We start from the raw sequence: 57,671 nt of genomic DNA, 5'->3' as shown, positions 1-57,671 counted from the left end.
CATGGTGCCGCGCCAGACCTGCCCACGCGGGTGCTGGATCGCAGTCTGGGCTGGATATTCCGGCCGTTCAACCGTTTCTTCCTGCGCAGCGCGGATGGCTATGGAAACAGCGTGTCGCGCATCCTCGGGCGGCGTGGTGCGGTGTTTCTCGTCTACATCGCGCTACTGGTGGCGACGGGAGCTGTGTTCAAGGCCGTCCCTGGCGGATTCATCCCCATGCAGGACAAGCTGTATCTCATCGGTGTCATCCAGCTACCCGAGGGTGCATCCCTGGAGCGCACGGAAGCGCTGGTCCGCCGTGTGAGCGACATCGCGCTCAAGACCGATGGCGTCTACAACGCCGTGCAGTTCCCGGGCATGAACGGCTTGCAGTCGACCAACACGTCCAATAGCGGCCTAGTGTATTTCGTACTCAAGCCCATCAATGAGCGCAAGCACACTGCAACCGAGATTGCGGAACAGTTGAACGAGCGCTTCGCTCAGGAGCAGGACGGTCTGGCCTTTGCCATCATGCCGCCCCCTGTCATGGGGCTGGGCGCGGGTTCCGGGTTCTCTCTTTACGTGCAGGATCGCAACCGTGAGGGCTATGCCGCATTGCAGACGGCGACCACCGAGCTGGCGACGGCCATCTCGCAAGAACCGGGATTCCAATATCCGATCAGTTCCTATCAGGCCAATGTGCCGCAGCTTGACGCCGTAGTGGACCGCACCAAGGCGAAGGCACAGGGCGTGGCCGTGACCGATCTTTTCGATACGCTGCAAGTGTACCTGGGTTCGGCGTATGTCAACGACTTCACGCGCTTTGGCCGCACCTTCCGGGTGATGGCTCAGGCGGACGCACCGTTCCGCAGTTCTGTCGAGGACGTGGTCAAACTGCGCACCCGCAACGCCAATGGCGACATGGTGCCCATCGGCAGCATGGTGGACGTGCGCAAGACATTCGGCCCCGATCCCGTCATCCGCTTCAACGGCTATCCATCTGCCGACCTGATTGGTGAGTCAGATCCGCGTCTGGTGTCGTCATCGCAGGCATTGCAGCAAGTGCAATCCATTGCAGACAAGGTGCTGCCGCCAGGCATGCAACTGGAGTGGACCGACCTCAGCTACCAGCAGGTCACGCAAAGCAATACCGCGCTGGTGGTGTTCCCGCTGGCGGTACTGTTGGTCTTCCTGGTGCTGGCGGCACTGTACGAAAGCTGGACGTTGCCGCTGGCCGTCATCCTGATCGTGCCCATGAGCCTGTTGTCGGCCATGACGGGCGTGTGGCTCGCGGGTGGTGACAGCAACATTTTCGTGCAGATTGGCTTGATAGTGCTGATTGGTCTGGCCTCCAAGAATGCCATTCTGATCGTGGAGTTCGCCCGTGAACTTGAGCGCAAGGGGCACAGCATCCTCGATGCCGCGCTGGAGGCATCACGCCTTCGTCTGCGCCCGATCATCATGACTTCCATCGCCTTCATCGCTGGCGTGGTGCCGCTGATGGTCGGTTCCGGCGCAGGCGCGGAGATTCGCCAGGTTATGGGAGTGACTGTGTTCGCCGGCATGCTCGGCGTGACCTTGTTCGGTTTATTCCTGACTCCTGTTTTCTACGTCGCGTTACGCAGGCTCGCGACGCGCAAGCCACGTCGCCAGGCAAATGTCGCCATGGAGGCCACCCATGTCTGACTCCACAAGGACTGATTCCGTCATGCTTCAAACGCCATCCCGCATCCGACCATGCCTACGTCGGATGCCACATCTGGTACTGCTCCCTTTGGTGGCGTTGACGCTGGCAGCTTGCGCAGTAGGGCCGAATTACAAGGCACCTGCCGCGCCCCAGGCAGTGACGTATGCCCGCCAAGACCCCGTTGCCGTGTCCCAGCTTGTACCGGAGGCCGATGCGCAATTCTGGCGGGAACTGGATGACCCGGTGCTGCACTCTTTGGTGGAGAATGCTCTTCACGCCAATCACGACATCCGCATAGCACTGTCGCGCTACGAGCAAGCCAGCGCACTGTCGCGCGAACGTCGCCAAGACTACTATCCGACGCTGGGCGCGTCCGGTGAAATCAGTACCCAGCGCGCCAGTGCTGCACAAGCACCGGATGCGTCCCGCTCCGACCGGGATAACGATCTGCATTCGGCTGGCCTATCCGTGATCTGGGAATTGGACTTCTTTGGCCGAGTGCGGCGCAGCGTGGAATCGCAGCGCGCCGAGACCGAGGCCAGCGCAGCCGACCTGGCGGGCGTACAAGTGGCTATGGTGGCCGAGTTGACCGACGCCTATTTCCGCTTGCGCGGCTTGCAAGTGCAATTACAGGTCGCGCGGGACAACGAAATCAACCAAGCCGATACGCTGCGGCTGATCGAGGTCTTGTTCGAGAACGGCCGGGGCACGTCGTTCGATGCCGACCGCGCCCGCACGCAATTGGCGCTGACACGCTCGCGCATTCCGCCGCTTGAAGCTGAGGCTGCTGTGGCCGCCCACCGCATTGCCGTGCTCACTGGCCGCACGCCTGCGGCGATGGCCGAAGTGCTGGATCACCCCGCAGCCTTGCCTGAGCTGCCCGCCCAGATCAACGCCGGTGCACCGGGCGATCTACTGCGTCGCCGTCCCGATGTGGCTGCGGCAGAACGGGTATCCGGAATTTCTGGTTGATAAAATGCCAAAGATGTAAAGAAGAAAATCTTTCTCAGCGGATTATCTGATTGATCCTCTTCAGCCTACTCTACTGCCAATTTTCTGTTTCCACCTTCGCCTGAGTCTTCATAGCGATGCTGACTAGGGAGGACAGCGAGAGCTGGGCAAGCGTCAAAGCGGTTCTGGTTCATGCGCAATCCGAACACCTGCACAACATTCCTCTTGTAAGAAACCGATCAAATTCTCTAGGTGCCCATACTCGGGTATACAGACAATCGTGCGGCTATGTTTCTCCTGCCGGATCAGCCCTACCTTGGCAATGCGCGCAAGGTGATGTGATAGCGTCGAAGCAGGAATACCCAGCCCCTTCTGGATATCTCCGACCGAAGCCCCATCATGGCCAGCTTTGACCAGAAAGCGGAACACGGACAGTCGGTGACTATTCCCTAGCTCAGCTAAGCTGGCTGCAACCTTTTCGTGATCCATAGCACGCCCCAATAATTCGATGTTTCTAGAATTATAGTTGACAGGTCGGATAAACGCAAGTAGGCTGCGTACATCATTTCGACAATACTAGAAATATAGGAGTAATATTGAATGTCATCTCAACTCCAAGACGCTCTAGGCATGTTCGCCTTTCTCGCTATCGAGCTATCGGTTTTATTCATTGGCATTAGCTTGCTGGTCGGAGTTCTTCAACGTCACATCCCACCATCCAAGGTGGAAGCGTTACTGACTTCCAGTGGGAAGCGAGGCTATTTTCTTGCTGCTGGTTTAGGAGCTATAACGCCCTTCTGTAGTTGCTCGACTATCCCCATGTTGAAAGGGTTGATTCGGGCACGGGCCGGTTTTGGGCCGATGATGGTGTTTCTTTTCTCATCTCCGTTGCTGAATCCTATCGTCGTCGGCCTGCTGGTTGCCACGTTTGGATGGACACTTACTGCTATCTATGTGCTCGCCGCTTTGGTGGTCGCGGTAGGTGCCGGATGGCTGCTTCACACGCTTGGCTTCGAGCGTTATGTGCGCCGGACGGCGACACAAGAGAGCAGTGGATGTAGTTCATCAGCAAGCCCGTGCAGTGCTACATCGACCGCATCGAGTTGCGGCACCAACAGCTGCGACACCACTCCGAAGACGGCTTCTTGCGGGGCTGATAGGAAGACAACAGTCTCTACGTCTAGCGAATGCTGTGACAGTCAACCCACTGTCACGGTTAAGAAAGAAGGGAAGTACAGTGGTGTGTGGCGGGAAGCTTGGTCGGACTTTATCGATGTGTTGCCTTACCTGCTCATCGGTATTGCGATTGGCAGCGTGATCTATGGTTTCATGCCCACTGACTTATTGGAGCAGTATGCAGGCCCAGATAATCCCTTTGCCATTCCAGTTGCCGCTGTCATCGGCGTGCCGTTGTATATTCGCGCTGAAGCCGTCATACCTCTGGCAGCGGCTCTGATGGCCAAAGGCGTGGGTGCCGGGACGGTGCTAGCGTTGATCATCGGCAGTGCCGGAGCCAGCCTGACTGAGCTCATTCTGTTGCGCTCTTTGTTCACGCTGAAGCTTTTAGCGGCGTTTTTAGCAGTCATTTTTGCTATGGCGATGATTGCCGGTTACGCCACCTACCTGTTTTTCTGATCAAGGCGGGAGATGATTAATTCGTTAAGCCTTCCTGGGTACCAGTTGGTGGATTCTGATGAGCAGAATGAAGACATACATTTTCGGCTTGAAGCACCTACACCAGTAGCCTGCGAGGGGTGCGGCGTGCAGGGTGAGTTCGTACGGTTCGGCAAGCGTGACGTTCCCTATCGTGATCTGCCCATCCACGGCAAGCGGGTCACTCTCTGGGTGGTCCGCCGCCGATACACCTGCCGGGCCTGCAAGACAACATTCAGGCCCCAGCTACCAGAGATGGTGGACGGATTCCGTATGACACTGCGGCTGCATGAGTACGTGGAGAAGGAATCCTTCAACCACCCCTACACCTTTGTGGCGGCACAGACCGGCCTGGACGAGAAGACGGTGCGCGACATCTTCAACGCCCGCGCCGAGTTCCTGGGGCGCTGGCACCGCTTCGAGACGCCCCGCATCCTGGGCATTGACGAGCTATACCTGAACAAGCGCTACCGCTGCATTCTGACCAACATTGAGGAGCGAACCCTGCTCGACCTGCTGGCCACCCGCCGCCAGGACGTGGTGACCAACTACCTGATGAAGCTGAAAGACCGGCAGAAGGTCGAGATCGTCAGCATGGACATGTGGAACCCCTACCGGGCAGCGGTCAAGGCTGTGCTGCCCCAGGCCCGTATCGTGGTCGATAAGTTCCATGTGGTGCGCATGGCCAACGATGCCCTAGAGAGAGTGCGCAAGGGCCTCAGAAAGGAGCTGAAACCGTCCCAGAGCCGGACTCTCAAGGGAGACCGGAAAATCCTGCTGAAACGCGCTCACGAAGTCTCAGACCGGGAGCGCCTCATCATGGAGACCTGGACAGGCGCGTTCCCGCAACTGCTGGCCGCCTACGAGCACAAGGAGCGCTTCTACGGCATCTGGGACGCCACCCCACGGCTCCAGGCAGAAGCCGCCCTGGACGAGTGGATAGCCACCATCCCGAAGGGCCAAAAGGAAGTCTGGAGCGATCTGGTCAGGGCAGTGGGAAACTGGCGCGAAGAGACCATGACCTACTTCGAGACGGACATGCCCGTCACCAACGCTTACACGGAGTCCATCAACCGACTGGCCAAGGACAAGAACCGTGAAGGGCGCGGTTACTCCTTCGAGGTGATGCGGGCACGAATGCTCTACACCACGAAGCACAAGAAGAAGGCACCGACTGCGAAGGTCTCTCCTTTCTACAAGAAAACCATCGGTTACGGACTGCCGGACTTCGCAGAGGAACTCAACTACGGAGTCGATCTATCAACCATCTGAGGGTGGTATCAGATTGATGGGGTGAAGGTGCCCCATCAACCATTAAATCCGTATACCCCTTATAAACAGCCTTGCCCGAACAATCAGCGCCGTGTAGCTGAAAAGTGTTCTTGGCAATATCAATGCCCAGCATATTAATAGTCATGTCGATCTCCCATCCAAGGTTAAGGTCCAGCAGACTCAATCTAGTCTGGAAGACCTCGCCGGACTAGCGGCGTGGGTGGGGGTGGTTCATTACATTACTGCCCACTAGGGCGCTCGTGCCCTATGAAGATCACCCCGCCTTACTGGTTAATGCTGCGACTGTTTAGGAGTTCTGAGGCGTCGGTAATGGGTGTGTGGGCGGGTAGCAGATCGCAGTCGCACGTCGATAGTGCATCGGTCATGCCTCTCAACAGCTAAACGATGAGGATAAAGATGGGTATTTCAGTTCCTGAGCTCAGCTAGACGGAATCAGTCGCGACAGCGAACCACCGATGTGCCTCCAGTGCTGGCGGAAACCTCTGCTCCGTCTTTGCGGCCGCTATGTGTTCCGCCGGTGCGCCGGAGCGCATTACGCCTTCTGTCTCGGCGAGAATGTCGTCGAGAGACAAGGAACATACTGTGTCACTGGATTCACAGCCCGGGTTAAGCAGGTCGGTTAAGACGATGGGCAGCGCGGAAACGCCGTCCCTATGGGTCCAGGCACCCTTTTGTCGATCCAGTGCGTAGGAGGCCATCAGGCGTGCGCCGTGCTCGGCGACGAGCTTGAGCGCTGCGAGGATGTAGTTGATCTCTGCGCTTTCAACGGCGTAATGGAAATTCACGCGCACCCACCCGGGCTTGAAGCATTCGTAGCCGTCAGCTACAACCTTGTCCAGCGCTCTTGATCTGTCGCTGTTGATATTCAGCAGATCGTGCCCGTAGGGGCCGGCGCAGGAGCAGCCACCGCGAGCCTGAATGCCGAACAGGTCGTTTAGCAGCGCGGCTACAAAGCCGTGATGCAGGTCCTTGCCGGCGTGCTTGATGCGTAGGGAGAAGATCCCGAGCCGCTCAGGCGTTGCCGGGCCGAGTACCTCGATCTCGGGAATCGCCGCAAAGTGCTCGAGCGCCTGCGCGACCAGCGCGTGTTCCCGGGCGTCGATCAGATCGATCCCGATTTGATCCTTCAGGGCAAAGACAAGGCCCGCGCGGATCGACTCGACGATCGCTGGTGTACCGCCTTCTTCACGATGCTCCGGGTCTTTGAGATAGCGGTGCTCCGTGGGCGATACGTAGCTGACGGTGCCGCCCCCCACCACAGCCGGTACGGCATTAGTCATCAGTTGCTCTTTAACCACGAGTACGCCGGGGGTGCCGGGTCCGCCCACGAACTTGTGCGGGGAGATGAATGCCGCATCGATGGCTCCGTGAGGGCAGTTCATATCGATCGCCACATAGGGGCCCGCGGCGGCGTAGTCCCAGAAGGAGAGGGCGCCTGATTGCTTGAGCAGTCGGGTTATACCCACGACGTCACTCCGCAGTCCCGTGACGTTGGACGCTGCCGAGAAGCTCCCAATGCGCAGCGGCCGGTCGGAATAGGTATCCAGCGCTAGCGCCAGTTGCGCCTGATCAATATGACCGTTGATATCCAGACCAATGCGAATCACATCAGCGATGGTCTCTCGCCAGGGCAACTCGTTGGAATGATGCTCGTAGGGGCCGACGAAGATGACCGGACGTTCGGCTTCAGGAATCGCCGCCGCCAGCTGATAACGTCGGTCCAATTCGCGCGGCATGCGCAGCCCCAGAATATCGATGAGTTTGTTGATCGCCGCGGTGGCACCCGAGCCGCAAAAGATTATCTTGTCTGAAGTGCTGCCATTCACCGATTGGCGTATCGCAGCGCGCGCCGCTTCGCGCAGGGCATTGGTCTGCGCACCGGTGAATGACGCCTCCGTATGCGTGTTGGCGTAGTAGGGCAACACCTTGTTGCGGATGTTGTCTTCAATGAATCCGACGGAGCGTCCAGAGGCCGTGTAGTCCGCGTAGATCAGCGGACGCTCGCCGTAGGGCGTGCGCAGCGCTGCCCGGTTGCCGACGATATCGTGCTGCACCGTGTCGAGGAGTCGCTTTGCCGCCTCGGTGTCGGGTTTACTTGCCGATGGTCGAGGCGCAGTGTCTCGACCCGAAAGCGCGCGCCAGGCGCGCATGAGCGGCTGTGGTAGCTGGTCCAGAAGCGGTGTCGGGGCAGGCTGCATGGCAAAACACTCGGTTGATCAGACAGGTGCTCAGTGTATCGCTGCGGCCGCGCGACATTGTCGCTAGTTAGAAGGAATGCTGTACTAATTGCGCGACAAATAGTGCGCTTTTTAGAGAAATGTGAAACGATTGTCGCTTAACTGATTCTGATAAGTGAGTGTAACTGCATGCTTGATACTGCTGACCGTCGCATCCTCGAGGTGCTGCAAACCGATGCATCACTGTCGCTGGCCGATCTATCGGAACACGTCGCACTCTCACGTTCGGCTTGTGGCCGCCGACTCCAACGCTTGGAAAGCGAGGGCTACATCAAAGGCCGGGTGACGCTGCTGAATGCGGAAAAGGTGGGCTTACCGCTGACGGTGTTTATCTCGATCAAAACCAATCAGCACACTTCGGCATGGGCGACGCGTTTTCAGAAAGTCGTTGAGAAATTGCCCGGGGTGCTTGAAGTCTATCGGATGGCTGGAGAGACCGACTACCTACTTAAGGCCGTGGTGCCGGATATGCCCGGCTACGACCGTCTCTATCAGCAACTTATCAAAGCCGAGCTGACCGATGTCAGCGCAGGTTTTGTGATGGAGGAGATCAAGAGCACGGTGGCGTTGCCGCTATGAACAGTGTCGAGGATCCTCACAACTTGACGCAGTTAAGTTGGTAGCGCCAAGTTGGGCAGTGGGACTAATTATACGCAGCTCAATATTCGGATGATCGTTCACCGCAGCCAAACCTAAACCGTCAAAGTCCGTGAATATGTCATCCTGCAGCAATCGCACCCGAACACCGCGGCCTGCAATTTCCATAAGTTTTGATACGAACACTAGTCTGGCGTGAGTAATCCAAGACTTCCGCTGCATCCCCAGTGGGTTAGTGTTGCATGCAATTCATCATCCCATACACCCAATTTCCCTCGACCCAGCAGAATCTCATCATCTAGGTAGGTTTATCTCAACGGCAAGAAGTTCTCTGCAAAGGGCAGTGAAGGCCGGTTTCAGGAGATGAGCTATGGGTAAAATAGTGAACACGTGCCCCGCCAATGAGGACCCTTCTCAAGGCGGCATGCGTCAATCGCGTATCAGTTATGATCAGCAAAAAGACGGCAGTCTTCAGTCAGCCTTGCTGAGTTGTGTCTTGGGCGATGCGAGTCAACTAAGCCGCATGCACTCTCGCGGTGGCGAATCGTGAGTGCCGCGAGTCAAGCGTGTTTAAAGGGCGGCGATGAAGTCCAGCAACTCTTGATTGCGCGAGCCAACTACGTAGAGGCACACAACCAATATAGATGCCGACTGAAACTTGCTGCCTATCGCGTATGCGACGAGTTACAGATAACGCCACACTTTACTGAATTGGCTAAAGTAATGTCTGTCGATCAGCAGCAGTATAATGCTCTTGCCATAATGTACTGGCTTCACGATTACCTTAATGCCCAGCTCGCGGCTAATGAAAGCGTGCGTCTGGCCTCGGTGGTCGAGAGCCTTATTCGCTATCTCACTGACGTAGTACCACCCGATCAGCAGGGCGAGTTCATGCAGATTCTGATTCGTCTAAACAGCATTGATGACGATGAATGATGGTCATATGGGAGCTTACTCTGGATTCCTTATTTTCATCAGCTTTTCGATCTGTACCGTCGACATTGATGAGTTTTCTCCGTGTATACCCTTGTGAAATCGCCTTGCCAAGAAAGTCAGTGTTTTACCACGCCAGTCAGCAGCCTCTTTGATTTTGTATTTCTTTAACATATCAGACAGCTGCGGGCTTAACATATCTTCACAGTGCAATTGAGCTTTGATCTGCCCTGAACGAAACTCTGTATCGTACTCAGCGATTCGCAGCTCTACGAAACCATTTTGATCTACGGCATCTTTGACTACGGCGTTTCGGAATTTATAAACGCACGACCCCAGACAGTTATGTCGTTCGGCGTGTTCCAATACGCCTAAGGGAAGGCTTAGCGTTACCTCCGCGCTTTGTGAAAAACAAACTTTAACGCCTGCCAGCTCTGAGTGAACTTGCAGCAGGCACATCGTCGCGTTTCGAAACTCTTCCGATGATCCGTTTACGATAAGGGTGTCACCATTGTGTTTGTCGGTACATCGAACAGATACGGCGGCGCCAGTCTTCTTGGCCTCTAATACCGCCTGCGTTAAATCGGTAGAAAGGAAATGCGAAAACCGTTCGTACTTGTCTTTTACCCTTGAGAAAAAACACGGGTTCCCTGGGATATTCGAATCCATCTCTGTTTTCAGTATGAGGTTGGGGGCAGACTTTGGTCCATCCGGATAATTCAGTGCCCAGAGCGAGTTTATCTCTCGGGTGCGCGGGATTAGGCGTTGATGCACCTCGTCAATGGCGCTACAGATTCTCTGTGCTGATTTCTCAGTCTCTAGCTGAGTCAAATCTCTTGTGCGGAGCGCGTAGTCGACATAAGCGTCGAGGTGACCCAACTCAGAGGCGCATAGATTAAAGTGGTTTTCTGCTATGTGCCCTTTGCACTTTGACTCGCAAATAACGCCTCTGAAAAAGCTACAAGGTGGGGGTGGTGTGGGGGGCGGAGGAGGTGCGGGTGCAAAGTTAGACATCTCTGTTATTCCTTCCGTTGAATGTGATGAATGCTCCGGTTAACCAAGCGGCAATAGATAGTGAACGAGGCTCCCGTACTAATGCGCCGGCGTCGCGATTTTGAAGAATACGTAGGACAAAAGCGTCTTCTTTTCGCGCAAGCGTGAATTTCGATTCGAGCTTGATTGGATCCAGACCTAGAGTTTTGGCATCGATTGATGCCGTACCCAAGGTTGGTGCTTGGCAAATGATGTGCTCCCGGCCGAAACCCAGTGTTTCAAGGGCTGAAAGCAGGGCTTGTGCATCGTCGATAGCTTTTATATACAGATAGGTGCCACCACGATGATGCAAGATAGCTTTAGTCCAAGGGCCTGATAGTCCAAAGCATGTTTTTAATTCTTGACTCGTTTCTACCATGGCGAGTACGCGGACTATGGAGCGTTGTCGGCGGAGCTCAATAAGGGGCGTTTCATCGCTCAGTGTTGCGTCTTGACTGAGTCCGATGAGTTCGCGATTGATTTCGTACTTAGGCATGAGTTCGATGGCGTGGGTGCGTATCGATCGAGTCAGATTAGATCCGTGATTATCATAAACGTGACCAATCGGTAGGTTTTCAAGGGGTTGCCCTCCTAGTAACTGCGCGATTTCAGTTAGCTTGATGGGTCTTCTTCTACGAGCTTGAGGTTTCGCTTTGCTGCTTCGGAAGTGCTTGATATCAAGTGATTGAGGCTCAAAACAATTTGGAACTGCTCGTAGCATCAAGCGAGCCTCGTCGCGCGACAAGTCTGGCTGCCCCAGAAGATGACGTAGCCGCCTCTGAGGGAAGGTCACGGTCGCACGCTCACTCCAAAGTTGTTGAAAAACTTCTGATCCAAAGTGAAAGTAATTTGTAAGTGTTGTTTGTGTGAATGTTGTGTGACCTGCTTGACTAGCTATCCCCATCGGAACGTTCATGTGCCTTTTTCCGCCATCTTTAAGGGAGGGGGGCAGGGGGGCATCACTATGACTTGATTCGCCCGCAATTTTTTCAGTGCTTTTGGTGATGCCGACGGCTGCGGCGATAGCTTCCGCAATAAAGCTTTTCCGTAGAGCGCCGTGGAGGGTTGCGTTGCTGTTGCCGGTGACATTTTTTAAGTGGTTTCGTAGCTGACCTTGAAGTTGCCGCTGATAGCGGTGTGCCTCTGCGACGTTGGCTGGACGAAAGATATAATTCTTTGCCCTGGCGCCACGTCGCTGATGGTTCAGCAGTTCGCACAAAACTTGATGCTCGATTTCGGTAAGTTCCGAAAATAGTGTTACCCACCTGTTTGCGGCTTCTGTTTTCAACCGTATATGTCCGCGTGTTTGCGGGGCCACTACCCATCTTTTTTTATGGGAGGACACATCTTGATATTGAAGGTTGAACGCTTCCATCGCTCTCAAGCCAAACCTACGCTGAAAAATTGCGTACAACGTTAGTTCTTCAGCAACGGGATCTCCTGGGGTGTAAAGTGTTTCTATCAATCTAGCGTAAGCCGCCGCATTTAGGGCTTCAGCGCGGGGGAGGCGTTGATCGTGGCGTCCTTTGTAAATGAGACCCGGCGGTGGCGCGTCAAGGTAACCGTATGTTTCAGCGTGTTGGAACATCAGGTCGATTCTTGGTTCTGCGTAACGTCGATCGGTACGCTCATTAAGTGCCCTCTCTAGTCGGAGCGCTAGTACTGACATGTCGTCGAGCGCTTTTTCATCCGGTTGAAAAACTGCGTGCCCGACAGGCACTACTTCCTCGAGGTATCGCTTGTAGGTGGAGAGCACTCCATCACGCTGTTTTGTTAGCCCGTATTCGGCGAACCCTATTGCGAATGCAAGGATGATGTTGTGCCAAAGATCAAAGCGGTGAGCGTGAATGTCGACGAGTTTTTCAAGTTCCAAACCGAGTTCTTTTTGGAAGGCTTTTGCTTTAGAACCTGTTTTCGCATGAGCGCGCTCGCCTGACTCTATTAGAAGCGATTTGAATTCAGCTTCAGTGGATATTTCTGTGAATTCCGCGGTTCTAGCGATTTCCGCTGATGACTTCGCGTTCACGCTAAAGAATTGGTGATATTCGAACCCTGGGAGTGGACGACGGGTGTCGTAAGAGAGTGCGATGAACTCGTGACGAGGTAGGGGAGCGCAAACCGGGGTGCCAGCATGCATTCGCTGCAGCGTTACAGGGATTTTTACGTTAATTTCGCTAAAGATAAGTCTGCCAAAGTCCTCTAGCCTGCTATTTAGTAAGTCGCTTTCTTTGATTTCAAATAGATCAAGAAGTTTATCGGTATTACGGTGCACATCCCTGGTGTCTAGAAGTTTTCGTACTGATGCAAGGCTACGGCCGCGGTTGCGAAGATCAGCGGCTAGTGCCCGGTAGACTGGAGTGAGGGCAATACGGTGGGTTGGTTGGTCTTTTGACGATGTGAAGCCTGGTAGCGTTGCTTCTGTGTAGACGGTACTTCCTAACCTGAAGGTGAAGGTATCGTTGAAGGTGTTGTGTAATATTTGTTCTGCGAGCTCCGCGGAGGTGATCCCATGCTCAGTGAAGACCAGAATTCGTAGGTAAGCAGCAATGTCGTAATCATTGGGTTCTGCATTTTTAGCGGCCGCTTCGATCACTTTTTTAGTGAATTTCTCAAAGCCGTACACAAGGTGTTGATTACGCTGAAATACCCGAGGTCCGTGATCATGTGCGAGGTTGCTTTGCTGGCGCCTAATTTTCGATGTGAGTCGGTTAGAAGGTTTGACGCCGACAGCGATACACAGCCTCTTTTCAAGAATTTTATCGGGCCCCGCGACTGCACGAGCTTTTTTTTGGATGGCCTCATCGGTATGTAGGTTTGGCACGTTTAGCGCTCGCAGGTTGTTGATCTGCCGCACGAAGTCATCAATGCTGGGGCTTGATCGGCCCGGTCGTTTCGCGGCCCTGTTCGGCTCAGGCGCTTGCGCAATCCAGTTGGCGACTTTGGGAAGGCCTTCGATAAGTTTGCGGTTCATTCCGCGACCTCTTTGGCCTTAATGCTTCTTCTATTACTTGCTGCGTCTTGCTCCGCCGTGATGTACCCAAGATACTCAGCGTATTCCTGAAGCACCCCCGCAGCCTGTTCTGCAAAGTCGTGCATAGACCAAAAGCGCTCTGACCCAAAGGTGGCCGCGAGTTCTCGACTATGGCCCATGATTGCCGCTTTAACAGCTTGTGATAGCCCCGTTGATTCTAGGTAGCAGCGTAGTTGCACGCGTGGCTCGCTGGTTCTGATATGGAAAGGTTTGGGGAGGTAGGCTAAAACTTCCATTCGCGTAACGGGTTCTGCAGAGGTATAGGGTTGATTCGGTCCTGACTGGCGGAGTTGAAAGAACAATCCTGGCGGGGCGCTGAGCGATCGATGAAACCTCTTTACGCCCTGCTGCTTTTGCAAGACTCTCATTAGCAGCGTTAGGTGTTGGAAATAGTCTGCAAGGACATCAATTGCGAAGGGGCATAAAACTGACATTCGAGTTGCATGCAGTGCGTCAGTGTTTTTATCTCTGGGCATAAAGAGATCGCCGTTAGGCGACAAGTCGTTTGCAAGGCGCGACAGCATGTTGTTGGTAACGCGGACACCCAAAACGAGATAGAACATTTCCAGAATAGCTAGTGCAAATTGGTTGTGCCCGTTCAGGGGGTTTGACTTGGCCTTAAGCCTCGCAAACTCGAGACGTTCTGCCGCCTTGTGAGTGATTTCCAGGAATACCTCCTTGCGCAGTCGAGAAGCGCCCACATAGTTCATGTCAGAGCTCTCCTTTAAGGTAGTTTTCTAATGCCCGTTGAAAAATACCGGTCAGTTCGGTCACGGACATAGCGAGGTAATAGGCGTCGGTAGGAGGCTCGTGATTGTCGCTGCCGGTAATCCAGTAGATCGGGGCAAGAGCTGCATCGGTGGATGCGCTTAGGTACTCACGAAGTTCGTTTTCGAAACTACGGACGGTTGGCGATGTTATGTGATGCTGTTCTGTAATTTGATCGAGCCATTCACGTACATAGTTCTTCTTCTTTTCTAAACCTGTTTCCTCGTACAGATCCATCAAGGTGACTTGGTCGCCTCTACCGCGACGGATCGGCTCAAGCATCGCTTGTATCGCTTGCGGCAGTTCCAATGAAAACTCCATAACTGTTTTTACATACAGATCCTCAAGATCTTCGGGAGGCGAAAACTGGTTTTGTGCTTTTCGGACCGATCGCGCCATTTGCTGGCCGTTAGGCAATAAATCGGGTCCGAAAAGCGGGCGTTTGATTAGACGTTCATCATGAGCGTTATAGCTCGTAGTGATGCCGATGACGAAGGCCACGCAAGCTACAGCGTTCGCGGTGAACGGTCGCCCTTGGTCGACGGCTGTTTGCAGACTAGTTGTGGTCTCTGCGATTGAGTCTCCAATAATTGCCGCAAAGTTGGGGTTGATCCGAGTCTTATCAAGACACGTCGCTTGCTCGATGGCTTGCCATGATTTTGTTGTCTTATCGCTTGCCGCGTCAGTCGGCGAGTCGTCTGGTTCTTGGGTAGTCCCTTCTGAGTCGCGTTCCTTGATGTCCAAGCTACGCGGGCTGGTTAGGAACCCTAGAGGCTGATGCTCTTTACGAGCCTTCATCGCAGGATAGCTATCTTCTTCAGTGAGTTCCTCTTGATGCGCCAGGAGGATGTTGTCTGATATATCAATCAGCTCAATTATTTTGGCTGCGGTACCTCTAACATCGTCAAAATTATCTCCGTCTCGTGGCTTACTTTTAACGGCAGTATCAAGTGTCTCGCGAAGCTGGGAATAACTCCCGGGATCTTCGGTCAGCCAGTTCAATAACTCCTTCTGCTCTTGGGTGAGCACCTGCCCTCTGCCAGTTTCAGGTCGTTGCAGGCGAGTTCGGAGGAAGCGAACCACATTGGCAGCCTGTTTCCGGGTGTCATCGGTGGCCAATGCTGATGCCACGAGTACTAACGGTGTTAGTACTGTTGCGGTGTTCGAGGGTTCTAGGTCAATAAGCAATGATTCAAAGGGCATGTCGCGACGCTTTCCATGAGAGGCCGTGCGAAGGGTTGTCTCCTTGCTGTCGGTTTTCTTCTTTTTCCCATGTGCCTTACGTAGGTGACTGGTAACTCCCTGTATTACAAAGGTCAGTGGTTCGCCTGGCACTTGGAACGGAAGGTCTTTAGTGCTGCGCTCCACCGCCGACTCAATAGCGCTCCAGCTGTCGTTGTTTGTCAGTGCCCATAAATGCCTAAACAGGCCATCTTTTGCTGGCGCGAAAAGGATCGCGTTCGTAAATTCAAAATCTGTCTGTGCGTTCATTTTTTGTGCTGCCGTTTCTAGTGCTTCCTTTTGTTGTAACTCGGCGAAAACACGAAACACAACACTTTTTAAAGAGAAAATCGATTTTTGACATTTTTTCGCCGATTTTTCGAGATCTTAGGCGATTTTGTGCCAGTAACGGTACACTTTGTGCTGTTGGGTGTGCCTTGGGCGGTCGGACAACCTAGCCGATGGGGGGGGCGTGTCGCGATGTGATGCGGGCTTTTTGCGTGTCTTGAGCTGCTGGTTTCTAAGTTGGCAGTTGGTTGCAATCGGTCACTACTACTGCCGGGCGCGATTGCTTGAGTCGCCATTCGATAGCTCCCCAGATCGCTGTTTTGATGATTTAGGTGGTTCGATGGTGGCAAAAGTTTTGCGGTTGATCAGGCAGTAAATTGTTCAGGTGGGTGGAAAGCCCGTTACCCCATTTGAATTCGCAAATTAGGGTCGTAGGTATGGATTTGAGAGAATTGCGCCGGCAGCTACGCGGTGACCAGCCGATTTTTTGAGACCACGATATGGGCATTTTTTTTTCGAAAGAATTCGGGAGTGCTGCTCAACAGAAATGCACAACGGAATAAAAATGCCCAAAAATGCATTAAAAAATAATAAAAATCAGATAGTTGCGAAGATTTTAGCGAAGTGTAGATATTGCTGCGTCGGTTAACGCTTTATTGCGTCAGTCACCGGGGCAGGTTTCATAATGAGCTACCATTTTTTACCTTCAAAAACAGCAACTTACAAATCGATCAAACCAATTTTACGTTTTCCCGTCTCCCAACTGCGGGAGATTTGCGGGAGTTTTCATTTTTAATCAAGGTCAGCGTCGGCGCTGAACTACCGGACCAACTCACTTTCTCCACCGCGTCTATCAGTTCCCCAATTTCTGCAGCGGAGTAATGCGTGGTGATCTGGCCGTTCTTATGGCCCAGGAGAACCTGCCGGGTTTCATGACTGACGCCTTTGGCCCGCAACCGGCGACCGAAGGTATGCTTCAAATCATGTACCCGCGCCTGAGGTAATCCAACTTCCTCCCGCGCCCTGCGCCACGCCTTGGTATTTATGCGATCAACAGGCTGACCCTTCGAGTAGGTAAAAACATATTCCGGGTTCCTCCCACGTTGGCGATTGATCACCGCCCGCGCTTCGGCATTCATCACTACCAGTCGATCCTCCCCATTCTTAACACCGCCACCCGGGACAACAAAGACGCTGGTTTTCAGCTCCGGAATTGATACTTCCCAATCCCACCGTAAACAAACCACTTCCTGTTCCCGCGTTCCAGTATTGACCTTGAACAAGGCCATTTCCCTTAAGTGTTCCGGCAAGCGCGCAAACAGCCTCGCCTGCTCGTCCCATGATAGGGGATATGGCTTTCGGGCATCGTCACAGTCAAGCAACTGCAGCAAAGGGGCTGTTTCAAGCCAGGTCAAACCCGAGTCATCCCGCCATAATCGGGCGGCAAGCGTCAGAATTCGCCGCACCACCGCCAAATCACGGTTGATGGTATTAGCTCGCATACCCTGCTTACGACGATGCCGGATAAACGACTCCAGCGTGCCCTGATGGACCCGGCGCAAAGGCAGATCACCTACATGCGGATCCAGAATTTTCAGGGATTGTGCATAGCGGCCAATACTGCGCTTGTGCTGGTAATCCAGCAAAAACTTGGTGGCCGCCTGCCGAAAAGAGCGCTCCACTCGAATGCCGTAAACATTCGCCTTGCGCATCTCTTCCAATCGTCGAATCAGGTACCTTTCCGCCTCCTCGAGCTCGCTTGTTCCAGTGCTCTCGTGAAGTCGGCCATACCCCCTGACGCATTTATCAATGTGCCAGATGCCCTGGGTGCCTCTCTTGTAGAGGCCCGGGGTTCGCTTTGACATAGGAAATCTCCTCTATGCTTTGGCGAACACCCACAGCGGTCCATATACTGCTCCGCCCAGGCGTCCATTTCAAGCCGATCAAAGGCAATGCCCTGCTTACCGATGGGAATCTCCGTGAGGCTTTTCCGAACCTCCCGGTTGAATCGGTTCTTGTCCATTCCCAAATAGGCGGGAGCATCACGCAAACGAATAAATCTGGGGAGAATCGAAGTCATCTCTCAGCGCCCCAAGTAAACAGCAGTGATTTGCTCTCTGACATGGCCCAGCTCTTTGCTTATCGTCAGGCGGGCCTCATGATCCCTTCGTCTTTGAGCGTCGCTGAGTTTTGCTTTGGAAGGCCCACCCGCATGGGGCGATGGCCAGCCGGTGAGTTCCCGATAGCGCTGCTGGGCATATGCATGGCGCAGGCCATGCATTTTCGATAACCCGGCATTGGCAGTGTGGCGCTCGTAGATTCTCAGCTGCTCGATGTACTGCCGGCCACCGGGGATCAGGGAACCCAGCCCTGCCAGTTGTTTTGCCTGTTCCAGTAAAGCTCGCTGCTCTATAGTGCGAATCGGCACCGTGCGCTCCCGCCCGCCCTTGGTCCAGCTGGCCTTGAGATGCAGGTGCTTGCCCCGGTCCGCCCAACGGGGCTGGATCTTGAGGGCTTCTTCCCGCCTTAGCCCAAAGGCCTGTTGCAGGCGCAGGCTCATACGAACGTGTTCATCCTTGACCTGAGCGAGTTGCTCCTCGGCCAGGTCTTTCGCCTTGCTCTGCTCGGACACAAACTGCCGGTCCGGTATGCCATAGAAATCGTTACCGCCGGCTACTACAGCCCGTTTGTTCACTTTCTCTGCCCACCAGCGCAAAAAGCTCATCCGGTTCTTGATGGTGCCGGGGGAAAGGTTTTGTTTGAGCCACAGGTCCACCAGAGACTGGACATGCTTTTGCTTGAGGGATGTAGCCTTTAGTTGTCGGAACCCCAAGTCGTGTAACTGGTTGGCGATAGCGCTCAACTGGCGCTCTCGGCCCAACCGGGTTTCGAAGCTGCCTTCGTGACTGTGTTTGCATAACAATTTCAGTTGGTAGTTCAGGTCTCGCATAGTGTTGTATCCGTAGGTGAGTGTTTCTGATCACCTGGCAACATTGCTGCGCAGGTCCGCCGAAGCAGTACGATCACGGGACACCAATCCCGGTTGACCTGAATGTGTCTGGCCATAGACAGCACGGTGTGTTTTCGCAAGAAAACTGGCCCGTGCAAACCAACGGTTATCCAGCCAAAAGCTGGGGTGGAACTTTCTCCTTTTTGGATTGAGCAGAACGCACTGACCGCCAGTGTGCTTGCGTGATTGAAGAGACTGTCGTTCAAACCGGGCATGAGCGCCCGACTATCAACAGCGGTTTTAAAACAGATCCCCATACGGAGCGGGAGAGGCTTGAATGAGCGCTACCCGGATGATGCGGCACCGCGATAGTTCGAAGATGGACCCGGTCATTACTGACCGCTGCGCCTAAACAGGCCCTGAGAGACGCGTTCAGCAGATTCCAAAACAACGAGATTCTGCCTACCCCTTTCGCTTGCGCAAGGTGGGGGCATCCTTGCCACTTTTCCGCAGTGGCCGCGTCTAGTGGGTCCACTATACGAACGCGTAATACGGGTGTCACAGGGAATTCGATCCGCATCCGGTGTGGTTTTTATCGGACACCTGGTGCTTTGATTGTCAGGACGCGGTCGAAGAATGACACTTCAGCGGTATTGAGCGCGGTTTTTGCGCACGGATATCCACAAATTTCGCTACCTAATGCAGTGGTTCCAGTGGAACCACCCCTGAAACCACATGGAGCAGAAGTGTTTCTGAGTTTATCGCCGTATAGCGCGGGCGCCCACGTCACTACCACGCTTCGCTCGCTAGTGACGCGGGCGGCTAGCGAACGCCGCAAGGTGGACGCCAGCTTTCACTCAAGCTGGCACCCGCTTGCTATCGATCTCTCCTGCGTGCGGGGTCCTCGGCGGTCGTTGTGGCGGTCCTCAAAGCACGTCGCGGCTTGCGGCGCCGATTGGTGTCGCGCGGAACATCAACCGGTGCCGAACAGTGCCAGCAGGCCTTCTCGGTACCAATCGGCGCACAAGCGGTACCAAGCGGGGCACAAGCAGTACCAATCGGGGCAGCACGCGATCATCTTGCGCGGCCCGCGCCTACGCTTCGCCGCGTCTTTTGCCGCCCTAGGAGATTCTGCAATCGCTTTGTCGGCCACTCGGCGCTGTAGCACATTTCTGCTACTGTAGCGGCGCATCTGGATTGCGGAGCGCATCACCATGTCTACAACGACTGTTCGCCTGCCCGACGACCTGAAAAAACGCCTCGCCGACATTGCGGAGCAGGCGGGAATGACTTCTCACGCGTTGATCCTCCAGGCGATCTCGGATCGCGTCGATGCCGACGAGGCACGTAACCGCCTCCTCAACGAGGCAGATCGGCGCTACGCTGCGATCGCCAAAACGGGGCAGACCGTTCCCTGGTCGGAGATGCGACGCTACCTTGAACGCCGGGTAGCCGGTGAGAACATCGACGCGCCGGCGGCACGTCCACTAGCGGACTAAGACTTTGGCCAGGATCGAGTTTGCGTCCGAGGTCGCCGGCGATCTCGACCGTATCGTCGATCACTTGACTCAGCACGATGCGTTGCGCGTCGATGAACGAATCTCCGGACTGATCGACGCCATTGACGTTTTAACGCACAGCCCCCTGGTTGGGCGTCCAGTGCGTCACGATCTGCGTGAGCTGATCGTTGGCCGAGCCGCAGAAGGCTACCTGGTCCTGTACAAATACATTCCGGAAATCGACACCGCGTTCGTGCTGGCGGTGCGCAGCCAGCGAGAGGCTGGATATGCGAATTGTGATGACGTGGATTCTTGATGCAGCGCCCAGACTTTGCGCTTGTAGGGTGCGCGATCATGCCTCGAGTACACCGTGGTCTGAGTAGACGGGGATGGCCGAACACACTGTCCTCGATAAGTTGCCTTTGGTTTGACGTGTCGTCGAGCGTCCGGTCTGCGTAGCGAGGACCATTCACCGACGCAAGTTGCACCGGGGCGGGGCAGACGATGCTGCGACTAATGATGGTTATTTAATGCTCGATGGGCAATATCGACGACCGCTTCGGACGTGGCGTCTCGCAGCTCGCCACTCCAATCTGGACCGCTCCGCACGATGGCGATCCAGGGCGGATCCGCGATGCAGTTACGGGGTCGGCAGGGCTTTGTCAGCACTCCCTACGAACGCCATCAACCCGAGCAGACCCTGCTCTACCAACTCGTCGAAAAACACTACCCCGTCCTCGTGGCCCAACTGGCCCAGCAGGGGAAATCACTACCAGATCATGTCCACAGGGAATTCGATTCTTTCCTGAAGTGCGGCCGCCTCGAGCACGGCTTTCTCCGGGTGCGCTGTGACAAATGTCATTTCGAAAGACTTGTAGCATTTTCCTGCAAGAAACGCGGGTTCTGCCCCAGCTGTGGCGCCCGCCGCATGGCCGAGACCGCCGCCCTGCTAGCCGATGAGGTATTTCCGGATGTCCCGCTTCGCCAGTGGGTCATCAGCTTCCCCTTTCCCCTGCGCTACCTGTTTGCCGCTCACCCCCAGGCCATAGGCAAGGTGCTGGGCATCGTTTACCGGGCGATTTCCACCCACTTGATCCATAAGGCCGGATTATCGCTCCAGGATGGCGCCACCGGGGCCGTAACGCTAATCCAGCGCTTCGGATCCGCTCTCAATTTGAATATTCACTTCCACATCCTGTTCCTGGATGGCGTCTATGTGCGTCGCGACAATCGACCACCCCGATTTCGCCGCGTCAAGGCACCGGACAAAAGCGAGTTGGAGGAGTTGGTTCAACTGATCAGCCAACGCGTCGGCCGCTGCCTTGAGCGCCAGGGCTTGCTGGAACAGGACACCGAGAGCGCCTGGCTGGACCTCGAGCTCGCCGAGGATGCCGATGCCATGCCGCAGATTCTGGGCAGCTCCATCTCCTACCGCATAGCCGTTGGCCCACAGCAGGGACGTAAAGCGTTCATGATCCGCACCATCCGTCCGCTGGACAGACCTGATCCTGGACTGGAGCGGGTGGCTAGGGCCAATGGTTTCTCTCTCCACGCCGGGGTCAGCTGTGAGGGGAATCAGAAAGACAAGCGTGAGCGCCTGTGTACCCGATAGAGCGGGGCAGGCCCTCGGTATATTTCCCGCCCTGCCGTGGCAGTTCCTCGCCTTTCACTGAGCTCCACGGGCAAGGTGGTTTACACCCTGAAGACACCGTACCGGGACGGCACGACCCAGGTGGCCTTCGAGCCGGTGGATTGGATGACGCACATCCCTGTGCGTCACCCTCCGGGCGACCTGCGGTCGTCCAAATCGGCTCTCCTGCCGATTTGCCGTTGCCCGTCTGGCGGCGCTGGTGCCAAAGCCGAGGGTCAACCTCACCCGCTACCATGGCGTTCTCGCTCCAAACCACCGCTGGCGTGGGCTCGTCACGCCCGCGAGACGCGGGAAGGGCATCAAGTCTATCTCCAACGCAGAAGTCCGCACATCCGCGGAGCGCCACACCCATAAAGAGGGGTGGGCCCTGCCGCTATGACCTGGGCTCAGCGGCTAAAGCGTGTTTTCAACATCGACATGCCCCAGGGCACCCTCTCTTGGCGCTTCGCGCCAATTCACCTTGTCGAGGTCTGCAGTCTTTGTGGCGGATCTGTCAGGGTCATCGCATGTATCGAGGACCAGGACGTCATCGACCGGATCCTCGATCAGCTGCGCCAGAAAGAACAGGAAACACCGACTCGGCCATTGCTGGTGCCACCGAGCAGAGCGCCGCCGGGTGCGTTGCCGCTTTTCGCTGGCAAGGATTCCAAGCCAACAGCATCCGACTAGCAAGGACGCCAGGGAAACGGCACGGCACGAGCGGTTGCGCGCGTTCGTTCAGAATTGACCGGATAGGAATGGCATTTCCAACACCGCGAACAGGGTTTTCGGGTCAATAGATGGAAACTTCGACAGGTCTGCAGGTGCGGTCAGCACAATCAGCGAGGATGTCTACTCCCGATAGGGCTTTTATCCGTCCTAGACCCAACGCGACATTCGGCGTCCGGAACGCTGTAACCGCCGCGCCAGAGAGCTCCTGTTCAAACCGGCGAATCGTCTCCGTCATAAAGCGCTCCCGTTTCACTCGCGGAAAGCGCTGGTAGACAAGTAGCGATAGACCAGCATTCCAGAGCGCGCTCAGTTCGTCCCAGCCACGAGCTTGTTGTCTCCTGCTTCGACTCCGATCCGCCGGTTCTGATCGCAGAACGCGCTGACAGCGTGTCTTTGATGTTTCAGGGAGTTAGTGCCCGCGGCACTCGCTACGTCGGTCGCAACGAAAGTTTTTGGCAACATCAGGGCGAAGCAAAGCTGCAATGGGGATTTGAGGCGCCGGTAGTCGCTTGTGAGCGGAAGAACGAATCACTGGCGCTAACGAAACAACGCCGCGCGCATGCGCTCTTCCATCCGCTCAACGACCTCGCCATCGCACGCCTGCTCGCGCATCATTCGGCGCGTGCCATCAGTGACTGCGGTGATGCCGCCGTTGCTCATATACTGGTCGACCAGCTTGGCAAGGAAGTTGGTCGGCTGCATCTTGCCGACGCGCCGGAACGCAGACTCGAAATCTTTATTAACCAGAAAATCGTCGTTGATTGTGTAGCCTTCGCTGCGCGCTATTTCAACGCCGAGAAGGTTCGTCGTGACTGTGGTTGGAACTGTGCGCGTGACAGTAAAGGCGGCGGCATCGATGCGCAGGCACCGCTTGTAATTTTTCTGATAGTTCAACAAGTACACGGCCATTACCGGGTCGATCAGTCGTATCTGGTCAATGGCGTAGCGGTAGAAATTATCGAAGACACCGGCGCCACCAAGCTCGCTCAATGACCGCTTGAATTGATTTCGGTACTCCGTATCAATGGCATCGATCGTCCGCACATCACCGGCATAGACGGCATTGAGAAAATCGGCACCGGGATAACCGGTGAATGGTGCGAGTTCCTGACGCCTCGCGGTCAAGGCTCTCTGGATTGGCTCGAACGCGCCGCTTTGTCTGTCGACGGCCAGTACCGTGGTGTCGACAATATCTTGCATTGCGCTGACCGTGTCAGACTGCCGGATCTGTCCGATCAGTATCTGTTGCTGGCTTGACAGTATGCGCTGGCGATCTGTGGCTGCGGCCGCTCGCAGCGCGGAAAATGCATTCAGCATGAACAGCTCGCCGTATTTTTTTCGCAGTACTTGGTCAAACGCATTCAGCGACTTCAGGCCGGCGAGGTCCTTTGGCGTTGTCGCCCTCAGCAGGGCATACATGCTTTTCTCTGTCACGGCGAACTGGTTGGCCAGTTGGTTTCGTTGTGACGAGAAAATAGCGTCAACCTGTCGCATCACACCCGGTTCGAGATAGGCGCGCAGTCGGCTGTCGCTCCGGCGGCCAATACTCGCGAGATTGTCGCGCGCTTGTTGCACCGTCACCTGCTCACTGGCATACGCGGTCGCAGCGTCAGCAGCGTGTCGGTTGAGGTAGCTGCGAATTGATGCGCCCGCCGCGCTCGCCGCTTCTGCGGTGACCACATACTCGGCTCGCGCCTCTGCGCGTGCCGCTTGCAACGCCTGGCTGGCCGCCGCCTGCTCTGAACGGCTGCGGCGGGTAACGCGGTTTGGCGATTCCATCGCGCTGGCACTACCGACAACGATGCGTAGTTCGAACGCCGCGATCCGCTCCAACGCGTCAAACGTCGGCGATGGCTCACTGAGCAGTTCCTTGAGTGCCGCATTCATGCGCTGTGTACCGGTGTTGGATTTCTTGTTGGCCAGCTGTTCGCTGAAACTGAAGTCTCCTTCGGGCCACAGGACCTGAGTAAACAGCCGCGCCGCGTTAGTGAACTGGCCGACCTGCTGGCTGTTTGCCGGATCAGCCGATGCAATCGAATGGTCTTGCCAGGCGCGGGCAATGGCGCGAGCGTAAGGGTACAACGCGACATTGACGTTGCTGCCGGGCAATTGGCGCACGACACTCAATACACCGGTAGCTGTTTTTGCGTCCCCGCCGATAGCCTGCAGTGCGCCCCAACAGGGCCGCGCAATCTGGTTCTCGAGTTTCGTAAGATCGCGCTTGGACATCTTGCTGTAGGGTTTGCCAAAGAATGGTTCGAAGCGGCTGTCTTCAAACAGCGCAAGGCTTGCATAGCCGGCCGCACCGCGCAGCTGGTAGGAGTACTGGTCATAGCCAAGCGGTTGGCTGATCCACTCAACGATCCTGTTGTCGCAATTGGCGCGCGGGTCAACTTTCGGCCGATACAGCGTTGGTTTGGCGCGCTCGAGAATCGACGACACTTCGCGTGAGAAACGTTTGCCCATCACAACGCTGCTGCAGCCGCGGCCGAGCGACCACTTCACTGTCCCGGTCATGCGCTCACCTGTCGGAGACACAATGCCCTGCATCTGGATTTCCTGAGCCCGGCCCTGTCCTGTACCCAGCGCAATGGTGCCGGTCCGGCTGTCGTACTGACCGATGACCTGCAGCGATTTCTCATAGGGTTGCTGGTGTTTCCTGAACGTAGGCCCAAGGATGCTGCGTTGCATCGAGCCCGAAAGACGGCGCTGATCACTGCTTTGCAGTTCTATCGAGAATTGATTCGTATAGCCATCACACTGAAAAATTCCGTCCCAGTCGCCGGCAATGTTCGCCGCTGGCGGAAATGCGGGTGTCTGCGCCACGGCCGGGAGGGCTGAGCCGACGAGCAGCATGATACCCAGACCTAATATTCGAACGATTTGTTTGCTCATGTCGAAATCTCTACCCGCCTGTTTCTGGTTATTTGTTTCCTCTGATCGCCGACAACACCCGACTGTATTGCGACAATGTCGCTTGAGATGCTTGATGGTCTATTCGCGTTCACGGTCCAGCTCACGCTTTAACGCAGCGCGGCGTTTCTTGCTGGCCTCGCGCTTGCGCTGCGTCCTGCTGCGACCCGATAACTTGTTCAGCATGGAGTGGCCCCAGACTGCCAATCGATTTGGCTTCGTGTCTTTTCGTCTATTCATGATGTCTCAACCGGAATCCAGCCGCACGACGCATCAGGCTCGAGTCTGCGTGGCAGGAAATACGATAAACACGCTCAGACCCTGCTGTCCGTTTTTGAGTGTAACGCGCGCGCCGTGCCGAATAGCGACGGCCTGAACGAAGCGCAATCCGAACCCGTAGCCCGCAACGGGGCCGGTTGCGCCGCGTGCAACCAGCTCAGAGACGCTCTCACTGTCCGCGCCCGGTCCGGTGTCGGCGACGCACAAGGTGACCGAGCCTGCATCACGGGAAACTGTTACCGAGACGCTACCGCTGGGAGGCGTATGTTTCAGTGCATTGCTCAGAAGATTGGCAACGAGATTAGTTAGCAAGGGTGCACGGCCCAATATCGTTGCGGGGGTCTTCAGCAGCGACACGCTCAATGCGACACCCTTCTCGTCGTACGAATCCTGATACAACGTGACGGCCTCCATGACAGAATCCCCGAGGTCGACATGCTGCATCGCAAATCCTAGCGCCGAGTCGATTCTTGCCAACTCGAGTATTTCACTGAGTAGTGCTAGCAAAGCGTCCGCTGCTTTCCGGATCTGCTCATTCCCGGCGCTGATCGCAAGTTCCCGCAGTCGGCCCACTTCCTTGTTGAGTTCATGCGCTGCAGTTTGACTTACGGCATCCAGTCCCGTCATTAATCGAGAAATTTCATCCAGCGCCGTATTGATCTCGGTAGCCAGGGCGCCGAGTTCGTCGTCTCGCTCGACTTCGTTCGAGGGCACCCGGTTATTGACTGCACCGCTACGAACCTTCGCGAAGACAGCATTCAATACATTGACCCGAGCGCCAAAACGGCGCGCCAGCGCGCCGATGATCAGCGTTGAAAGCGCAGCCATCGCGATCGCGATAATGATCATTGTCGGAATAAAGCTTTGGTAGAGCGCGTCGTAGGTGGCCAGTCGGCGTCCTACAACCAGAGTAAAGCGGTTTCCGTGCACGCCCTTGACCTTCGCGATAATAGCGCCCGGTGCGGCACCCGCGTCAGACCCATCGAACCTTAGCCACCCTTCCGTGTAGGGCGTATTGGCGGGCCAGCCTGAAAGATTGCCGACCACCGCAGAGTGATCCTCGCGCAGCAGCAGATAGACGGAGAGAGACGGTCTTGCTGTCAGTTCATCTCGAACCGATAAATCGACATTCTTTGCATCCTCGTGCGGAAGAATCCTGAAGCTAATCGCATTGGCATAGCCGAATCCCTGATGCAGCTCACCGTGCTGATCGAGAATACGAATTTCTGCCTCGATGTCAGCGCGCGCCGATGCCTCGACAGCCTTGCCGACTGCCAGATAGGCAGCGCCGACTGCAGCGACTGCCAGAAGAAACGATAATGTGACATTGACAACCAGAACGCGTCGAAACAATGGGCGGCGAACCTTGGCTAGGTTTCTTGCGTCTGGCACCTACTTGTCACTCCTTGATGACGAGCCGAAAACCCAGCTCCTCGGCGATGATTCGGGGTCCGTTTGGCAAATCTTTGAGGCTTGACCGCAGCCTGGAAATTTCAGTGTTGATTACTGTGTCCTGGGGCGGTAATGCCTTGTTCTTTTTCCACACTTCACGCCACAGACTTGCGCGGCTGAGATACTCGCCCTTGAGGCCTGCCAGCATATTCAGGACGGCGAACGATTGGGGTCTCATCGAAATACGCTCTCCGTGCCAGAGTGCAACCTGGTTGATTGAACGCACTTCAAGCGGACCCCAGACGATAACGGATAGGGGTGAGCGCTGTGCCTCGGCCCGTCGCAGCAAAGCCTTTACTCGCGCGGTCAGCTCCCGAGGATCGAAAGGCTTGTCGATGTAATCATCCGCGCCAAGCTCCAGCCCGAGAATATGATCGTCGCTGGTGGCGAGCCGGCTGGCGATCAGGACGGGCGGGGCCGACATTTCGATTTCCCCGAACCAGGTCAGAAGATCGAGCCCGTGCTCGCTGCCGGCGAGCATTCGATCAAGCACCACGAGGTCGATGCTGCGTTTAGTCAATAATTCGCGCGCACCCTGCACCGTGTCGGTATGCAGCCCGCTGCCGCCCAGTCTCTGGATCTGGCGAAGTACCAGTTCTGCATCGGACCTCTCGTCCTCGACAACCAGCACGGTGACCCCAGAGAGCGCTTTTGATTCCGCGTTTTCGCGTGTCTCGCTATCGACTGTCAATGCGCGCTCCTTTAACGATGACCGACGCGGCAGTTTACGCTATATTCAAGTGCCTCAGACCTAACCTATTCGGTTATGCGCATCGATATTGAATTGACATCGTCCATTAACGAGCCACGTGTGGCGCGAGGAGTCGGCCTGTTGCTGTGTTGTGCGGCGTTTATATCCGGCTGTGTTTCGCACAGCGCAGAAAAGACTGGTGAAAGCCCCCGAGACGAGCGCGAACGCACTCTCGTCGACCGCACTGTCAGCGTACTCGAGGAGGCGTCGCGGGCGTTCGAGATCGCGCGAGCGGCAGGCGATGCTCCTGCAATGGTCCGCGCGGCGTTACAACGCCTCGAGGTTTCGAATACTTTTCTGTCCGAATCGGCGGCCACGCGTCTGTCAGAAAAAACGCTCGAGATGATACGCCTGGCGAGGATCGTCGCGGCGGACAACACGCAGATGCAGACGGAGATCGACCAGATCTTGTCGGCGATTGATCTGGACCCGGAACAGCGGTTGAGCCATCTCGGCAAACTGGGTAACTTCACAGGTGCGCTCAAGAGTCAGCGGCTGACAACCTATACGCTCGCAGCAACACATAGCAGACACTTTCGGGTCGGCGTCTCCTCCGACAACGGCGCGATCGTCTATGTAGAGGCACCGGCAAGCAGTGGTGTGACGTTGCGGGTCGTTGAGGAAAACGAGACGTCGGTGTGCAGCGACTCAAGCCGGCATGGCATGCTGATCTGTCGGTGGCGTCCGTCAAACGATGGCATCGCGAAAATCATTCTGCATAACGCCAGCGCTTTTGAAGTCCCCGTCCTGATGATTACCAACGCGTCTATACTGCCGGGCGACTAACGAGCAGGCCCTTTCTGCGGCTGCGCACCCGGTGCGGCTCCGCGAATCGCTTTTTCCCGGTCCTCGGATAATGCCGCGTTGATCTCCTGCTCAAAGAGTCGTTTTTGTTGCGGCGTGGACATCGCGTACGCCGGTATATCGGCCGCGAAGAAGCGCTCTTCTGCGTGTTCCTGCAGGTAGTCCAGTAACTTGCCGACGGGCAGCGGTTTTGACGGATCGCCAACCGCGGTCCTCAAAGCCTCGTCGTTATCGGCATAGAATTGATTCCTCAGCTCGCTGCCATCTCGCTTCAGGACGAAGAACAGGTTGCTCCCGGTGTTTTGCTCACTGGCCGTTGTCATGTTGCCGGTCTCATCATTCAAGCGAAGCGTTTCGCCAGGAATGCTCGCCAGTATGAGTTCGGTACCCGGGATGGCCGCGAAAATGGCAACGCCTTTCAGGACGCGTACGGCTGCGTCACCGTCGTCGAATACGGTCAAGGACTTGAATGCAAAATTTGCCGACGCCAGTTGCTCTTTGCTTGATGCGTGCCCGGGTGGCCGATAGGGCCAGCTATCGGTTCGCGGCGCGAAGCTAATGCTGGCGATACTCCGTTGCTCACCTACCCAACCGTAGTAGCCGGCCAGCGCAGCGACCTGTTCCTGGCTGAGCACTGTTTTCTCGTACACGGCCAGTCGGTCTGTGGTCGCAAGACATGATGTCAGCGCGATCGCAATGATGGCGCCAAAGATTGCGCGCCACAAAGCTGGCGATAAGATGCGTCTGTCAGAGATCATTCAACCATCAGTATAGTGCATTTGCAGCAGCAAATCTGAACTAACCGAAATTGTGACGTGACTTTCAATGTTCCCGATCCTACGATGTGATCCATGCTGGAAGACTCGACACGAAAAGCGCCCCGTAGCAAGAGCCTTTACCGGCTTGTCTGCCTTTTGAGCGTTTGCCTGTTGCCAATTCCCGCGGCTGCTCAGAACTACGGCAACCGGGTGGAAGTATGCAACAAGGGTGACATCGAACTGAGTTACATATACTTCGCGACCAATAGTTCTCTTTTTGGCGGTGAGCAGGCGAAAATTTCGGGTTGGTACACGATAGAGCCGCGCGACTGTAAGAATATAAACCACACAGGTTTCGATACCATTGCAGTCGGTTTTCTTCAAGTGAACGACAAGGGCGTGCGCGGTAATCCCGTCTATATTCTTGAAGATGTGACGGCTGCCGGCGACACGAAATGGGCGCCTTCAGTGATTTGTGCACCAACGAATGGTTCTTTGAGTTACAAGAGCGGACTGGGTGTGGTCCGGGACAGGTACACACCACCGTGTGACGAAGGGTTCGCCCCATATCGGATGTCATTCGGCGTCATTCCCAATGACGTTTTCCCGACATTCAACCTCAAGCCGAAAGGCTCCGATGCACTGAACGTTTGGCCATCGGCAGGCGCTGGTCAAGCGGCGGTCGCCCGGTCGGAGAGCAAACCGGAAATGAGTGGTCTGGAAGTCGCGGCGCGTATCGCGATCGGTGCGGCGAAGGGTCTTGAGGACGGGAAGGTGCGCAAGCTGTCCGCGTCTTGCGAAGACAGCGCCCTGGTTTTTGTTTTCAGCTTTTCGCAGGAAGGGCCGGCCAAAGCGTGCGAGTGTTTCTCGCGCCAGATTGTGCGCGGAGAGCCTTCAGCTGTGGTCTCGCGTTTGATTACCGAGGTTGAGGCGGGCGGCGATTTCGATGCAGCAACTGAAGATCTACCCAGACAGAATGTCGAGCGCTATCTGGAGAGCTGCATCTCGGCGCCCAAATGAGAATCGTTTTGCGCCGCAGGTTTAGCTGGCGGACTATCGGAAAGCAATCATTGCAAGCTGGAAAGCTCCTCCTGCTGTGCATGTCCGTGCTGATGATTTCGTGCAGTGAGGATCCCGCTACCGCCGCGGGACAGGCGGAATCGAATTCTGTGGCGATTGCGGACGGGTCGTTAAGCGTTATTGTTGAGCCGGATCGCATCGAGGGAAGCGGCGATTACGATCTCGCCGAAGTACCGGTGGTACTACATCAAGTTGATGATGCGGTGAACGGACTGACTTTTCCTGCAGAGAGTCTTGTGTTAGCGGTGGCCCTCAATCGTGATGTTTTGCTTATTGATGCAGTGTCCGGCAGACAGGCGACCCGCTTCGAACGATGCCAGTCCTGCAGTAGCGTGCACATCACGCGATCGGATGACGACGCGGAATTCCTGATGCTTGGTCGCGCAAGAGATTCCGGTGCCGCGTACGACTTAGCGACCGGCAAGATGTTGCGAAAATTGACGGGGCCTGACTACCGCGCGGCCTACGCGCCGGATCGAACACTACTGCTGTCAGTCATGGATCGCCAGGCTGTTATTGAAGCCCCGGCTTCTGATCGCCTGGTTTGGGAATCCGGCGTCATCAGGGTTGGCGCAGTCGACTACGCACCCGATGGGTCGCGCTTCGTAATCTCCGCGGATGGTGATGGCGATGGCGACTCGCGCTCCGGTGGGAAGGTGCTGATCTATGATGCAGCAACACGGCTGCCGGAGACGCGTATCGATTTCTCGCGCGCCACATTTAACCATCTCGGCTTTGCCCCGGACAGCAAACGTATGGTTCTGGGTTCATACAAGAGTCGTGTCGTTGTTTGGGATTTTCAGAAAAACGCTGCGCACTGCCGCTTTGACAGCGACAAGGACGGACACGGACTTCGCATTCTCAAGCTGAGCCCAAAGGGGCGCCTGATTGCGACAGGGGGCGGAACCGACCGCTGGGGCTATGTGCGAGTGTGGGATGCCGAGACCTGTACTTTGCGGGCAGAGGTGAACCTGCGCAAACGCGTCGGCAGTCTCAGTTTTCACAAGAGCAAGCCGCTCTTGGCGGCGGGCTCGTGGAGTGGCGAGATCGCGATTATTGATTTGGATGCGCTCGAATAGATTGATCGCGATCAATCGTGTCATCCAGCCCTTGTTGTACCGATTGCCTGTCCCCGTTCCGGCGCTGATGTCGTGCGGCCTGTTTGATTTCATCGGAATACACCCGGTGCTCCATGCCAGAGTGTCCTCGCTTTCCACCTGACCCACCTTCACTTGGGACTTTTTTCAGAGTTCTCATTGCTTTCTGATCCTTGCAGGCCGGTTGCGAACTGCATTGCTGTTTCCTTGTCTTCGAGCTTAAATTGTAAACGACCGTGCTACCTCGAGCAGCTAACCATTGCGGTTAGTTGTGCTGCATCGAGCAACTAACCGCAATGGTTAGCTGACCTAATGGTCTATTCGAACTAAGCTTGATCTTCGTAGCAGGCCTGCGGAATGCAGGAAAGGCAGAGGCAGGGATGAATAGTTATAAACGTGTAATCGCGATTCTCGTGGCCGGCCTGTTATGCAATCATGCGCCAGCAGCTGGCGTTTTCTCTAACTGCTTCGTGCCGGACATAGTCAAGGCGTTTGGCCTGAAACGGTTTCCCGGACCCGATGAGCTCTCTGTTATCGGGTACGGGTTAGTCGAAAGCATTCCGCAATCAGGACAAACCGAGCGGCCACCGATGCTGCGATTCTCGGTGCTCGCGAACCGGCGTGTGTTGGGGTCGAGTGAGGTGATCTTCTTCCGAAGCGATGTATCGGCTTGTCTGTCGAGGGCCAATTTGTCGCGACCTGTTGCAAAGACGAAAGGCAGGAGGTTTATACTGGAGCATCAGGTTGGCGAAGTCTGTCCTTCGGGCAACGCTTTGATGGACGCGACTATCGTGGAGATCAATCCGTGTAAGGCGGAGTGCGAGCCTCGGAGCAGAAGCTCGGTCATATTCCTGGGACCCGAGGCGGTGGAAGGTGTCACGATTCTCGATATGCCGTACTTTGGCGGTGAAATTCATCTACGCGATGTATCGATGATTTGGCAGAAAAGCCCTTCCTTACCGAAGGTGATGCATGGGTACACACGATAAAGCTGGCGGATCTAATCGACAATTCAGAGTCAATTCAGTCACACGACCCGGAATTTGCCAAGGTGTATATGGCGGAGAAACAGCTTCTGCTTTCGGTCATGTCGGACGGCCATCCAACCCTGTTGGCGCGAATATTAAGGATTGATAACCAGAACATGCATAACAATACTATTCTAACCACTGACTTTTGCTTATCGGTATTCTCTGGCGCGGGCACGCGCTTGCTGTCGTTGTTGCTGTTGCTATCGGTGGTTGGTCTGGCCGGGTCAGGAACACCGGCCTATGCTAAAGGAAACGATGTCGGCTGGCTAAGGCCACTGGTTGGCACATGGAAGATCGAACTGCCAACCGGCCCTGCGGAAATCGCGATATGGGAGCGGCAGGCCCGAACAGATGTGCCATCGAAAAGCGCGTTCACAATCATCCATGGCATCGTGCGCACACCGGATGGCAAATGCGCCTTCGAGTTTGAGGAGGCGCGTAATGGATTGCCGACTCGCTATCCTCGGAATCAAGCACCCGAGGACGTACATCTTCGTGCCTATTTCGGCTTTCGGATTATCCCCGAGAAGTGGATGACCGAGTTCGTTTTGCCCAGTGATCCGAAACCACAATGGACTCATAGAGACCCCACTGCAGATCGCTCCGAGGTTGTGGAGTGGGGGCAACGCGTGGACGAACGTAAGCGCGCTTGCACAAACCGCATCAACGAGTTCTATCTCTATTCTACTGAAGAAGTGGGTAAGGAGTGGGTTGCAGAGACGCAATCACGACTCCGTGACACCGACGGCGTATCCGCGTTCCGAATGCAGAAAGTGTCCGCATCACCTGGGATGGAAAAGCTAATACAGGTATACAAGTCACAATATGCCGGCAGTGCATCGGCGCGAACGCGCTGGCCTTCCGAGCGGGATCTCGCAGCTATTCTGAACCCGGCATTAGCACCGACGCCTGCACCATCACGAAACAGCCAGTGTAACCAGCAGCGCATGGCTGCCGCTTATCGTTTGGCGAAAGAAACGCCGTACATCAAGTTAGAGGTACGCCCGGTAGACGATGCAAGCGTTGCCGTTACCCAACACAAGGTCCGGGGATATAACATGAAGGCGGAGACAGACGTTGTCTACTATCCTCGGCAAGCGGGTATTGATTGGCAGGCCTTGTCTCTTATCGGTTCTTCAGGGGGCATGCCAGAGACGGTCTGCGCAGCAGCCGACACGCTCCATGCCTTTATGGATGGAATCAGCGCAGGCACACTTGCGTCGCTCGACAGCGCAACTGGCGATATGAACGCACCCGACACGTACGATGGTCTTTATTGGGTAGATAAACACGGCGTCGGTCGCATTACGATAAGCACAGCCTTCGGTGCCCAGAGCTACATCACACGCGTATTCGGCTCGAGCTCCAATTTCATGCCGGGCGAAAAAACCCACGTGGTGCGTGAGATGCCAGCGTCGTCCAAGATCACGTTTATCCCTAATATCAAGGATACGGTCTCTGGCGAAATAATGTCCGCCGCAGGACTGGGGGTACTGGATACCGCAAGAATCGAATTTGACAGCACTGCCAGCGACTGGATCAAGACAAATACCTACGTTGGAAAGATCGAATCCCACGAAGCCTCGGTGTGTGCGGGTTGGCGCGGCAAGCCGACGCGCAAAGAGTGCGCGCAACCTGTTACGAATTCAGAGCGTACGAAGGAGGTGTACCTGGTTGCAGATGAAGCGCTGGCGATCAGGATGTTCAAGAACATATCGCCGGATAGCAGTACGTGGGCGCAATCACTCGAATCCGACCCTTGCACCAGTGGACCTTTTTGCGGGCCGAATGGCTCCAGGTTTCTCCGTGCCATCTATCTGGGCGACGATGACAGCGTGCGTGAAATCGAACCAACGCTGATTTCGACGTCGACCAAAGTTCTGCAAGACTATGCAAAACGGACCGGTGGTGACGGCAATGAGCGTATTACCGTACTGAATCATCTGATCGACGAGTACATGTACGACTACCAGAACCACCCCGAGGCATGCCTCAATGAGGGCGCGCAAGAGATGGTTTTTGAGCGTACAACCAACACGATAGTTTTGCAAAATGGTCTTGGTCAGGTCGTCGACAAATTCGGCGGTGCGGAGTTGTATGGCCGCTATTTAATTAACGAAGAGTTTGTTGAGATATGCACTGCTTATTGCGATGTACGAGAGGCCTCAATAGTTGGCAGTCTAATAGGCAGTATTCTTGAAGGCCCCGCCTACGTTCGTGAGGTTCGCAAGATGAAAGCCTTTAGTGATGAGTATCAATGCAACTCTCCGGAAATGAAGCAGTTCGAAAGCAACTTCATCGACGTGTTCAAGACTGTGCATCCAGCAAGGTTCAAGGACCGGGTGCCTCGGCAGGTGAGCTGGTACTAGCCGTCCGGCGGTGTCAAGGTCCAGGTGTGCTTGTTGTAAGCGCGCCAGTGGACACTCTTAAACAGAATTAAGGAAAGTACGTCATGTTTCATAAAATTCTGCTGGTCTTTGTTTTTACCGTAATGATGCTTTCGCCGGCCGGTGCTCAAGATATTCCACCGCATGGTTGGACGATCCGGTATTCACAAAACAGCCTTTATTTAACCCGTCCTGATTTACCCAATATACGTGTAGCCGTCGTTAGTGATATTCGTGAAGAATTATCCCAAGATGAAAAGTTTGAGCATGTAAAAACGTTTTTCGCAGAGCGTGCCAACTGCCCTTCGCTGGCAAAGGCAGAGACGAATAAGGCCATGAGCGGATTCTCTGCAAGAAGTGCAGGCGCTGTGGCGCGCTGTAAGCTGATTTCTATGGCGCATTGGGTAAAAGGCGGTTTGCAGACCGCGCTTATTCTCAATGAGGCTGTCAATGAAGATAAATTGCTGGGGGGGATACCAAGTCGCCGCTCAATTTCCGCAAATGGATATATCGCCAATGCTATCCAGCAGGATATCGTGCAGTTTTTCATTACGCGGTATCAAATCGCGCAAAGTAAAATGCCAATAGAGCAAGTTAAGGCACAAATTACAGCTGAGGGGCTTGCCAGTTTGTATCCACATCAACACAAGCCTCAAAACATAGTGCGATTAACCGCCGATAACGGGATTGATGCTATTTCTAATGCTCTCGTTACCGGCGCGTACGCGCTTATGCTTTTTCCCAAACGCAAGCAAGACGCGCATGCAACCGCCGTACCCTGTATGCAATGGGATGCAAAATTGTTTCAGCCTTACAAAATCGAATCGCCTTGGCATGAAGCGCAAGAATGCGAGCGTTGGTTCTGGAAGTGGAAAGATGGGCAGAAAGGTAAGGGCATAGAGATCAGAACATTATCACGATCCGATCCTTGGGTTTCTCGCGGCTTCATTGTAGAAAATATAAAGAAGGGTCGCCTTTCTATTGGTCAGTTGTATAAGCCATTTGCAAAAGGACAGCGTTTGGATTTGAAGATCGGTGGCACGCGCAATACGATGCACAAAATCGTTGATGGTGGCCGCGCCTTGTCTACACTCGCCCCCTATGAGCTTATATTGCTGCCTGATGGTCGGTTTATGGCGGGGACATTGCGTGCTTCTTCGCTACCAGACGGCAAAACATCGGGTCCTGCTCAGGGACAGTATTATTTCGATGGCCACGCAGTGACATTATTGCTGGATTCAGGACATGTCATATATGGCTTTGCAGGCTGGCTTCCCTACAAGGATGAAACGAACCTGACGTTTCGTTCTATCGTGAACATCAACGGATGGATATATACCACTTATTGTCGTGATGGCATGAAAATATGCGAATAGATGAACAAATATTATAGAGGTAAATTAAGAATCAGCCGTGAAATACCGCTGATTTTGGTTGTTTCCAAAAGCAAGTTGATCTGTTTGTTGCGTGGCTATACATCCATGCCAGGAATGTTGTTTAAATCTGCACGAAGTTCTGTTTCTTGCGCACGGACTTCGAAATCGGAGTTTTCGATATTCGTTGCCATGTTGCTTTCTGTAATGGTTTGAACATCAGGAAGCGAATCTCTGACGGCAAGCAGTGGATCGGTACACTGAAATGCGCTACGACTGCCTCAACATTTCCGATATTGCCGGCTCGCATCAGCGTCATTAACGAACACGCTAGTACAACTATTATTACAGCTGGCTGTTCGCTGTCCCCATAGGGTACAAAATATGATCAAAGTAGAACGCACGGAATATGGATTCGGAACATTCAATTGTTCCCTTGAAGAGTGGGAAGCCATAAAAACTATCGTACGCTATTGCGCCAATAATTATCGTGCAACGGAGTTGATTTACAGCATCCCGGGTCCCGAGGAGCACAGAAGAGGCAAAGTTGAAGACCTCAGTGAGATTATGGACCACCTGTGGGATAGCCCACCTATCGAAACAATGCCGAGGGATCAAATCTTCCTGATCAATCAGTGCGTAATTGAATTCGATGGCAAAGATGTACCGGACATAGACCAGAACATCGTCGCGGGTCTGGCGCAGCAACTGCACGATTTAGGTGTTTATGATGTCTTTGACGACGACAATGTCACGGATGAACAATGGGAAGAATGGGCGAAAGAGGGCAGGCTTCAAAAGACCTCTTCCTGGGTCTGCAAGCTACATGACGGGCAAGTTGATAAAGCAGGCCGGCCATATGCTGAGCACGTTCTTCGTGTTTATGAACGTGTGCGCGAAACTTTTCCTGATGCAAACGAAGACGCACTGCATGCGGCTCTGTTACACGATGTAATCGAAGACTGCGACATAACTTCTGATGATTTGCGAAAACACCATTATTCGGAAGATACAATTAAAATTGTCGAGGCTGTGACCAAGAGTGCTGATGATGGTTTAACGTATGCGGAGCGGATAGAAAGCCTAGCGGAACGCGGCCCGCTGGGGGCTGTTCAGGTGAAGCTTTGCGACTTGATGGATAACAGCGACCCTGAGCGTTTAAAGGCATTACCTGAAGAGAAGGCCGCATCACTGTCTAAAAGGTATAGCCGAGCCATTGAAGTACTGAAGACACGTTTGGAACAAGCAAACTAAAAAGCAGGAATGCAGAAATGTAGTCGCGGAGCTGGTTTCCATCGTTATCAAGTCTCGCTTCTGGTCCTGAACGAATCAGGAAATTGTAATCCCCCCATTTCTAACCGCTGTTACGAGTAGAGCTTAAGCAGCCATTGCTAGCTTCTGGTTTGGGGTAACGCCGATACCGATGGATGAGGCACCTCTTGAACTATCGCCGGTAATTTTTTAGGCCGCTTCCGGTCAGGCTTGCTATTCTTTTTGAACTCAACAAGACGGCGGAATCCAGATGCGCGTAATTGTTTCTTGTTTATTGGTCCTCCTGCCCATTGCCGGGCAAGCAGCCGACGAGCTAGAAGGGCTAGCCGGGGACAGCGAGAAAGCGGTCTACTGCCTTTATACCAATACGGTAAGTATGCAGTTGCAGGGCGCGCTGATGACAGACGCGAGCAAGGCATCGGAGATGATGCGCACAGCGGGACGCTGGCAGACGGTTATCGGGGGGGCTGGCCGCTGACCCAACGGTGCAGCGCAATGCGATGCAGAATGCGACAACGAGACTGAGCAGACACCGTACCGGGACGGCACGACCCAGGTGGCCTTCGAACCGGCGGATTGGATGACGCACATCCCTGTGCGTCACCCTCCGGGCGACCTGCGGTCGTCCAAATCGGCTCTCCCGCCGATTTGCCGTTGCCCGTCTGGCGGCGCTGGTGCCAAAGCCGAGGGTCAACCTCACCCGCTACCATGGCGTTCTCGCTCCAAACCACCGCTGGCGTGGGCTCGTCACGCCCGCGAGACGCGGGAAGGGCATCAAGTCTATCTCCAACGCAGAAGTCCGCACATCCGCGGAGCGCCACACCCATAAAGAGGGGTGGGCCCTGCCGCTATGACCTGGGCTCAGCGGCTAAAGCGTGTTTTCAACATCGACATGCCCCAGGGCACCCTCTCTTGGCGCTTCGCGCCAATTCACCTTGTCGAGGTCTGCAGTCTTTGTGGCGGATCTGTCAGGGTCATCGCATGTATCGAGGACCAGGACGTCATCGACCGGATCCTCGATCAGCTGCGCCAGAAAGAACAGGAAACACCGACTCGGCCATTGCTGGTGCCACCGAGCAGAGCGCCGCCGGGTGCGTTGCCGCTTTTCGCTGGCAAGGATTTCAAGCCAACAGCATCCGACTAGCAAGGACGCCAGGGAAACGGCACGGCACGAGCGGTTGCGCGCGTTCGTTCAGAATTGACCGGATAGGAATGGCATTTCCAACACCGCGAACAGGGTTTTCGGGTCAATAGATGGAAACTTCGACAGGTCTGCAGGTGCGGTCAGCACAATCAGCGAGGATGTCTACTCCCGATAGGACCTTTATCCGTCCTATACCCTTTTCTGGCTGCAGCAGCCCTGTCCAGATCATAGGTCGCCTGAAGGTTGATCCACAGCTTTGGCGATGTCCCAAGCGCATCCGCGAGGTCCAAGGCCGCATCGGCTGCAATGCCCCGCTTCCCACGAATCAATTCGTTGAGTCGCGCCTTGGTCCAGCCAATTTTCCGCGCGAACGCAGCCTGGCTCATGCCCTGGGGTTCGAGAAACTCCTCCAGCAACATTTCGCCAGGATGAAACGGATTTTTCGATTGTCTGTCCACGGCCTTCCCCTACCTGTGGTAGTCCACTATCTGTACGTCGTGTGACTGCCCACCGCTCCAGCGGCAAACCAGTCGCCATTGATCGTTGATGCGGATCGAGTGAAATCCCTTCAAATTGCCTTTCAGGGCCTCAAGCCGATTGCCGGGCAGAACCCTCACGATAGCATTTTCACCTAAAGCGATCTCCCGCGAGCTTCGCATCGCGGATGCCGGTGAACTTGGCTCGCGGGTCGAACGCGAAACCACTACAACCGACGGGAGGCTCCCGCCATGACACTGCGCATTGCCGCAACTCTCGCTTACAACAGTTCCGGTGCGTTATCGCCTGTCCGGTTCAGAGCGGCGAGCAATGGTCCGGACCGGTTGCCGTAGAGAGTGAACCCGTCGAACCAAGGCAGTGCGCGGGCGATACGCGTCCTCGGAGCAGGGTGTTCGTGATGACTAGTGACGACCTGCCGGTTGCGTCCGAAATCGAGGAGGTGGATGTGTCGCAGCAGCAACAGGACGTGCAAATTTTTCAGGCGCCGGATGGCCAGATTCGCCTTGATGTGAAGTTTCAGCAGGATACGGTTTGGCTGACGCAGGCGCAGATGACGGTGCTGTTCGAGCGCGATCAGTCGGTGATTTCCCGACACATTAATAACGTTTTCAAGGACGGTGAATTATCGGCCGAAAGCAATATGCAAAAAATGCATATTGCTCACTCTGACAAAACGACAGCCTGTTACTCGTTGGACGTCATCATTTCGGTAGGATACCGCGTCAAATCGCAGCGCGGCGTGCAGTTCCGCCAATGGGCCACCGGCGTATTACGCCAACACCTCGTGGATGGCTACACCCTGAACCAGCAACGACTTGAAGGGCGCGAAGTCGAGGTTGAGCAGGCGCTCGATCCGCTTTCTCGTACCCTGGCTAACCAGCAGCTCGTGAGCGCCAAAGGTGAGGCGGTCTTGCAGGTGATTGCCGAATACGCGCGCAGTTGGAGCTTATTGCAGGGCTATGATGAGCGGAGTCTGTCTGGTCAGTCTAAACGCGCAGGCTGGTCTGAGTGTTCAGGTCAATTCGTCCAGAATTGACGCAAGATCTCGAGAACCATGGACAAATTCGAGCACTAGAATTTCATCGAAGGTATTGCGGTAGATGATGTAGTGTCGGCCTTCTCGGTAATACTCAAGATCAATCACGTCGCGTTGCCCGGCAAGGAGGCCGTTGCACGACCGCCCGTGTGGCGGTTCGTTGGCGGCAAGTGCCGCTAACCGACTGATGAGTTGATCTTTATACCGCTCGGCCTGTTCGATACCGAGGTGTTCGATCGTCCAGCTGAGAATATCCTCAAGAGTCTGTTCGGCCTGCCGCGTTAGTCGATAACCTCTCATCGACCATGCTTGAGGACAGCACGGCTAAGTACTCTTTCAATAGCCTCTTCACCTGACCCCTTGGCGAACTCTCCTCGTTCTACTTGATCAAACCCTGCGATAACGCCGGCCCGGATATTTGCCAGCTCAAATTCCCGTTGCTTTATCCTATCCTCCAGCAACCGCAGTCCTTCTCGCAGGATCTCGCTCGCGTTTTGGTATCGGCCGTCTTCGACCAGTTTTCCGACGAATTTCTCCTGCTGTTCTGTTAAAACCACGTTTCTGGTTGGCATATGTCACCTCACGGAGTTGATGGAGATAGTAGCAGTGTTGGCAATATATGCCAATTGTGCCTGGCGTGTTGAAAGGTTAGCGGGTAAAGCCGCCCGGTACTTGCGGGAGATATGCGGGACTTGTCGTGATTTGTTGTGCTCTGTAGTGGGAAATGCGCTGTGGGTGCTCGAACTTAAGTTAATAAAATCAGTCGGTTAAAAATATCCAGCACGATTCATAATGCTGGGGTCGGTGGTTCAAGTCCACCCGTAGCTACCATTTTTCTTCTTATTTTTCAGTATCTTACAGCACCCGCAAAATCCGTCAATAGCCCTGTTCGAGGGCTGGTGACCAAATGGTGACCATATGGTGACCACTTTGAAAAAGTGACCCCAACATTGGGTCATGCCGTAGTCAGTCTCTTTTCATCGCGGTTGGTGACCACTAGTGACCATCATCCTCAAAGTGACCCCAGCATTTACGCTTCTTGGTCAGCGATTTTTGATTCAATTTTAGAGTGCATTGAGCCCGCCGTGGTCACGGTGACTGAGGTTGGCGAATCGCGTCTGACCGACCGATCTGCGGGCAACGGGTAAATCACTACTTTCAGTAGTCCTCGTTGCGTTTCCCGCCCCAATGCAAGCGCATGAATTTTGTGCCTGTCTGACTGCATAGGCCGGCGCGCCGCGCACAACCTGCGGTTGCGCGCGGCGATATGTAGTGGGTGAAAACTATAGCTTTTGCTCCAGATAACGCTCGGGAATCCTTCGGATTTACCGCCGTTTCCCTCCGACAAGCAGGATTCTGTATCACCGGTAGGTTCATCTCATCGGCAGGAAATTCGCAGCACAGTGCTCGGATAGGCCGAATTTTGGAGATGGACCTATGGATGCAGCAACGACCTACCTCACGACTGAGGAACTCTCATCGCGCATTAAGTACGACGCGCGAACCATTCGAAACCAGCTGAAGGACTCCGTGCTCCTGGAGGGAGTCCACTACATCCGCCCCTTCGGCGGACGCAAGATCCTGTACCTCTGGGAACGCATTGAAGAGGACATGCAGCGCCCCAGTCACGTAGGCCAGCTCATGGCCGGCATTCAATAGGAGGCTGGTGATGGGATCTATTAACGTTCGTAAAGAGAAGTTGTACTTTGATTTTCGTTACCGCGGTGTGCGGTGTCGCGAGCAAACCAATCTCGCCGATAAGCCCGCCAACCGCAAACGGATGAAAGACATCCTGCAGCGCGTCGAAAGTGAAATCGTGCTGGGTACCTTCGACTACGCGGCTTATTTTCCCGAGTCGCCTAACGCTGCCCGGTTTGCTGATCACGACAAACAGATCGAGCAGCGCTCGGCCAAAACGCCGACCTTTAAGGCCTTTGCCGACCAGTGGATGGAAGAGAACCGTATTGGTTGGAAGCCTTCCTACATCAATACGCTGGAGCACTCACTCAGCAAGCATGTGATACCCGCTTTTGGATCGGTGCCTATGAGCGCGATCAGCAAGGAAGACATCCTCGCCTTTCGTAATCAGTTGGCCCGTATCCCTCGCAAAGATGGGTCAGTGGGCCTTTCGGCGGCCCGGATCAACACGGTCATGGTGCCATTACGCCAGGTCATGCGAGAGGCCTCAGAACGCTTTGGCTTCGACAATCCCTATCAGGGCATCAAGCTCCTCAAGGTCCCCAGAACCAAAGTCGAGCCGTTTACGCTGGATGAGGTGAAGGCGGTCCTTGATGGTGTACGAGAGGACTTTCATGCGTACATGACCGTTCGCTTCTTTACCGGCATGCGCACAGGCGAAATCCATGGCCTGAAGTGGAAATACATCGATTTTAAGCAGCGCATGATTCTTGTGCGCGAGAGCTTTGTCGCTGGCGCAATGACGGACACGAAGACGGAAGAGTCGGCCCGAGACATCCCGATGTCGGACGAGGTCTACGCAGCGCTACAGGCGCAGTACAAGCGTACGGGGAAGCTCGACCTGGTGTTCTGCAGCGGCTCTGGCGAGCCACTGTCGATCAATAACGTCTGCAAGCGGGTCTGGTACCCCTTACTCGCGCTACTCAAGATCCCCAAACGCCCTCCGTATCAAACGCGACATACCGCTGCCACGTTGTGGCTGGCTGCAGGAGAAAACCCGCTTTGGGTGGCTCAGATGTTGGGTCATAGCGATTCCGCGATCACCCACAAGCGCTATGCACGTTGGATACCAAACCTTACTCGCCAGGACGGCTCGGCCTTCGCTGCGCTCTGGGCGGCTCACACCCAAACCCAAGCTGATGACTCATCCGATGAAGGAGTTTCCCAATGAACGATTACGTTGATCCGTCTTCATGTAACGGTAACTACCCACGCGGGTTGGTCAGTCGCACATGCGAAGCCGCTGAAGATCTAGAGGCCGCGAACGCAGCGCTTGAAGATGCCCGAGAGTGGTTGGCGGTCGCTCAGCGACGGGAGAGAGGTGCGACTATCGACCGAACGGGAGCGGAATCGCACTATAACCGTAAGGTGAACCGGTTAGCGACCTGGGTCTGCCGATGTTTTCATATCCACCCGTTCGAGAGGGGGCTGGTCTGTGCATTCGGTGCCCCGAATGCGCGTGACAACCAGAGTGCAGCGGCGCTCTGGATTGATCAGTACATTTACGAGTTAGCGGCACGCCTGGAGCCGCCTAGCGACTATGGACTTTTTCTGGCAGTCCAAAAGCATCTTTGCAGGCATGTTCCGCATCACCAAGTCGGCAACCTGGATGACCTCCTTGATGACCTTCTTGATGGTATGGAGGGGGAGTAGGGGCATGAGCGAATTCAACTTTTGGATGATCATGTTCGGGGTTTATGTGGTCGCGTACTACGTACGCGACCTCCGTCGGCTGCACAAGCGTGTCAAAACCCTAAGTCCCGAATGTTCCTGTTGGGCCACGTGGTTAGCTCTGGGGCTGAGCAAACGATTGCTGCTATCCACAGCCAGGAGCGTTGCGCAGTCGATGTGCGCATTAGTGGGTGTTTCCATTGTCAGTGGGGACTTTGATGGTGAGCGTGTGGAGTAGCATCTGAAAACGGCCCGCTTGCACTAAAATCTGACTCTCCACGCCGGCCCAAGCTATATGATCGACCTTGAATTTTAGTTTCGCAGGTGGGCCAATCTGAGATGCGATCATCCTAGGCAGGTGGCTCAATATTCGATGCACACTAACAAGTTAATTTTTCTGTTGACCTCATACTAATGTTTCCAACGGTGTGAACGCCTCTTGAAAACCAAATGCACCAGGCCCGAACACTTCAAGACACTCGGGGCGACGCATCACAGGGTCAGCACTGACACCGATGATCTTCAGTCGCTGGCCGTATTTCAAACGCTCTCCGGTTAGAGGCTCAGCGGTTTCCCGATCCAGTGCAGCAAGCAGGTCAGGTACGATACATACGGTTTTTCCATTGTGCTGAGCACGTAAATACTCGTTCTGAAGCTCTATGGTGAAATGATCATTCGAATCGTGTAGTGCGATCATCTCCACGACAGCAAAGTGCCAGCCATCTCGCGTTTCGCGCTTTACATCCACTATTTTTCCGTCAAACAATAGGGAAGCATGTCTTCCGATCCCCGGGTTGTGCAACATATCCAGTAGGGCAGATACGGGGTCGCCGCTTGATTGACGTGCCTTGCGAATTGTCGCGCCAATAGACATGGAGTAGTTGATGGAGCCGTGGATTGCCTTCGCTTTTACATCGGCACCCGACATCGGATAGAGGCATCCATAAGTCATAGCACCTAATGCTCCGGTCACCACCCGTGCAATGTCCTCCACTTTGCGATCGGAGCTAGCACTATCAATAATCACTGTGTCGCCCAGTTCATTGGCCAGTACCATCGGGCAGGCACGGCTTCCGTATACGCTGTAGGTCACCATATCGATATGAGGGAAGGCACGGCCCATACCGTCGGCGTTGATAACGGGGAGGCCCATTTGTGCGCCCAGCGCCAGGGGAATTACCGAGTTCAGGCCGCCAACCTCCGCAGGAATGATTGCGTCTACTGAGCGTCCAAGATGTTTTTCAAGAGTCTGGAGTAGGCTGCGGCAAACATCGTTGGCTTGCAGGTGTTCGACCAGTACCGTAGGTGCACCGATGCCCGCTACACATACGACAAAAGCGTCGTCAGGCAGATCGGTCGCGTCGATAACATCGACTGCGCGACCCTCGCGAAGCTCTTGCTTTAACAACAGTTCCCCGATGTATGGGTCGCCGCCGCCACCGGTGCCGAGCAGCACCGCTCCCCGAGTGAGATCCTGAACCTGCTCAATTGAATCTATGCGCATACTCATCACCGGTCTGCCGCCAGGTTGAGGTCCCCAACTACGCGGACTCGAAGGTCTACGGCCGCAGTTTCCATGTAAGGCATTGGGAACTCCTCAATTTCTACTACGGAAATGGTCTCAGGAATGGCACCTGCTTTCAGCGCTTGGTCTTTGGCCTCTTCTGTAGCCAGCGCTATGGCGGCATCCCGACCGCCCAGCGCCTCATAGTCAAAGAGTCGCTGAACGCGTCCGCCTACCTGAGCGATAGCCGCGCCAATAGCATTCGCGACGCCGCCAAACTCCGGGCGGAATACTTCGGTTGCGCCAGGGAGTCCATCCCGAACCAGCGGTGCTCCGCCACCCACGGCCACCACGGGTACATCAGTTGCACTGAGTTTTACCTGATCAACCGCGTCTGCAATGCGACGCTGAACCTGTTTGGAGAAATCGCGCTGAGACTCCTCGTTTAAACCAGTCACAAGGGAGGCGTCACCTACCTGCATCCACTGTTGCGCTACAGCGAGATCGGTGGATGTGAGTGTTTCGCCGCCGAATACCAGAGCAGCCTCTTGCAGCCGAAAGCCAACTGACCGCGTGTCGAGACTCAATGCTCCGTCCTCACCACGCTGCACGATAGTGCCGCCGCCGAGGGCCACGGAGAGTACGTCAGGCATCGCGAAGTTGGTTTTGACACCGCCGAGTTCAATCGCAGTACTCGTTTCCCGCGCAAGTCCCTTAGTCAGCATGCCGATGTCCGTAGTTGTGCCGCCCACATCAACGACGATGGCTTCGTCCATGCCGGTAAGAAAAGCCGCACCGCGAATGCTGTTTGTTGGACCGGCTGCACAAGCAAAAATGGGGTGCCGCCGAACCAACTCAACGTCCATTAAAGTCCCATCGTTGTGGCTGATATACAGGGATGCATTCAGGCCGCAATGAGCGATCGCTGCTTCCATACCTTTAACAACTTTGTCTGCTAACTCGGAGAGGCAGGCGTTAAGAATCGCCGAATTCTCCCGTTCGATTAAACCGAGGCCGCCCATTTCATGAGACATGGTTATTTTGGCGTGCGGGAGATAGTGGCGAATAAGCTCTGCGGCGCGATGCTCGATATCGGGCCGTATCGGAGCAAACACGCAGGATATTGCCACCGCCGTTCGCTTATCTGACTGCATTGTCTGCGCGGCGGCTTTAACGGCAGGCTCATCCAATTCAATGTAAGAGTCGCCGGTATAGTACGCGCCCCCCTCGACGAGATACCGGCCACCATCTACCGTTGCTCGCAGGTCGTCTGGCCAGTCCACCATAGGTGGTATTGCCGAACCCATGGGTAAGCCGATGCGAAGGGTTCCGACTGGGCATAGAGAGCTTGCCTGAACTATGGCATTGACGAAGTGGGTGGTCCCGACCATTACGGCACGCACATCGCTTCGGGATTGAGGGTGCTTTGAGAGCACAGCCTCTATAGCCGCGACTATGCCGGAGGATACGTCCTCCGTGGTGGGCTGTTTACTCGATTCCAGTACACGATCACCGGACATCAATACAGCGTCGGTGTTTGTGCCGCCCACATCGATGCCGATGCGTAAGTAGGGGTTGGCGTTTGTCATCACTTATATTGGTCCGTTGCTTAGAACGCGTACCGCAGATCTAGGCCGTAGCTTCGTGGGCGAGTTGCGAAACCGATGTCCGATGGTAGGCCGGAGAACGTTTGCGCAGTGAAGTCCTCGTAGAAGAACTCGTTAGTCAGATTTCTTCCCCAGGCACTGATAGACCATTGATTGGCAGTGATGCCAAAGCGCGCGCCAAGCAAGCTGACCGGGTCCATCACAGCAACGTTATCCGTGTGCCAGTAACGGTCGCCGCGAATCTCATAATCCACTCGCGCAAAGCCATCGAGAGAGGGGGTGAGTGCCGTCTCAAACAATCCCCCGACATTAATTGTGTAGTCGGTGGTTCGTGGAGAACGATTGCCACGCTCCGCGGGTACTCCAAGGTCAGCTGCAAATGATTCAATGTCCGAATCCTGAAAGCCACCAGATGCATAGAATGAGAGCTGCTCTGTAGCGATAAACTTGAGCTCCAGTTCTATGCCGCGCAAAGACACCTCTTCCAGGTTGTCAATCACCTGTGCTCCGCCCGCATTGAAGTCGACGTAAAAGAATTGAAAATCGCTGCTTTCGGCCATGTATGCGGCAGCGTTGACCATGAGACGATCTTGCATCCACGTCGATTTGTACCCAATCTCGAAGTTGTCCACTATCTCGGGAAGAAACTCACGACCCCCAATGCCGTTGAAACCACCGGAGCGAAAGCCTCGGGCGTAAGTCGCATAAAAAAGCTGATCTTCAAAAGGCGTCCAGGTCAGCGTCGCTTTTGGTTGCCATTCGTCATAGGAGGCATCGCGAGAAGTACCTGTGCTTGCATCAGTTTGCTCCCGCTCGTCCTCGTCGTAGCGAATCGACACGGTAAGTTCTAGTTCGTCCGTCAGATCATAATCGGCCTGTGCAAAAGCGGCCCATGCTGAGTTGTCGTTATCCTCAAGGCTCTGAACGATGGGGAAGTTACCGGCCTGGGTGAGAGTTGCTACGGTCGCAAGCGACCGTTCGGTGTCGATGAAAAACAAACCAGCGGTATAACGAAAGCGCTGATCTGATGACGACGTAAACCGAAATTCATTGCTGAGTAGTTCCACGCTTAGATCCTGGCTCTGGTCAACCTGACCGAAGCCAAAGAAGCCTTGTGGGCAGTCAACCGGATTGCAGAAATCCAGGTCGCCGTAATAGTCCTCGGCGATATCGGTATATCCCCCGATGTAGGTAAAGGTGCCTGCATCGATCGTGTAATCAACCTTTACGGTGAACTCATCGATGGTCCGCTCGCTCTCGCCCAGAATGTCGGTGATTGGGCTGCGCTGCTTGTTAGTGTTGTCTGGCTCGACGCCGTCAATGAAGGCAGCGTCGTAAACCGCGCCACCTTTCAGATCGGAGGTCGCTACCCGAAAATCGAAGCTCAGGTCTTGTGTTGGCAGCCACTGCAATCGCGCGCGCAAGTCGTAGGACTCAAGAAAGTCGACCTCGGTGCCGAGATAGGTGTTGTCGATCAGGCCGTCACTCTCGCGATAGGAGCCTGCAATACGGAAAAGTAACTCATCTTTAATAATTGGGCCGCTCACGGCGCCCTGGAACTTCTGTAAACCACCATTTCCCGCACCAGCAGTTAGGTAGCCTTCGAGCTCGTTGGTCGGTGCTTTCGTGACGATGTTTACCGCGCCTCCGATGGCATTTCGTCCGTAGAGCGCCCCCTGTGGTCCTTTAAGAACCTCAATACGCTCTATATCGTAGAGCTCCATCTTGAACTGTTTCTGGTTATTTTGCGGTACGCCATCAATCACAATAGCCACGGGAGAGTCAGCGTTGTTAATCTGGGTAACCCCGCGTACCGCGACGAAGCTGTTACCCACGGTAAACGAGTCATCAAAGGTTACATTGGGTGTTAAGGATAAAAAGTCAGCGGTTGTTTCGATGCCACGGTTCACGATTTCGTCAGCGGTAAATGCGGTAACCGCGACCGGCACGTCCTGAAGGTTTTCGGACCTCAGCTCTGCCGTGACCATCACCTCTTCCAGCGCCATGTTCGAATTCGCCTGTGACCAGGCGGCGTTTGAGAGGGCGGAGGCAATGCCAATGGCAATAGTAAGTGCGTTTTTGCGATGAGCTTGAATATGCATAGCGTGACTCTCCGGGCAACTTGCCGTATCTGGGACTGGTTACCAAAGCTACGAGAGAGTTGGATTCTTAGGAACACCCACCCCGGGTAGGTAAAAAGGGGTAGGTGGGTAGGTGCAGGCCTTCGGGCGCGCTCAGAGAAGCTGGTCTCTGATCGCGAAGGCAACGGCCTCATCTCTCGATGACGCGCCAAGCTTGCTGAAAATGTTTTTTAAATGAAACTTCACCGTGTTTATCGATAACGCCTTACCAGCAGCAATCTCTCGATTGGATTCACCCATCATGAGGCAGCGGAGAATTTCGATCTCGCGGATGCTCAGGACACATTGCTCTTGCTCGATCAGCTGAGCAGTAACCTGCATGTCGGCGCGAAGCTTACGCAAGAATGATGCGCGAGCAGGTGCCATCGCTGCACTTGAATCGGGGCCCAAAATATATTGCAGGATCGGAAGCAGTAGCTGCCTTTCTTCAAATAACACTTGACGGGCATCTTCCAGTATTGCAATTGATACGGCCGATTCAAATATTTCTATCGCGTGCTCTGTGTTTCCACAGTTCCATTCGGTCGCAGAAAGCAAAAGAGATAATTGTATGTAGCCGCGAAAGAATCCTGTTCGCTGGGCCTCCTGACGTGGTTGCTCAAGCGCGTGTCTTGCCGATTCCCAGTTCTGCGCGTCTATGTGCGCTCTGGCAGTGATGGAGACTCGTAATGCCTGACTGACCTGATCCCACTCCAGCTTTGGATCTGCGTTCAGGAATCGCTGCGGCACAGTTTGTTGCCGCAAAGCCAGATCCTCGTCCTGCAAGGCTACGAGTGAAGCCAGTCGGGGTAATTGCCGGCGCGAGGCGGTTTCCATGGCGCGCGCAAAGATTCGCTCGAGCATCGAAGTATCGCCGCCTTCATAGGCGATTCGAAGTAGTGTCGTGTATCCCGCTGCGTAGACTTCCAGCCACGCGTCTGCGCGCTCAGCATGAATCAGCGAGCGCTCTAGCAGCTCCATCGCGGCTTCGACCTCGCTTGTTTCGTAGTAGCACTCCGCTAAAAATATACGCCCGATCGCCGCCAGATCGTTATCGGCCCCGAACAGGCGCTGAGCAATGGACAAACCCTGGTCGTAGCAGGATCGCGCCGCAGAGAAGCGAGCCTGACGCATGTAAGTTAGTCCCTGATGGTAGTAAATGAATGCCTCGGCGTAATTTGCTCCTATGGCGCGATAATGATCGAGCGCAATACCGGCATAACGGTCACTCAATGAGTATTCAGAGACCTCGCGGTACATTGCACAGAGATAATTGGCGCGGACCGCTTGCAGTACTTCGTTGTCTAGCGGCAATTGGTCGGCTAGCCGTTCAATTCTGTCTATACCGTCGCGTGTCACGGGGCGATCTGTATAGCGCTGTACGAGGGTTTCTATCAATGCTGTTTCAGGCTCGATGGAGTTGTCCGTGTCGGCTTTTTGTTCTTGAAAGCCAAGGAATCGCTTCAGGTCTTCTTCCCCTGCACGGTGATGTCCCACGCGAACCGACATGTAGACGCGCGCCAGCCACAGGCGAGGGTAGTCAGCCAGATCATCGATGCTTAGCTGCTTGAGGACCGCTTGGACTAATGCTATGTCGCCCTGCAATGCGTACTGCCAGCCCCCGAGCGATTCAAGCAACTGGGCGCACTTGCGAACATCATTGACAGCCATAGTGTGAAAAACGGCTTCGTTAAGCAGGCCGTTTTCCTGGAACCAGGTCGCTGCCATCCGATGAAGTGTATCGCTCGACAAAGACGAAGAGCGCCTAAGGCGTTCCACCAGAAACTCGCGGTAGAGTCGATGGTATCGATACCAATTCCCCTCGTTGTCTGCGCGTTCGAGAAAGACACCTTTTCTTTCGAGAATACGGATTGTCTCCCAGCCGTCTAACTTGGGGCAGAGCACCTTGCTCACATCGCCATTCACGCGATCCAATATTGCGGTGACCATGAGGAAGTTTTGAAGATCCGATGGCAGATCCAGAAAAACCTGCTCTAAAAAGTAGTCTGACAACTCGCTATCACGGCCCGAAAGTCGCTTCAGGACATCTTTAGCTGAAGCTCCTTGTGATCGCCAGCGCAACGCGCTACCAATTGCGACGGGCCAGCCTTCTGTGCGCTCATGGAGCTGTTTTAGCCAGCTGATGCGCTCGTTTTTCTCATCATCGGCATGTGAGTAAAGGGCTATGACTTCCTCAACATCAAAGCCTAGCTCGCGGTGTGACAGTTCCAGTAGATCGCCAGCGACACGGAGGTCAGCGAATCCCAAATAGTCGGGAAATTCTCGAGTGCTAAAAACCAGCGTTAGGTTGCGAATTTGGGCGTGGGCGAGTCGGCGGACAAGTTGCTGGACCTCCTTACTGGCAGCACGGTGAAAGTCGTCAAACACAATGATATGCGGGGTGTGTAATTGGGACAGCGTAGAGAGTACCGATAAGGTTGCCTCGTCATCGCTTAGAGAACTTAAGTCAAATATGGAAGGCGATCGAGGCTCCTCTCCAGAAATCGCTTTGCGATAGGCACTTAGGACATAGGCAAGAAAGGTGTTTAACGATCTGTCGTGCTCATCAAGGCTGAGCCATAAAACCGGAATCCTCCGAGCAGTCAGCGAACTGCGCCAATCGTTGAGTACGGCGGTTTTCCCATAGCCGGCCGGAGCGTGCAGCACACAGGCACCGCCACCAATACAGCTGTCGAGACGCGCAAGAACACTCTTACGAATGACATGCCCACGATTTGGCGATGGTGGTGATAATTTTGAATCGATGATCCAGTCCAGCATGTCCGAATCTTAACGTTTTTCCTAATGTTTTCTATGGCTTTGAGCTGTGCCGAGTATCAGTGTTACGTTGTCAGTGATGTGATTCTCGGAGCGTGAAGCTTAAGCTAAGTGCCTGCAGTATGTTTGCCGCGATTCGTTTCGTTTAGAAATCCAGTCGCGGGACCTTTGTTACACGCAGAACATATTCAATTCGGGAGTCTATGTGGTCGCCTACTATGTCCGCGATCTAAGACGCCTCCATCAGCGTGTTAAACAACTCAATCCTCAATGTTCTTGCTGGTCGACTTGGCTTGCTCTCGGGTTGAGTAAGAGATTACTGATCTCGACGGCAAGAAGTAGTGTGCAGTCGATGTGCGCATTGGTGGGGGTGTCGATAGCGAGTGGTGACTTTGATGGGGATAGCTGACCAGCGGTTTTTGGGCAGCAAGGCGTCACATTGATTAACGGGTGGTTTTGAGTGGTCGCGTCTAGCGTGCATCAATGGCCGCTATCGAGAGGGCTTACCACACCCATGGCACCGCGACCGAGTACATGTGTGTAAATCTCTGTGGTCTTGACGTCGGTGTGGCCCAGCAACTTTTGGATGGTGCGCAAATCGTAGCCTTGTTGCAGCAACCGCGTGGCAAAGCTGTGCCGAAACGTATGACAGCGAATGGGTTTATCGATGCCTGCCTGAAGTCTTGCTCGCGTAACGGCTTTGCGTACGCAAGTTTCATGTTGATGGTGTCGACGCAACACCCCTGAACGCGGGTCGGCCCCTATTCGGCTTGATGGAAACAGATATTGCCAGGCTGTTTCGCGCGCGGCACTGGGATACTTGCGAGCCAACGCATAGGGGAGATAGACCTCCCCAAATCCGTCTTCAATGTCTCGTTTGTGAAGTTTGATGACAAAGGTAATTTGATTTTTTAGTCGTTCCTCAACCGAAGCAGGCAATAGCGTGACTCGATCCTTGTCACCTTTTCCCGAGCGAACCGTGATTGTGTGCAGCTCAAAGTCAATGTCTTTGACACGCAGGCTGAGTAACTAATTCAGCCGGAGGCCGGCGCCGTACAGCAATTCGACCATCAGCCGATACTTGTCGGGCAGTTGTGCAAGAACACGAAGCGTCTCTGCGTGAGTGAGAACCACAGGTAAGCGGCGGTTCTGGCGGGCCTTATGAAAATTGAGCGTATCGATCTTGATGCTTAAGAAGCGCGTGAACAAATAGATGAGGGCGTTCAGTGCAATACGCTGTGTCGCGGGGGAGCATTGGCGTTCGTTGGCGAGGTGGCTGAGAAACTGTTCGATGTGGGCAGTAGACAATGTGGCTGGATGCCGCTTACCGTGATACCTGATAAAGCGAGTGACCCAATGAACATAGGTGTTTTCTGTCTTTCAGGCGTAACCTGCATCACGCATATGGCGCCGGAGTTGGTCGAGCAGGCGAATGGGCCGAGCCGGCACTGCTGGTCGAATATCAGATATTTGCGGGGCATTAGCACTGTGCATCCATACAGTTTATCTGCCGGCACGATTACCGCTAGTCCCTTTTGATCGCGCTCAAAATATACCTCTAGTTAAGTCATTGATTCCAATGAAAAACCGTTTACGCGTCTGGCCGAATTTGATGTATCGTTATATTGGGTGAGGGTAATTGTTTACGTGTGGTTAACGTGGAGTGTCTCTATTTGATTGATATGACTACGTTTTTTTGGAGGTGGCGCACCGTGATTAATGAGTTAAACAGCGTGGTGTTAACGCGCATGTGCCTGCTAATTAGCTGTTAAATGTACAAGGAGCTATCCATGAAGAGGTTAATTTCAATATCAATAGCGCTTTTGTTTTCGGTTGCTTGCTTGGCCGCCAAGCCGGATGAGGTTAGTTCTGCAATTTCTTGGCTTGAGGTGGTGGACTCAGGGAGCTACAAAGAAAGTTGGAATCAAGCTGCCCCTTTTTTCCAAAATCAACTATCGAGCTCCAAATGGGTTCAAGCGCTAAATCAAGTAAGAGCTCCACTTGGCAATGTACTTTCGCGTCAAGTTGAAAACACTAGCTCACACTCTTCGCTTCCAGGTGTCCCAGATGGTGAGTATGTTGTTCTAACTCTCACTACCAGTTTTGAGCAAAAGAAATCGGCAACGGAAACTATTACGGTTAGTAAAGTCAACGGTGAGTGGCATGCAGTTGGTTACTTTATCAAGTAGCACATTTAACAAGTTGCTGTTGTTCGCCGCTACGCGGCTGGGACAGCCTACACTGCGTTTCGGCTGCCCCAAAGCAAGGCGTTAAGTGGCTTCAAGGATCGAGCACCGAGTTTCTGCCTACTTGGCGGTGGCAGCGGTGGCCGCTACCGCATATTTAGTATGGGGGGTCGTAACACAAGGCCCATCTGTTTACCGCGGCGGGTTGTTTTGGTCGGACGGAAACAGTGTTTTCGCTATTGCAGTCACTACGTTCGTAGCTTCGACAGTATTATCCAGTGTCACGATCACGTACGCAGTATCGCGAGGAAGCAGTAGCTTGCTATTGTTATTACCTGCATTCCACGTTTTCCTAATTGGGCTGCCCCTTGCCGGTATCGTGCTCGGGGTCGTTGTCGCTATTGCGTGGGGCGCTACACGTGTGCAGTCAGCCACTTAACCAGGCCAGGCAGTTCGCTCCCTTCGGTCGCTGGACGTCCAAACCGCTGCGCGGCTTGGACGCCCGCTGCTGGCAGCGTTATGTGTACGAGTAAGTCTGAATGAGCATCACCATAGAAAGAAGAGGAGTTTGGTTATACGACGGTGTGGCTAAGAAACCAGTCGATATAATCAATCTCCCTTATGACTGGTGGTATAGCTTAGCTAAAGCTGACGACATGTTAGAACCAGACGAAGAGCCAGAACCGCTAAATGAACATGGTGTTCTTTATTATGTGCGGTTCCGAAATGCAGGTGAGAGCCAAGAACCAACTTGGGTTGACTCCCAAGGTTTCCAAAATATAAATGAAGCCATTGCAGCGGCCGAATCAAAAGTTACAGGTGGTATTCAATGGCAAAACACATAACAAGCAAAGTCAGCATCGCCCTGCGGGCTGGACGCGCTAACGCGCGCCGCTGCTGTGGGCGTTAAGTGCCTGCCAATGAAGAATCCGAGCGACGGTAATATCCTCGACACTATTTTTAAAGAGTACTACGCTGAATTTCAGCAGTACGAGCAGACTCCCAACTCCAGGAGTTCGAAAATCTATGTCCCGATAGATTGTGAGCTACTAGCAAGGCGTCTACGGATGGATGAGCACCTACTATTTGGCCGCTTGTACTACCATCTGGACCAGAAGTACCGGTATACGCAGGAGGACGGGAGCAAGGTGTATCTTTTCGCCTTCAAAGTAGGTAAAGACCGTCACGCTGTGAACTTTCCTTTGCTTGCTGCTGTGCTCGCCGAGCACAAGCTCTCGTTTAACCGTTTCATGTTTCCAATGGCCATCTCTTGTGTCGCACTGTCGGTTTCAATCTGGGCAGTACTCAAATGACGCACTTAACAAGGCCGGGCACGCCGCGCACGACGTGCGCTGGACTCGCTACACTGCGTTACACTCGCCCGTGCCGGCAGCGTTAACTGTATGCTCATACGAACTGCCACACTGGAAGACGCAAACCACATCTGCAACTTGATGGCCCAACTGGGATACGCCACGAGTGCAGGCCTGATATCTGAAAAGCTCGAAACGTTTGAGACCGAGGCGCTCGATCAGGTATTTGTAGCCGAGTCTGGCGGAGCGGTTTGTGGCGTTGTCTCATGTCACCTTACGAGCCTTTTTCACCAGGATGGCTCGTTGGGTCGCATTACTAGCTTCGTAGTAGATGAAGAGCACCGAAATACTGGTATAGGCCGTAGTCTCATCGAAGCAGCGGAAGAGTTCTTTCAAAGGGCCGGGTGTATTCGCTCCGAGGTCACGAGTGGCGAGCATCGCGGCGATGCACACGCTTTCTATAAGTCATTGGGGTACGTAGAAGATGAGCGACGGTTTATCAAGGCATACAGTTAACAAGTGCGGGCAGTACTCTCCCTTCGGTCGCCGGACGCCCAAACCGCTGCGCGGTTGGTGCGCTCGCTGCCGCAGGCGTTATGTGTACTAGGTCATGACTCCGTACCTAGAACGCCAGATCAGATTAGTAAGCAGGCAGCGGTCTGCCTTCCTTTTTATGGCTGTTTTCGCGCTAGGCGCGTTTTTTTTCCCGCCACTAGCGATACTGCTTTTGTTAGCGTTGCTTTCTTGGTGGTATTTAGCTTGGAGAATAATGTCTTCTAAGTGTCCGAGCTGCGGCGAGAATGTCGGACGGGTTACTCCTTTGCTGAATCATGCTTGTCGAGTGTGTGGAGAGGTGTTTGTGGAACCACCGACAAACGAAAACGGCGAAAATCAGCATCTATGGTAGGCCGCAAACATAACAAGAACGGGCAGCGCGCTCCCTGCGCTCGCCGGACGTCCAAGCAGGTCTTTCGCACCCGTTTGGCCGCTCGCTGCCGTGGGCGTTAGGTGACCCCCTCAAGCGAGCAGATTAACGACGGGCATTACTTTGCCTGGGTCATTCTGTTGTGTGCCTTAGTAATTTTGGCAAAGGCATGGCTTATGTGGGACGAACGCAGGTGCCAGGAGAAATGTGAAGAATTGGGTCAGCGCTATTCGTACACGGCACCGATTTTGAAAAGAGCCTATAGAGGATTCAGGAGTTCTGGTAGATCTAGGAGTTGCGAATGTCATTAGCGATGGCAGAGGATTTCGGTCACCTAACAATTCAATCAACTACGCGCCCTCGGCGCCGGACATGCTTGCAGCACGCCAGTTATTGAAGAGTTATGTGTACTCGAGGATATAAAAGGAGTATTTGCCGTGAAGAAAGCTTTTTGCTTATTGCTTTTAATTCTATTCCCGCTTCAGTCTTTAGCTGACGCGAAACTACATGTAGCGGCAAAGATTTACTCTGAAGGCGAGCTCATTGGTGCGCCAAGCATCTCGATGAAGCGTGGTGCAGGGGCTGCCATATCGGTGGATGGGACGTACGATTTGTCGTTACAGGCGTCGCTCGAAGAGAGCGGTAAAAGTTTACTTAGTGGCAGCCTAAGCCTATCAAGCTAGAATCACGCACTTTCTGTGCTAGTTGATCATAGTATTGAGGCCGAGTTAGAAATGGGTAGCACAAAAATCACGCTTCTCGTTATCGAGGCTTGAGCTTGGTCGCACACATAACAAGTCAAGGCTGCAAGGGCGCTTCGCGCCGGGACGTCGTAACCGCTGCGCGGTCAAGCCGCCTCAGCTTGAAGCGTTATGTGTCTACCCGATGAGAGACTGGAAGTTACTTGAAGTAGTTCATGATGGAGAGCCTTTAGAATTAGAGGGCGCGAACGTGTGGGACTTTGAGTGGTCGCGATTGGATGATTCAGCATTAGAGGTGCCTCATCCTACCTACCCTTCCCAGCGCCATACGTTGTGGCCTTACTCTATTGAGGTGGGCGGTAATACCATAGAGTTTGCCGCTGGCGAACTTAGTAATTGTGTATGGTGTTTCTATGTTCCAGCTTAGGACACATAACAAGTCGGTGTTGGCGCCTTCGGCTGGGACGGCCCACTGCGTGGTCCGCCCCAAACCGAAGCGTTAGGCCACCAAGTTATCCACCCGAGACTGAAAATTAAAGCATGGCTGACACTTACCACTATCCACCTGAGCTACTCTCCCTTCTGGTAGACACCATTCCTCTTCTCTGTAGGAGCAAGAATGACGTTCTTGTCTTCTTCCGTGGAGCTGGTACACCGGAGGCCATTCTGACTCCACTCACGAATCAATTGCGCGCTGATTCGAAGTCAGTAAACAAGTATCAGATAGCACGGACAGTTATTGAATCTCTTAATTCTCGCGGCGATCCAACTCTCGCACCGCGTCGTGAAATCATAAAAAGAGTAGTTGAATT

General features: G+C 54.4%; 49 protein-coding genes and 4 pseudogenes (2 of these 53 running past the window's edge). 30 read left to right on the top strand and 23 right to left on the bottom strand.

Going from position 1 to position 57,671, the window contains the following annotated elements:
• Both KT71_RS16635 and KT71_RS16630 read left to right on the top strand, forming a co-directional pair.
• A protein-coding gene (locus tag KT71_RS16635) for an efflux RND transporter permease subunit (RefSeq protein WP_022960604.1) crosses the window boundary here: on the top strand, nucleotides 1-1,665 show its 3' portion. It extends 1,503 nt beyond the left edge of the window; only the last 1,665 of its 3,168 coding nucleotides appear in the window; the start codon falls outside the window, past its left edge; it ends in the stop codon at nucleotides 1,663-1,665.
• Between the two features lie 187 nt (nucleotides 1,666-1,852).
• Nucleotides 1,853-2,638: a TolC family protein gene (locus KT71_RS16630; RefSeq protein WP_238549435.1), complete on the top strand. Its 786-nt coding sequence runs from the start codon at nucleotides 1,853-1,855 to the stop codon at nucleotides 2,636-2,638.
• Between the two features lie 153 nt (nucleotides 2,639-2,791).
• On the opposite strand, the gene KT71_RS16625 is transcribed toward KT71_RS16630, so the two are convergent.
• Nucleotides 2,792-3,106, bottom strand: a complete 315-nt coding sequence (locus tag KT71_RS16625) for an ArsR/SmtB family transcription factor (RefSeq protein WP_008294170.1) — start codon at nucleotides 3,104-3,106, stop codon at nucleotides 2,792-2,794.
• A 111-nt stretch (nucleotides 3,107-3,217) separates the two neighbouring features.
• Here KT71_RS16625 and KT71_RS16620 point away from each other — a divergent pair, with 111 nt between their 5' ends.
• Complete coding sequence (locus KT71_RS16620; RefSeq protein ID WP_000098298.1) at nucleotides 3,218-4,252, top strand: permease; 1,035 nt, start codon at nucleotides 3,218-3,220, stop codon at nucleotides 4,250-4,252.
• A gap of 12 nt (nucleotides 4,253-4,264) precedes the next feature.
• Nucleotides 4,265-5,542, top strand: a complete 1,278-nt coding sequence (locus KT71_RS16615; protein ID WP_023660030.1) for an ISL3 family transposase — start codon at nucleotides 4,265-4,267, stop codon at nucleotides 5,540-5,542.
• A gap of 443 nt (nucleotides 5,543-5,985) precedes the next feature.
• On the opposite strand, the gene KT71_RS16610 is transcribed toward KT71_RS16615, so the two are convergent.
• Nucleotides 5,986-7,761: an aminotransferase class V-fold PLP-dependent enzyme gene (locus KT71_RS16610; protein WP_008294184.1), complete on the bottom strand. Its 1,776-nt coding sequence runs from the start codon at nucleotides 7,759-7,761 to the stop codon at nucleotides 5,986-5,988.
• A 168-nt stretch (nucleotides 7,762-7,929) separates the two neighbouring features.
• On the opposite strand from KT71_RS16610, the gene KT71_RS16605 reads away from it, so the two are divergent.
• Nucleotides 7,930-8,379 (top strand): Lrp/AsnC family transcriptional regulator, encoded by a 450-nt coding sequence (locus KT71_RS16605; protein WP_008294185.1) that lies wholly within the window; start codon nucleotides 7,930-7,932, stop codon nucleotides 8,377-8,379.
• A gap of 564 nt (nucleotides 8,380-8,943) precedes the next feature.
• On the top strand, nucleotides 8,944-9,333 hold the full coding sequence (locus tag KT71_RS20615; RefSeq protein ID WP_023660239.1) for a hypothetical protein: 390 nt from the start codon (nucleotides 8,944-8,946) through the stop codon (nucleotides 9,331-9,333).
• A gap of 15 nt (nucleotides 9,334-9,348) precedes the next feature.
• Here KT71_RS20615 and KT71_RS16595 read toward each other — a convergent pair whose 3' ends face one another.
• The 6 genes from KT71_RS16595 to KT71_RS16570 form a co-directional block, all read right to left on the bottom strand.
• Nucleotides 9,349-9,999, bottom strand: coding sequence for a hypothetical protein (locus KT71_RS16595; protein WP_152025268.1), 651 nt, complete (start codon nucleotides 9,997-9,999; stop codon nucleotides 9,349-9,351).
• A 337-nt stretch (nucleotides 10,000-10,336) separates the two neighbouring features.
• Nucleotides 10,337-13,333 carry a site-specific integrase gene (locus tag KT71_RS16590; protein WP_008294188.1) on the bottom strand — a complete coding sequence of 999 codons (2,997 nt, stop codon included), beginning with the start codon at nucleotides 13,331-13,333 and terminating at the stop codon, nucleotides 10,337-10,339.
• Nucleotides 13,330-14,103, bottom strand: coding sequence for a hypothetical protein (locus tag KT71_RS16585; protein WP_008294189.1), 774 nt, complete (start codon nucleotides 14,101-14,103; stop codon nucleotides 13,330-13,332). The genes KT71_RS16590 and KT71_RS16585 overlap by 4 nt, the downstream gene beginning before the upstream one ends.
• Nucleotide 14,104: 1 nt before the next feature.
• Nucleotides 14,105-15,712, bottom strand: coding sequence for a hypothetical protein (locus tag KT71_RS16580; RefSeq protein WP_008294190.1), 1,608 nt, complete (start codon nucleotides 15,710-15,712; stop codon nucleotides 14,105-14,107).
• Nucleotides 15,713-16,401: 689 nt separating this feature from the next.
• Entirely contained in the window at nucleotides 16,402-17,382 is a 981-nt protein-coding gene (locus tag KT71_RS16575) for a tyrosine-type recombinase/integrase (RefSeq protein WP_238549547.1), read from the bottom strand.
• A gap of 371 nt (nucleotides 17,383-17,753) precedes the next feature.
• Nucleotides 17,754-18,620, bottom strand: coding sequence for a phage integrase N-terminal domain-containing protein (locus KT71_RS16570; RefSeq protein WP_008294193.1), 867 nt, complete (start codon nucleotides 18,618-18,620; stop codon nucleotides 17,754-17,756).
• A gap of 1,214 nt (nucleotides 18,621-19,834) precedes the next feature.
• Here KT71_RS16570 and KT71_RS16565 point away from each other — a divergent pair.
• The 4 genes and pseudogenes from KT71_RS16565 to KT71_RS21450 all read left to right on the top strand — a co-directional run.
• Nucleotides 19,835-20,119 (top strand): CopG family ribbon-helix-helix protein, encoded by a 285-nt coding sequence (locus tag KT71_RS16565; protein ID WP_008294194.1) that lies wholly within the window; start codon nucleotides 19,835-19,837, stop codon nucleotides 20,117-20,119.
• A 4-nt stretch (nucleotides 20,120-20,123) separates the two neighbouring features.
• Nucleotides 20,124-20,435: a type II toxin-antitoxin system RelE/ParE family toxin gene (locus KT71_RS16560; RefSeq protein ID WP_008294195.1), complete on the top strand. Its 312-nt coding sequence runs from the start codon at nucleotides 20,124-20,126 to the stop codon at nucleotides 20,433-20,435.
• A gap of 318 nt (nucleotides 20,436-20,753) precedes the next feature.
• Nucleotides 20,754-22,439 (top strand): annotated as a pseudogene (locus KT71_RS20320) (transposase).
• 324 nt (nucleotides 22,440-22,763) lie between these two features.
• Nucleotides 22,764-22,970: pseudogene (locus KT71_RS21450) on the top strand (MliC family protein); the annotation flags it as partial.
• A gap of 48 nt (nucleotides 22,971-23,018) precedes the next feature.
• Here the strand turns inward: KT71_RS21450 and KT71_RS21150 are convergent.
• From KT71_RS21150 to KT71_RS16535, 4 genes are all read right to left on the bottom strand, one after another.
• Nucleotides 23,019-25,376 carry a secreted protein gene (locus tag KT71_RS21150; RefSeq protein ID WP_008294198.1) on the bottom strand — a complete coding sequence of 786 codons (2,358 nt, stop codon included), beginning with the start codon at nucleotides 25,374-25,376 and terminating at the stop codon, nucleotides 23,019-23,021.
• Nucleotides 25,377-25,475: 99 nt separating this feature from the next.
• The gene (locus KT71_RS20715; protein WP_023660234.1) at nucleotides 25,476-25,634 is read right to left on the bottom strand and encodes a hypothetical protein; all 159 of its coding nucleotides are present in this window, start codon (nucleotides 25,632-25,634) and stop codon (nucleotides 25,476-25,478) included.
• A gap of 33 nt (nucleotides 25,635-25,667) precedes the next feature.
• Nucleotides 25,668-27,065: a HAMP domain-containing sensor histidine kinase gene (locus KT71_RS16540; RefSeq protein ID WP_023660233.1), complete on the bottom strand. Its 1,398-nt coding sequence runs from the start codon at nucleotides 27,063-27,065 to the stop codon at nucleotides 25,668-25,670.
• A gap of 7 nt (nucleotides 27,066-27,072) precedes the next feature.
• Nucleotides 27,073-27,756, bottom strand: a complete 684-nt coding sequence (locus tag KT71_RS16535; RefSeq protein WP_040363371.1) for a response regulator transcription factor — start codon at nucleotides 27,754-27,756, stop codon at nucleotides 27,073-27,075.
• Between the two features lie 135 nt (nucleotides 27,757-27,891).
• Here KT71_RS16535 and KT71_RS16530 point away from each other — a divergent pair, with 135 nt between their 5' ends.
• Nucleotides 27,892-28,662, top strand: a complete 771-nt coding sequence (locus tag KT71_RS16530) for a hypothetical protein (protein ID WP_008294201.1) — start codon at nucleotides 27,892-27,894, stop codon at nucleotides 28,660-28,662.
• Here KT71_RS16530 and KT71_RS16525 read toward each other — a convergent pair.
• Nucleotides 28,659-29,330 (bottom strand): hypothetical protein, encoded by a 672-nt coding sequence (locus KT71_RS16525; RefSeq protein WP_152025267.1) that lies wholly within the window; start codon nucleotides 29,328-29,330, stop codon nucleotides 28,659-28,661. The genes KT71_RS16530 and KT71_RS16525 overlap by 4 nt on opposite strands.
• Before the next feature lie 201 nt (nucleotides 29,331-29,531).
• Between KT71_RS16525 and KT71_RS16520 the strand changes: the two genes are divergently transcribed.
• The 8 genes and pseudogenes from KT71_RS16520 to KT71_RS21145 all read left to right on the top strand — a co-directional run.
• Nucleotides 29,532-30,458 carry a hypothetical protein gene (locus KT71_RS16520; RefSeq protein ID WP_008294203.1) on the top strand — a complete coding sequence of 309 codons (927 nt, stop codon included), beginning with the start codon at nucleotides 29,532-29,534 and terminating at the stop codon, nucleotides 30,456-30,458.
• A gap of 149 nt (nucleotides 30,459-30,607) precedes the next feature.
• Entirely contained in the window at nucleotides 30,608-31,597 is a 990-nt protein-coding gene (locus KT71_RS16515; protein ID WP_152025266.1) for a WD40 repeat domain-containing protein, read from the top strand.
• A gap of 398 nt (nucleotides 31,598-31,995) precedes the next feature.
• A complete protein-coding gene (locus KT71_RS20800) occupies nucleotides 31,996-32,604 on the top strand; it encodes a hypothetical protein (RefSeq protein WP_008294205.1) in 609 nt (202 codons plus the stop codon).
• Nucleotides 32,553-35,015 carry a hypothetical protein gene (locus KT71_RS16505; protein ID WP_008294206.1) on the top strand — a complete coding sequence of 821 codons (2,463 nt, stop codon included), beginning with the start codon at nucleotides 32,553-32,555 and terminating at the stop codon, nucleotides 35,013-35,015. The genes KT71_RS20800 and KT71_RS16505 overlap by 52 nt, the downstream gene beginning before the upstream one ends.
• An 83-nt stretch (nucleotides 35,016-35,098) precedes the next feature.
• Nucleotides 35,099-36,409: a hypothetical protein gene (locus KT71_RS16500; RefSeq protein WP_008294207.1), complete on the top strand. Its 1,311-nt coding sequence runs from the start codon at nucleotides 35,099-35,101 to the stop codon at nucleotides 36,407-36,409.
• A gap of 381 nt (nucleotides 36,410-36,790) precedes the next feature.
• A complete protein-coding gene (locus KT71_RS16495) occupies nucleotides 36,791-37,660 on the top strand; it encodes an HD domain-containing protein (protein WP_008294208.1) in 870 nt (289 codons plus the stop codon).
• Between the two features lie 268 nt (nucleotides 37,661-37,928).
• Complete coding sequence (locus KT71_RS16490; RefSeq protein WP_008294209.1) at nucleotides 37,929-38,156, top strand: hypothetical protein; 228 nt, start codon at nucleotides 37,929-37,931, stop codon at nucleotides 38,154-38,156.
• A 48-nt stretch (nucleotides 38,157-38,204) separates the two neighbouring features.
• Nucleotides 38,205-38,822: pseudogene (locus KT71_RS21145) on the top strand (hypothetical protein); the annotation flags it as partial.
• A 149-nt stretch (nucleotides 38,823-38,971) separates the two neighbouring features.
• Here KT71_RS21145 and KT71_RS16480 read toward each other — a convergent pair.
• Together KT71_RS16480 and KT71_RS20300 are read right to left on the bottom strand one after the other, a co-directional pair.
• Nucleotides 38,972-39,280, bottom strand: coding sequence for a HigA family addiction module antitoxin (locus KT71_RS16480; RefSeq protein WP_023660231.1), 309 nt, complete (start codon nucleotides 39,278-39,280; stop codon nucleotides 38,972-38,974).
• Between the two features lie 9 nt (nucleotides 39,281-39,289).
• Nucleotides 39,290-39,481, bottom strand: coding sequence for a type II toxin-antitoxin system RelE/ParE family toxin (locus KT71_RS20300; protein WP_084567009.1), 192 nt, complete (start codon nucleotides 39,479-39,481; stop codon nucleotides 39,290-39,292).
• A gap of 236 nt (nucleotides 39,482-39,717) precedes the next feature.
• On the opposite strand from KT71_RS20300, the gene KT71_RS16475 reads away from it, so the two are divergent.
• Nucleotides 39,718-40,356, top strand: coding sequence for a virulence RhuM family protein (locus KT71_RS16475; protein ID WP_008294213.1), 639 nt, complete (start codon nucleotides 39,718-39,720; stop codon nucleotides 40,354-40,356).
• Here KT71_RS16475 and KT71_RS16470 read toward each other — a convergent pair.
• Nucleotides 40,333-40,656, bottom strand: coding sequence for a type II toxin-antitoxin system RelE/ParE family toxin (locus KT71_RS16470; RefSeq protein WP_008294214.1), 324 nt, complete (start codon nucleotides 40,654-40,656; stop codon nucleotides 40,333-40,335). The genes KT71_RS16475 and KT71_RS16470 overlap by 24 nt on opposite strands.
• Nucleotides 40,653-40,928: a type II toxin-antitoxin system ParD family antitoxin gene (locus KT71_RS16465; RefSeq protein ID WP_008294215.1), complete on the bottom strand. Its 276-nt coding sequence runs from the start codon at nucleotides 40,926-40,928 to the stop codon at nucleotides 40,653-40,655. Before KT71_RS16465 ends, KT71_RS16470 begins: the two co-directional genes overlap by 4 nt.
• A gap of 865 nt (nucleotides 40,929-41,793) precedes the next feature.
• On the opposite strand from KT71_RS16465, the gene KT71_RS16460 reads away from it, so the two are divergent.
• From KT71_RS16460 to KT71_RS20295, 4 genes are read left to right on the top strand one after another with little or no spacing between them, the layout of a single operon-like run.
• Complete coding sequence (locus KT71_RS16460) at nucleotides 41,794-42,015, top strand: hypothetical protein (RefSeq protein ID WP_008294124.1); 222 nt, start codon at nucleotides 41,794-41,796, stop codon at nucleotides 42,013-42,015.
• A gap of 10 nt (nucleotides 42,016-42,025) precedes the next feature.
• Nucleotides 42,026-43,225, top strand: a complete 1,200-nt coding sequence (locus KT71_RS16455) for a site-specific integrase (protein WP_008294216.1) — start codon at nucleotides 42,026-42,028, stop codon at nucleotides 43,223-43,225.
• Nucleotides 43,222-43,707 carry a hypothetical protein gene (locus KT71_RS16450; protein ID WP_023660230.1) on the top strand — a complete coding sequence of 162 codons (486 nt, stop codon included), beginning with the start codon at nucleotides 43,222-43,224 and terminating at the stop codon, nucleotides 43,705-43,707. Before KT71_RS16455 ends, KT71_RS16450 begins: the two co-directional genes overlap by 4 nt.
• Before the next feature lie 4 nt (nucleotides 43,708-43,711).
• On the top strand, nucleotides 43,712-43,963 hold the full coding sequence (locus KT71_RS20295; RefSeq protein WP_009024492.1) for a hypothetical protein: 252 nt from the start codon (nucleotides 43,712-43,714) through the stop codon (nucleotides 43,961-43,963).
• A 168-nt stretch (nucleotides 43,964-44,131) separates the two neighbouring features.
• Here KT71_RS20295 and KT71_RS16445 read toward each other — a convergent pair whose 3' ends face one another.
• From KT71_RS16445 to KT71_RS21135, 6 genes and pseudogenes are all read right to left on the bottom strand, one after another.
• Nucleotides 44,132-45,235 carry an S-methyl thiohydantoin desulfurase family protein gene (locus KT71_RS16445; RefSeq protein WP_008294218.1) on the bottom strand — a complete coding sequence of 368 codons (1,104 nt, stop codon included), beginning with the start codon at nucleotides 45,233-45,235 and terminating at the stop codon, nucleotides 44,132-44,134.
• Nucleotides 45,235-46,818 (bottom strand): hydantoinase/oxoprolinase N-terminal domain-containing protein, encoded by a 1,584-nt coding sequence (locus tag KT71_RS16440; RefSeq protein ID WP_008294219.1) that lies wholly within the window; start codon nucleotides 46,816-46,818, stop codon nucleotides 45,235-45,237. The genes KT71_RS16445 and KT71_RS16440 overlap by 1 nt, the downstream gene beginning before the upstream one ends.
• A gap of 20 nt (nucleotides 46,819-46,838) precedes the next feature.
• The gene (locus KT71_RS16435) at nucleotides 46,839-48,842 is read right to left on the bottom strand and encodes a TonB-dependent receptor (RefSeq protein ID WP_169729171.1); all 2,004 of its coding nucleotides are present in this window, start codon (nucleotides 48,840-48,842) and stop codon (nucleotides 46,839-46,841) included.
• Between the two features lie 228 nt (nucleotides 48,843-49,070).
• Nucleotides 49,071-51,737 carry a helix-turn-helix transcriptional regulator gene (locus tag KT71_RS16430; protein WP_008294221.1) on the bottom strand — a complete coding sequence of 889 codons (2,667 nt, stop codon included), beginning with the start codon at nucleotides 51,735-51,737 and terminating at the stop codon, nucleotides 49,071-49,073.
• Between the two features lie 477 nt (nucleotides 51,738-52,214).
• The gene (locus tag KT71_RS21140; protein ID WP_274518448.1) at nucleotides 52,215-52,754 is read right to left on the bottom strand and encodes an integron integrase; all 540 of its coding nucleotides are present in this window, start codon (nucleotides 52,752-52,754) and stop codon (nucleotides 52,215-52,217) included.
• A 9-nt stretch (nucleotides 52,755-52,763) separates the two neighbouring features.
• A pseudogene (locus tag KT71_RS21135) lies at nucleotides 52,764-53,102 on the bottom strand (phage integrase N-terminal SAM-like domain-containing protein); the annotation flags it as partial.
• A 422-nt stretch (nucleotides 53,103-53,524) separates the two neighbouring features.
• Between KT71_RS21135 and KT71_RS20285 the strand changes: the two are divergent.
• The 6 genes from KT71_RS20285 to KT71_RS16405 form a co-directional block, all read left to right on the top strand.
• Entirely contained in the window at nucleotides 53,525-53,923 is a 399-nt protein-coding gene (locus tag KT71_RS20285; protein WP_084567007.1) for a DUF4019 domain-containing protein, read from the top strand.
• 536 nt (nucleotides 53,924-54,459) lie between these two features.
• Nucleotides 54,460-54,765, top strand: a complete 306-nt coding sequence (locus tag KT71_RS20600) for a hypothetical protein (protein WP_152025265.1) — start codon at nucleotides 54,460-54,462, stop codon at nucleotides 54,763-54,765.
• 222 nt (nucleotides 54,766-54,987) lie between these two features.
• Entirely contained in the window at nucleotides 54,988-55,233 is a 246-nt protein-coding gene (locus tag KT71_RS20935; protein ID WP_202962366.1) for a hypothetical protein, read from the top strand.
• A 90-nt stretch (nucleotides 55,234-55,323) separates the two neighbouring features.
• Nucleotides 55,324-55,749, top strand: coding sequence for a GNAT family N-acetyltransferase (locus KT71_RS21445; protein ID WP_008294225.1), 426 nt, complete (start codon nucleotides 55,324-55,326; stop codon nucleotides 55,747-55,749).
• An 846-nt stretch (nucleotides 55,750-56,595) separates the two neighbouring features.
• A complete protein-coding gene (locus KT71_RS16410; protein ID WP_023660227.1) occupies nucleotides 56,596-56,841 on the top strand; it encodes a hypothetical protein in 246 nt (81 codons plus the stop codon).
• Between the two features lie 558 nt (nucleotides 56,842-57,399).
• Nucleotides 57,400-57,671 carry the 5' portion of a PDDEXK family nuclease gene (locus tag KT71_RS16405; protein WP_008294226.1) on the top strand. Its footprint extends 685 nt past the window's final position, so only the first 272 of its 957 coding nucleotides appear in the window; it begins with the start codon at nucleotides 57,400-57,402; its stop codon lies off the right edge, out of view.

It is taken from the genome of Congregibacter litoralis KT71 (genome assembly GCF_000153125.2).
GTDB classification, from domain to species: Bacteria; Pseudomonadota; Gammaproteobacteria; order Pseudomonadales; family Halieaceae; genus Congregibacter; species Congregibacter litoralis.
The sequence above is the reverse complement of the archived record's forward strand: the minus strand, read 5'-3'. Positions and strand labels throughout refer to the sequence as shown.

What these genes read in the sequence shown, in the direction of transcription:
- KT71_RS16625 (WP_008294170.1), bottom strand. Translation starts at nt 3,106, where the DNA reads ATGGATCACGAAAAGGTTGCAGCCAGCTTAGCTGAGCTAGGGAATAGT.
- KT71_RS16620 (WP_000098298.1), top strand. Translation starts at nt 3,218, where the DNA reads ATGTCATCTCAACTCCAAGACGCTCTAGGCATGTTCGCCTTTCTCGCT.
- KT71_RS16615 (WP_023660030.1), top strand. Translation starts at nt 4,265, where the DNA reads ATGATTAATTCGTTAAGCCTTCCTGGGTACCAGTTGGTGGATTCTGAT.
- KT71_RS16610 (WP_008294184.1), bottom strand. Translation starts at nt 7,761, where the DNA reads ATGCAGCCTGCCCCGACACCGCTTCTGGACCAGCTACCACAGCCGCTC.
- KT71_RS16605 (WP_008294185.1), top strand. Translation starts at nt 7,930, where the DNA reads ATGCTTGATACTGCTGACCGTCGCATCCTCGAGGTGCTGCAAACCGAT.
- KT71_RS16595 (WP_152025268.1), bottom strand. Translation starts at nt 9,999, where the DNA reads ATGGATTCGAATATCCCAGGGAACCCGTGTTTTTTCTCAAGGGTAAAA.
- KT71_RS16590 (WP_008294188.1), bottom strand. Translation starts at nt 13,333, where the DNA reads ATGAACCGCAAACTTATCGAAGGCCTTCCCAAAGTCGCCAACTGGATT.
- KT71_RS16585 (WP_008294189.1), bottom strand. Translation starts at nt 14,103, where the DNA reads ATGAACTATGTGGGCGCTTCTCGACTGCGCAAGGAGGTATTCCTGGAA.
- KT71_RS16575 (WP_238549547.1), bottom strand. Translation starts at nt 17,382, where the DNA reads ATGCGCAAGGCGAATGTTTACGGCATTCGAGTGGAGCGCTCTTTTCGG.
- KT71_RS16570 (WP_008294193.1), bottom strand. Translation starts at nt 18,620, where the DNA reads ATGCGAGACCTGAACTACCAACTGAAATTGTTATGCAAACACAGTCAC.
- KT71_RS16565 (WP_008294194.1), top strand. Translation starts at nt 19,835, where the DNA reads ATGTCTACAACGACTGTTCGCCTGCCCGACGACCTGAAAAAACGCCTC.
- KT71_RS21150 (WP_008294198.1), bottom strand. Translation starts at nt 25,376, where the DNA reads ATGAGCAAACAAATCGTTCGAATATTAGGTCTGGGTATCATGCTGCTC.
- KT71_RS20715 (WP_023660234.1), bottom strand. Translation starts at nt 25,634, where the DNA reads ATGAATAGACGAAAAGACACGAAGCCAAATCGATTGGCAGTCTGGGGC.
- KT71_RS16530 (WP_008294201.1), top strand. Translation starts at nt 27,892, where the DNA reads ATGCGCATCGATATTGAATTGACATCGTCCATTAACGAGCCACGTGTG.
- KT71_RS16520 (WP_008294203.1), top strand. Translation starts at nt 29,532, where the DNA reads ATGCTGGAAGACTCGACACGAAAAGCGCCCCGTAGCAAGAGCCTTTAC.
- KT71_RS20800 (WP_008294205.1), top strand. Translation starts at nt 31,996, where the DNA reads ATGAATAGTTATAAACGTGTAATCGCGATTCTCGTGGCCGGCCTGTTA.
- KT71_RS16500 (WP_008294207.1), top strand. Translation starts at nt 35,099, where the DNA reads ATGTTTCATAAAATTCTGCTGGTCTTTGTTTTTACCGTAATGATGCTT.
- KT71_RS16495 (WP_008294208.1), top strand. Translation starts at nt 36,791, where the DNA reads ATGATCAAAGTAGAACGCACGGAATATGGATTCGGAACATTCAATTGT.
- KT71_RS16490 (WP_008294209.1), top strand. Translation starts at nt 37,929, where the DNA reads ATGCGCGTAATTGTTTCTTGTTTATTGGTCCTCCTGCCCATTGCCGGG.
- KT71_RS20300 (WP_084567009.1), bottom strand. Translation starts at nt 39,481, where the DNA reads ATGCGAAGCTCGCGGGAGATCGCTTTAGGTGAAAATGCTATCGTGAGG.
- KT71_RS16475 (WP_008294213.1), top strand. Translation starts at nt 39,718, where the DNA reads ATGACTAGTGACGACCTGCCGGTTGCGTCCGAAATCGAGGAGGTGGAT.
- KT71_RS16470 (WP_008294214.1), bottom strand. Translation starts at nt 40,656, where the DNA reads ATGAGAGGTTATCGACTAACGCGGCAGGCCGAACAGACTCTTGAGGAT.
- KT71_RS16465 (WP_008294215.1), bottom strand. Translation starts at nt 40,928, where the DNA reads ATGCCAACCAGAAACGTGGTTTTAACAGAACAGCAGGAGAAATTCGTC.
- KT71_RS16460 (WP_008294124.1), top strand. Translation starts at nt 41,794, where the DNA reads ATGGATGCAGCAACGACCTACCTCACGACTGAGGAACTCTCATCGCGC.
- KT71_RS16455 (WP_008294216.1), top strand. Translation starts at nt 42,026, where the DNA reads ATGGGATCTATTAACGTTCGTAAAGAGAAGTTGTACTTTGATTTTCGT.
- KT71_RS16450 (WP_023660230.1), top strand. Translation starts at nt 43,222, where the DNA reads ATGAACGATTACGTTGATCCGTCTTCATGTAACGGTAACTACCCACGC.
- KT71_RS20295 (WP_009024492.1), top strand. Translation starts at nt 43,712, where the DNA reads ATGAGCGAATTCAACTTTTGGATGATCATGTTCGGGGTTTATGTGGTC.
- KT71_RS16445 (WP_008294218.1), bottom strand. Translation starts at nt 45,235, where the DNA reads ATGAGTATGCGCATAGATTCAATTGAGCAGGTTCAGGATCTCACTCGG.
- KT71_RS16440 (WP_008294219.1), bottom strand. Translation starts at nt 46,818, where the DNA reads ATGACAAACGCCAACCCCTACTTACGCATCGGCATCGATGTGGGCGGC.
- KT71_RS16435 (WP_169729171.1), bottom strand. Translation starts at nt 48,842, where the DNA reads ATGGCGCTGGAAGAGGTGATGGTCACGGCAGAGCTGAGGTCCGAAAAC.
- KT71_RS16430 (WP_008294221.1), bottom strand. Translation starts at nt 51,737, where the DNA reads ATGCTGGACTGGATCATCGATTCAAAATTATCACCACCATCGCCAAAT.
- KT71_RS20285 (WP_084567007.1), top strand. Translation starts at nt 53,525, where the DNA reads ATGAAGAGGTTAATTTCAATATCAATAGCGCTTTTGTTTTCGGTTGCT.
- KT71_RS20600 (WP_152025265.1), top strand. Translation starts at nt 54,460, where the DNA reads ATGAGCATCACCATAGAAAGAAGAGGAGTTTGGTTATACGACGGTGTG.
- KT71_RS20935 (WP_202962366.1), top strand. Translation starts at nt 54,988, where the DNA reads ATGGATGAGCACCTACTATTTGGCCGCTTGTACTACCATCTGGACCAG.
- KT71_RS21445 (WP_008294225.1), top strand. Translation starts at nt 55,324, where the DNA reads ATGCTCATACGAACTGCCACACTGGAAGACGCAAACCACATCTGCAAC.